At 63.5% G+C, this 56,349-nt stretch carries 52 protein-coding genes (1 of these 52 only partly in view); 22 read left to right on the top strand and 30 right to left on the bottom strand.

Annotated elements, in window-relative coordinates:
* Positions 1-308: 308 nt before the first annotated feature.
* A complete protein-coding gene (locus tag ACODSP_RS01255) occupies positions 309-1,526 on the bottom strand; it encodes an NADP-dependent isocitrate dehydrogenase (RefSeq protein ID WP_488963818.1) in 1,218 nt (405 codons plus the stop codon).
* 160 nt (positions 1,527-1,686) lie between these two features.
* Positions 1,687-2,286 (bottom strand): LOG family protein, encoded by a 600-nt coding sequence (locus ACODSP_RS01260; RefSeq protein WP_488963819.1) that lies wholly within the window; start codon positions 2,284-2,286, stop codon positions 1,687-1,689.
* Positions 2,287-2,536: 250 nt separating this feature from the next.
* Here ACODSP_RS01260 and ACODSP_RS01265 point away from each other — a divergent pair, with 250 nt between their 5' ends.
* From ACODSP_RS01265 to ACODSP_RS01280, 4 genes are all read left to right on the top strand, one after another.
* Positions 2,537-3,004, top strand: coding sequence for a c-type cytochrome (locus tag ACODSP_RS01265; protein WP_488963820.1), 468 nt, complete (start codon positions 2,537-2,539; stop codon positions 3,002-3,004).
* 72 nt (positions 3,005-3,076) lie between these two features.
* Positions 3,077-3,730: a cytochrome b/b6 domain-containing protein gene (locus ACODSP_RS01270; RefSeq protein WP_488963821.1), complete on the top strand. Its 654-nt coding sequence runs from the start codon at positions 3,077-3,079 to the stop codon at positions 3,728-3,730.
* 54 nt (positions 3,731-3,784) lie between these two features.
* Entirely contained in the window at positions 3,785-4,753 is a 969-nt protein-coding gene (locus tag ACODSP_RS01275) for a LysM peptidoglycan-binding domain-containing protein (RefSeq protein ID WP_488963822.1), read from the top strand.
* 15 nt (positions 4,754-4,768) lie between these two features.
* A complete protein-coding gene (locus ACODSP_RS01280; protein WP_488963823.1) occupies positions 4,769-5,152 on the top strand; it encodes a DUF6157 family protein in 384 nt (127 codons plus the stop codon).
* Between the two features lie 18 nt (positions 5,153-5,170).
* Here the strand turns inward: ACODSP_RS01280 and ACODSP_RS01285 are convergent, their stop codons facing one another.
* The 3 genes from ACODSP_RS01285 to ACODSP_RS01295 all read right to left on the bottom strand — a co-directional run bounded on the left by ACODSP_RS01285 (position 5,171) and on the right by ACODSP_RS01295 (position 7,361).
* Positions 5,171-5,932, bottom strand: coding sequence for a glycosyltransferase family 2 protein (locus ACODSP_RS01285; protein ID WP_488963824.1), 762 nt, complete (start codon positions 5,930-5,932; stop codon positions 5,171-5,173).
* Positions 5,933-5,976: 44 nt separating this feature from the next.
* On the bottom strand, positions 5,977-6,735 hold the full coding sequence (locus tag ACODSP_RS01290) for a glycosyltransferase family 10 domain-containing protein (protein WP_488963825.1): 759 nt from the start codon (positions 6,733-6,735) through the stop codon (positions 5,977-5,979).
* An 80-nt stretch (positions 6,736-6,815) separates the two neighbouring features.
* Positions 6,816-7,361: a hypothetical protein gene (locus tag ACODSP_RS01295; protein WP_488963826.1), complete on the bottom strand. Its 546-nt coding sequence runs from the start codon at positions 7,359-7,361 to the stop codon at positions 6,816-6,818.
* Positions 7,362-7,552: 191 nt separating this feature from the next.
* Between ACODSP_RS01295 and ACODSP_RS01300 the strand changes: the two genes are divergently transcribed.
* Positions 7,553-8,290 carry a hypothetical protein gene (locus ACODSP_RS01300; protein WP_488963827.1) on the top strand — a complete coding sequence of 246 codons (738 nt, stop codon included), beginning with the start codon at positions 7,553-7,555 and terminating at the stop codon, positions 8,288-8,290.
* A gap of 7 nt (positions 8,291-8,297) precedes the next feature.
* Here the strand turns inward: ACODSP_RS01300 and ACODSP_RS01305 are convergent, their stop codons facing one another.
* From ACODSP_RS01305 to ACODSP_RS01345, 9 genes are all read right to left on the bottom strand, one after another.
* Complete coding sequence (locus tag ACODSP_RS01305) at positions 8,298-9,158, bottom strand: alpha/beta hydrolase (protein ID WP_488963828.1); 861 nt, start codon at positions 9,156-9,158, stop codon at positions 8,298-8,300.
* 218 nt (positions 9,159-9,376) lie between these two features.
* Positions 9,377-10,318, bottom strand: coding sequence for a DUF481 domain-containing protein (locus ACODSP_RS01310; protein ID WP_488963829.1), 942 nt, complete (start codon positions 10,316-10,318; stop codon positions 9,377-9,379).
* Between the two features lie 18 nt (positions 10,319-10,336).
* Positions 10,337-10,816 carry a Dps family protein gene (locus tag ACODSP_RS01315; RefSeq protein WP_102111482.1) on the bottom strand — a complete coding sequence of 160 codons (480 nt, stop codon included), beginning with the start codon at positions 10,814-10,816 and terminating at the stop codon, positions 10,337-10,339.
* 241 nt (positions 10,817-11,057) lie between these two features.
* Complete coding sequence (locus ACODSP_RS01320; protein ID WP_488963830.1) at positions 11,058-11,678, bottom strand: EF-hand domain-containing protein; 621 nt, start codon at positions 11,676-11,678, stop codon at positions 11,058-11,060.
* Between the two features lie 84 nt (positions 11,679-11,762).
* Complete coding sequence (locus tag ACODSP_RS01325; RefSeq protein ID WP_488963831.1) at positions 11,763-12,521, bottom strand: 5'-methylthioadenosine/adenosylhomocysteine nucleosidase; 759 nt, start codon at positions 12,519-12,521, stop codon at positions 11,763-11,765.
* Positions 12,518-12,931, bottom strand: a complete 414-nt coding sequence (locus ACODSP_RS01330; protein ID WP_488963832.1) for a response regulator — start codon at positions 12,929-12,931, stop codon at positions 12,518-12,520. Before ACODSP_RS01330 ends, ACODSP_RS01325 begins: the two co-directional genes overlap by 4 nt.
* Complete coding sequence (locus ACODSP_RS01335) at positions 12,931-15,594, bottom strand: PAS domain S-box protein (protein ID WP_488963833.1); 2,664 nt, start codon at positions 15,592-15,594, stop codon at positions 12,931-12,933. The genes ACODSP_RS01330 and ACODSP_RS01335 overlap by 1 nt, the downstream gene beginning before the upstream one ends.
* Positions 15,595-15,654: 60 nt before the next feature.
* Entirely contained in the window at positions 15,655-16,992 is a 1,338-nt protein-coding gene (locus ACODSP_RS01340) for a tetratricopeptide repeat protein (protein WP_488963834.1), read from the bottom strand.
* Positions 16,986-17,336 (bottom strand): hypothetical protein, encoded by a 351-nt coding sequence (locus ACODSP_RS01345; protein ID WP_488963835.1) that lies wholly within the window; start codon positions 17,334-17,336, stop codon positions 16,986-16,988. The genes ACODSP_RS01340 and ACODSP_RS01345 overlap by 7 nt, the downstream gene beginning before the upstream one ends.
* Positions 17,337-17,564: 228 nt before the next feature.
* Between ACODSP_RS01345 and recA the strand changes: the two genes are divergently transcribed.
* Together recA and alaS are read left to right on the top strand one after the other, a co-directional pair.
* A complete protein-coding gene (recA, locus tag ACODSP_RS01350) occupies positions 17,565-18,641 on the top strand; it encodes a recombinase RecA (RefSeq protein ID WP_488963836.1) in 1,077 nt (358 codons plus the stop codon).
* A gap of 366 nt (positions 18,642-19,007) precedes the next feature.
* The gene (gene alaS / locus ACODSP_RS01355) at positions 19,008-21,683 is read left to right on the top strand and encodes an alanine--tRNA ligase (protein WP_488963837.1); all 2,676 of its coding nucleotides are present in this window, start codon (positions 19,008-19,010) and stop codon (positions 21,681-21,683) included.
* A 107-nt stretch (positions 21,684-21,790) separates the two neighbouring features.
* Here alaS and ACODSP_RS01360 read toward each other — a convergent pair whose 3' ends face one another.
* Entirely contained in the window at positions 21,791-22,723 is a 933-nt protein-coding gene (locus ACODSP_RS01360) for a ribose-phosphate pyrophosphokinase (RefSeq protein WP_102111473.1), read from the bottom strand.
* Between the two features lie 209 nt (positions 22,724-22,932).
* Positions 22,933-23,112, bottom strand: a complete 180-nt coding sequence (locus ACODSP_RS01365) for a CsbD family protein (protein WP_488963838.1) — start codon at positions 23,110-23,112, stop codon at positions 22,933-22,935.
* Between the two features lie 236 nt (positions 23,113-23,348).
* Between ACODSP_RS01365 and ACODSP_RS01370 the strand changes: the two genes are divergently transcribed.
* Positions 23,349-24,167 carry a class II glutamine amidotransferase gene (locus ACODSP_RS01370; RefSeq protein WP_054167278.1) on the top strand — a complete coding sequence of 273 codons (819 nt, stop codon included), beginning with the start codon at positions 23,349-23,351 and terminating at the stop codon, positions 24,165-24,167.
* 10 nt (positions 24,168-24,177) lie between these two features.
* Positions 24,178-24,840 (top strand): DUF2987 domain-containing protein, encoded by a 663-nt coding sequence (locus ACODSP_RS01375; RefSeq protein WP_488963839.1) that lies wholly within the window; start codon positions 24,178-24,180, stop codon positions 24,838-24,840.
* 6 nt (positions 24,841-24,846) lie between these two features.
* Here ACODSP_RS01375 and ACODSP_RS01380 read toward each other — a convergent pair whose 3' ends face one another.
* Genes ACODSP_RS01380 through ACODSP_RS01390 form a run of 3 tightly spaced genes read right to left on the bottom strand, consistent with a single transcriptional unit; the run spans position 24,847 to position 25,863 of the window.
* A complete protein-coding gene (locus ACODSP_RS01380; RefSeq protein WP_488963840.1) occupies positions 24,847-25,242 on the bottom strand; it encodes a hypothetical protein in 396 nt (131 codons plus the stop codon).
* Complete coding sequence (locus ACODSP_RS01385; RefSeq protein WP_488963841.1) at positions 25,243-25,503, bottom strand: hypothetical protein; 261 nt, start codon at positions 25,501-25,503, stop codon at positions 25,243-25,245.
* Between the two features lie 9 nt (positions 25,504-25,512).
* Positions 25,513-25,863, bottom strand: coding sequence for an ArsR/SmtB family transcription factor (locus ACODSP_RS01390; protein WP_488963842.1), 351 nt, complete (start codon positions 25,861-25,863; stop codon positions 25,513-25,515).
* Positions 25,864-26,041: 178 nt separating this feature from the next.
* On the opposite strand from ACODSP_RS01390, the gene guaA reads away from it, so the two are divergent.
* Positions 26,042-27,622, top strand: a complete 1,581-nt coding sequence (gene guaA / locus ACODSP_RS01395; RefSeq protein WP_488963843.1) for a glutamine-hydrolyzing GMP synthase — start codon at positions 26,042-26,044, stop codon at positions 27,620-27,622.
* 67 nt (positions 27,623-27,689) lie between these two features.
* Here the strand turns inward: guaA and ACODSP_RS01400 are convergent, their stop codons facing one another.
* On the bottom strand, positions 27,690-28,574 hold the full coding sequence (locus tag ACODSP_RS01400; protein WP_488963844.1) for a LysR family transcriptional regulator: 885 nt from the start codon (positions 28,572-28,574) through the stop codon (positions 27,690-27,692).
* Between the two features lie 130 nt (positions 28,575-28,704).
* Between ACODSP_RS01400 and ACODSP_RS01405 the strand changes: the two genes are divergently transcribed.
* The 4 genes from ACODSP_RS01405 to ACODSP_RS01420 all read left to right on the top strand — a co-directional run bounded on the left by ACODSP_RS01405 (position 28,705) and on the right by ACODSP_RS01420 (position 32,139).
* A complete protein-coding gene (locus tag ACODSP_RS01405; protein ID WP_488963845.1) occupies positions 28,705-29,166 on the top strand; it encodes a VOC family protein in 462 nt (153 codons plus the stop codon).
* 66 nt (positions 29,167-29,232) lie between these two features.
* Positions 29,233-30,195, top strand: coding sequence for an SDR family NAD(P)-dependent oxidoreductase (locus ACODSP_RS01410; RefSeq protein ID WP_488963846.1), 963 nt, complete (start codon positions 29,233-29,235; stop codon positions 30,193-30,195).
* Between the two features lie 28 nt (positions 30,196-30,223).
* The gene (locus ACODSP_RS01415; protein ID WP_488963847.1) at positions 30,224-31,066 is read left to right on the top strand and encodes an SDR family NAD(P)-dependent oxidoreductase; all 843 of its coding nucleotides are present in this window, start codon (positions 30,224-30,226) and stop codon (positions 31,064-31,066) included.
* Positions 31,067-31,128: 62 nt separating this feature from the next.
* Positions 31,129-32,139, top strand: a complete 1,011-nt coding sequence (locus ACODSP_RS01420) for a LacI family DNA-binding transcriptional regulator (RefSeq protein WP_488963848.1) — start codon at positions 31,129-31,131, stop codon at positions 32,137-32,139.
* 164 nt (positions 32,140-32,303) lie between these two features.
* On the opposite strand, the gene ACODSP_RS01425 is transcribed toward ACODSP_RS01420, so the two are convergent.
* Both ACODSP_RS01425 and ACODSP_RS01430 read right to left on the bottom strand, forming a co-directional pair.
* Positions 32,304-33,896 (bottom strand): sodium:solute symporter, encoded by a 1,593-nt coding sequence (locus ACODSP_RS01425; protein WP_488963849.1) that lies wholly within the window; start codon positions 33,894-33,896, stop codon positions 32,304-32,306.
* 289 nt (positions 33,897-34,185) lie between these two features.
* Positions 34,186-36,009, bottom strand: coding sequence for a DUF7380 domain-containing protein (locus tag ACODSP_RS01430; RefSeq protein WP_488963850.1), 1,824 nt, complete (start codon positions 36,007-36,009; stop codon positions 34,186-34,188).
* Between the two features lie 280 nt (positions 36,010-36,289).
* On the opposite strand from ACODSP_RS01430, the gene ACODSP_RS01435 reads away from it, so the two are divergent.
* The 5 genes from ACODSP_RS01435 (at position 36,290) to ACODSP_RS01455 (ending at position 45,196) form a co-directional block, all read left to right on the top strand.
* Positions 36,290-38,356 (top strand): di-heme-cytochrome C peroxidase, encoded by a 2,067-nt coding sequence (locus ACODSP_RS01435; RefSeq protein WP_488963851.1) that lies wholly within the window; start codon positions 36,290-36,292, stop codon positions 38,354-38,356.
* 15 nt (positions 38,357-38,371) lie between these two features.
* Positions 38,372-39,508 (top strand): catalase family protein, encoded by a 1,137-nt coding sequence (locus ACODSP_RS01440; protein ID WP_488963852.1) that lies wholly within the window; start codon positions 38,372-38,374, stop codon positions 39,506-39,508.
* Between the two features lie 430 nt (positions 39,509-39,938).
* Entirely contained in the window at positions 39,939-42,398 is a 2,460-nt protein-coding gene (locus ACODSP_RS01445) for a TonB-dependent receptor domain-containing protein (protein ID WP_488963853.1), read from the top strand.
* Between the two features lie 105 nt (positions 42,399-42,503).
* Positions 42,504-44,318 (top strand): alpha-amylase family glycosyl hydrolase, encoded by a 1,815-nt coding sequence (locus tag ACODSP_RS01450; RefSeq protein WP_488963854.1) that lies wholly within the window; start codon positions 42,504-42,506, stop codon positions 44,316-44,318.
* 14 nt (positions 44,319-44,332) lie between these two features.
* The gene (locus ACODSP_RS01455; protein ID WP_488963855.1) at positions 44,333-45,196 is read left to right on the top strand and encodes an ROK family protein; all 864 of its coding nucleotides are present in this window, start codon (positions 44,333-44,335) and stop codon (positions 45,194-45,196) included.
* 79 nt (positions 45,197-45,275) lie between these two features.
* On the opposite strand, the gene ACODSP_RS01460 is transcribed toward ACODSP_RS01455, so the two are convergent.
* The 4 genes from ACODSP_RS01460 to ACODSP_RS01475 are packed head-to-tail and all read right to left on the bottom strand — an operon-like array spanning position 45,276 to position 49,861.
* Positions 45,276-47,366, bottom strand: a complete 2,091-nt coding sequence (locus ACODSP_RS01460; RefSeq protein ID WP_488963856.1) for a TonB-dependent receptor — start codon at positions 47,364-47,366, stop codon at positions 45,276-45,278.
* Entirely contained in the window at positions 47,363-48,136 is a 774-nt protein-coding gene (locus ACODSP_RS01465) for an ATP-binding cassette domain-containing protein (protein ID WP_488963857.1), read from the bottom strand. The genes ACODSP_RS01460 and ACODSP_RS01465 overlap by 4 nt, the downstream gene beginning before the upstream one ends.
* Positions 48,129-48,884 (bottom strand): ABC transporter permease, encoded by a 756-nt coding sequence (locus ACODSP_RS01470; RefSeq protein WP_488963858.1) that lies wholly within the window; start codon positions 48,882-48,884, stop codon positions 48,129-48,131. Before ACODSP_RS01470 ends, ACODSP_RS01465 begins: the two co-directional genes overlap by 8 nt.
* Positions 48,875-49,861, bottom strand: a complete 987-nt coding sequence (locus ACODSP_RS01475; protein ID WP_488963859.1) for an ABC transporter substrate-binding protein — start codon at positions 49,859-49,861, stop codon at positions 48,875-48,877. The genes ACODSP_RS01470 and ACODSP_RS01475 overlap by 10 nt, the downstream gene beginning before the upstream one ends.
* 271 nt (positions 49,862-50,132) lie before the next feature.
* Here ACODSP_RS01475 and ACODSP_RS01480 point away from each other — a divergent pair, with 271 nt between their 5' ends.
* Positions 50,133-51,497 carry a hypothetical protein gene (locus tag ACODSP_RS01480; RefSeq protein ID WP_488963860.1) on the top strand — a complete coding sequence of 455 codons (1,365 nt, stop codon included), beginning with the start codon at positions 50,133-50,135 and terminating at the stop codon, positions 51,495-51,497.
* Positions 51,498-51,675: 178 nt separating this feature from the next.
* Here ACODSP_RS01480 and ACODSP_RS01485 read toward each other — a convergent pair whose 3' ends face one another.
* The 3 genes from ACODSP_RS01485 to ACODSP_RS01495 are packed head-to-tail and all read right to left on the bottom strand — an operon-like array spanning position 51,676 to position 54,178.
* Positions 51,676-52,482, bottom strand: a complete 807-nt coding sequence (locus ACODSP_RS01485; RefSeq protein WP_488963861.1) for an ABC transporter permease — start codon at positions 52,480-52,482, stop codon at positions 51,676-51,678.
* A complete protein-coding gene (locus ACODSP_RS01490) occupies positions 52,479-53,219 on the bottom strand; it encodes an ABC transporter ATP-binding protein (RefSeq protein WP_488963862.1) in 741 nt (246 codons plus the stop codon). The genes ACODSP_RS01485 and ACODSP_RS01490 overlap by 4 nt, the downstream gene beginning before the upstream one ends.
* Positions 53,216-54,178 carry a YVTN family beta-propeller repeat protein gene (locus ACODSP_RS01495; RefSeq protein ID WP_488963863.1) on the bottom strand — a complete coding sequence of 321 codons (963 nt, stop codon included), beginning with the start codon at positions 54,176-54,178 and terminating at the stop codon, positions 53,216-53,218. The genes ACODSP_RS01490 and ACODSP_RS01495 overlap by 4 nt, the downstream gene beginning before the upstream one ends.
* Positions 54,179-54,395: 217 nt before the next feature.
* Between ACODSP_RS01495 and pedF the strand changes: the two genes are divergently transcribed.
* Positions 54,396-54,824: a cytochrome c-550 PedF gene (gene pedF, locus ACODSP_RS01500; protein WP_488963864.1), complete on the top strand. Its 429-nt coding sequence runs from the start codon at positions 54,396-54,398 to the stop codon at positions 54,822-54,824.
* 192 nt (positions 54,825-55,016) lie between these two features.
* Entirely contained in the window at positions 55,017-55,865 is an 849-nt protein-coding gene (locus ACODSP_RS01505; protein WP_488963865.1) for a substrate-binding periplasmic protein, read from the top strand.
* A 138-nt stretch (positions 55,866-56,003) separates the two neighbouring features.
* On the opposite strand, the gene ACODSP_RS01510 is transcribed toward ACODSP_RS01505, so the two are convergent.
* A protein-coding gene (locus ACODSP_RS01510; protein WP_488963866.1) for a hypothetical protein crosses the window boundary here: on the bottom strand, positions 56,004-56,349 show its final stretch. Its footprint extends 482 nt past the window's final position; only the last 346 of its 828 coding nucleotides appear in the window; its start codon lies beyond the right edge, outside the window — the gene reads right to left on this strand; its stop codon occupies positions 56,004-56,006.

The following is a 56,349-nucleotide window of genomic DNA, read 5'->3' on the forward strand; positions in this document are numbered from 1 at the left end:
CGGCCCAGTCGGAGTATATCTAATAGCTTTGATTTCGTCATAATTCCCAGTTATCCGTTGTAAAAGTCAGAAAGGTGGCGGAAATGAAGATGTAATCTTACTATCGAGAATGGGCGCCCCGCACAGCTCCCCAGTGCAAACTTCAGTCAGCTTAGCGCGAGCTGAGTTTTGATCGTAAAATTATATCGATGTCACGGCTTTCGCAATATCGATATAGAGGCACTGCTCATAAAAATAGAAAAACCCCGGTCGCGTTTCCGCAACCGGGGGTCGTCGCCATAAACTTGTATGTAGCCGTCAGGCCCGGCTTACTTGGCGCGGGCGGCCTTCAGGTTGTCGTCCAGCTTGGCCAGGAAGTCCTGGGTGGTCAGCCACTTCTGCTCCGGGCCGATCAGGGTGGCCAGGTCCTTGGTCATGTAGCCGCTTTCCACGGTCTCCACGCAGACGCGTTCCAGGGTCTTGGCGAAATCCACCACGTCTGGCGTCTCGTCGAACCGACCGCGATAGGTGAGGCCCTGGGTCCAGGCGAAGATGCTGGCGATCGGGTTGGTGGAGGTGGGCTTGCCCTTCTGATGGTCACGATAGTGACGGGTCACGGTGCCGTGGGCGGCTTCCGCTTCGACCGTCTTGCCATCGGGGGTCATCAGGACGGACGTCATCAGGCCCAGCGAGCCGAAGCCCTGCGCCACCAGATCGGACTGCACGTCGCCATCATAGTTCTTGGCGGCCCACAGGAAGTTGCCCGACCACTTGAGGGCCGAGGCCACCATGTCGTCGATCAGGCGGTGTTCATAGGTGATGCCGGCGGCCTTGAACTTGTCCACGAACTCGGCCTGGAACACTTCCTCGAACAGATCCTTGAAGCGACCGTCATAGGCCTTCAGGATCGTGTTCTTGGTAGACAGATAGACCGGGTAGTTGCGCAGCAGGCCGTAATTCATGCAGGCCCGGGCGAAGCCGCGGATCGATTCGTCCACGTTGTACATGCCCATGGCAACACCCGGCCCGTCGAAATCGAACACGGTGTGGCGGATGTTGCTGGTGCCGTCGGCGCTGGTGAAGGTGATGGACAGGCGGCCTGCACCGGGGATGATGAAGTCCGTGGCCTTGTACTGGTCACCGAAGGCGTGACGACCGATGACGATCGGCTGGGTCCAGCCCGGCACCAGGCGCGGCACGTTCTTGCAGATGATGGGCTCGCGGAACACCGTGCCGCCCAGGATGTTGCGGATCGTGCCGTTGGGCGACTTCCACATCTGCTTCAGATTGAATTCCTTCACCCGGTCTTCGTCCGGGGTGATGGTGGCGCACTTCACGCCCACGCCGTAATGCTTGATGGCCTCGGCGGACTCGATGGTGACCTTGTCGTCCGTGGCGTCGCGATGCTCGACACCCAGATCGTAATATTTCAGGTCCACGTCCAGGTACGGAAGGATCAGGCGGTCCTTGATGAACTGCCAGATCACGCGGGTCATTTCGTCGCCATCAATTTCCACGATCGGATTGACGACTTTGATCTTCGACATGGGGGCGCTCTCCCAGGGGTAAAGGGTACCGGCGGCGATCCAGCGTCCGGCCCGGCGGTGTCAATAAAGCCCATTCACGACAGGGTCGCAACCGGGCCTGCTCGGGTAATTTTCGTTCGGAATGCGGGGCTGGCCTGCGACAAAGGCAAAGCCCGCACCCTCACATGCGATCTGTTTGAACCTTATGCGCCGCCTCCTTCAGGCGGGCAAGCAGATCGACGGCTTCTTCCACACTGTCCACCACGTGGTACAGCCGGTCTTCGGCACCGGGCAGGTTCGGCTTGCGCATGAAGCCCGTCTCGGTCATGTGCTCCATCAGGGCGACCAGCGGGTTCCAGAAGCCGTCGGTATTGATGATGACCACCGGCTTGCCATGCAGGCGCAATTGCCGCCAGGTGATAATCTCGAACATTTCGTCCAGGGTGCCGATGCCGCCGGGCAGAATGATGAAGGCGTCGGATCGCTCCACCATCATCTGCTTGCGGATATGCATGCTCTCCACAACGATCAGTTCGGTCAGGCCGGTATGGTCCACCTCGTACCGCTTGATATGGTCGGGGATGATGCCCACGACCTTGGCGCCACCCTTCAGGCCGGCATCGGCGACGATGCCCATCAGGCCGACGCGCCCGCCGCCATAGACGATGTCGTAACCGTTGGCGGCCAGCAGCGACCCGGTGCGGCGCGCCGCATCCTTATAGCTGTCGGCGACGAAGTCGGAAGAACCGCAATAAACACAGACCGATTTGATGGACGACATGGGTGAACACTTTCCTGACCTGACCGGGCGGCACCCCTGTGGTGCTGCTTGCAAACGGACCTCGACAACGGGCACTCTCCGCCTCGTGCGAAAGGCGTGCGCTGTCGATCCCTTCGGCCCTACACCATCTGTTGACGGGACACAAGCGCACCCCATCTCCAAAGGTGACGTCCTTCATCGGACGGCGCCCCATGTCACCCCCGGCCCGGGCCGTCTCTGGCGCCCCTGGCGATCTGATGGAGGATTTCGAGTGATCAAGTATCGTTTCGGCGCGCTTGCCGCCGGTATTATCGCTGCGGCCAGCCTGACCGGCTTCGTGGTCACCGCCCAGGCCCAGGACCCGACGGCTGTGATCGACGCCCGTAAGGCCGAGTTGAAGAAGGCTGGCGGGGCCGTGAAGGCCATCGGCGGGTTCCTGAAGGACGGCACCGGCACCGTGGCCGACGTGCAGGCCGCCGCCGCCACCATCGAGGCCGCTTCCAAGGCCTTCCCGAACTGGTGGCCGGCGGGCACCGCCGTGGGCGTGGGCAAGAGCGAGGCGAAGCCCGAAATCTGGACCAAGATGGACGATTTCAAGGCCAAGGCCGCCGCTTTCCAGACAGAGGCCGCTGCCCTGGTGAAGGTCTCTGCCGGTGGCGACAAGGCCGCCATCGGTGCGCAGTTCGGCAAGACGGTGGGCACCTGCAAGACCTGCCACGAGTCTTATCGCGCCGACTGATAATGTCCGGCCCGGCCCCTGTTCAGGATCGAACAGGGGCCGGTTCCCGCCCCTGCCGTGGGAGATCGGCTTATGCGTAAAATATTGGTCTGGGACCTGCCGACGCGGCTGTTCCACTGGCTGTTGGTTCTGTGTATTGCCGGCGCCTGGATCACGGGCGAGCGTGAAGCCTATGATTGGCACATGCGCTTCGGCTATGCCGTGCTGGCCCTGGTGCTGTTCCGCCTCATCTGGGGGCTGGTGGGCAGCGAGACGGCGCGGTTTGCCAGTTTCGTGCGCGGGCCTGCCGCCATCCGCCATCATATTGATGAACTGCGCCGGCCGGGTCGGCTGGCCCCGCATGCCGGCCATAATGCGCTGGGTGCGCTGGCCGTTCTGGGCCTGCTGCTGCTGGTCGCGCTGCAGGCGGGATCGGGCCTGTTCACCAGTGACGGGGTGCTGACCGACGGGCCGCTGGTGGAGCATGTCAGCGGCTCCTTCGCGGCCCTGGCCCGCACCATCCATTTGAAGAATTTCGATCTGCTGCTGATCCTGATCGGGCTGCATGTCGCGGCCATCCTGGCCTATGCCCTGTTCAAGCGGCTGGATCTGGTGCGGCCCATGCTGACGGGGCGGGCAGCACTGCCGGGGAACATTCCGGCCCCCCGGATCGTTTCCCTTGTCCGCGCCATCCTTGTCGCGGCAATATCGGCATCTGCCATCTGGGCGCTGGTCCGCTACGCCTGACCCGCCGCTGCCGCGCCCTTTCCCGTTCCGGGGCACAAGAAAGGTTTTCCGCCTGTGAACCGCAAGCTTCTGATCCCCATCGCCGTTCTGGCCGTCGCCATTGTTGGCATCGCCGCGTGGCAGCTTCAGGCACCGGGCACAGGCGGATCATCAAAGCCATCGGCGCAGGCCCCGGCAGCGAAGAAGGCCAGCCTGCCGGCCTTTGACGTGGTGCGGGTGGAGCCGACGGGAACCGCCGTGATCGCGGGTCGTGCCGTGCCGGGGACCAAGGTGAATATCCTGGACGGGGACAAGCTGCTAGGCACCGTCACCGCCGATGCGCGCGGCGAATGGGTGTTCCTGCCGCCCGATGCGCTGCTGCCTGGTGCCCGCGAACTACGCCTGGAACAGATGGCCGGCGACGGCACCGTGACCAAGGGGGAGGCGACGGTGGTGCTGGCCGTGCCGGAACGCGACCGCGATCTGGCGGGCCGCAGGGGCGACGGCGATGCCCTGGCGGTGCTGTCCGGCAAGGATGGCAGCCGGGTTCTGCAGGCCCCGCGCAGCCTGTCGCAGGGCGGCGCCCCCCGTCCGGCGGGGGAGGTCACCATCGACACCGTCGATTATGACCGCGGCGGCAAGGTCAGCGTCGGCGGGCAGGCAAAGCCCGGTACCGAAGTGATGCTGTACCTCCAGAACTCCCTGGTTGGTCGCGCCAAGGTGGGCGATGACGGACGCTGGTCCATCACGCCGGACCGCGTGTTCGACGATGGTCAATATAGCCTGCGCATCGATCAGGTCGGTCCCGACAGCAAGGTGATCAGCCGGGCCGAGGTGAATTTCAGCAAGTTGCCCATCCCCGAACAGGCCCTGGCCGGACGTGCCGTGGTGGTGGTGCCGGGCAACAATCTCTGGGCCATCGCGCGCCGGTCGTATGGCGAGGGCATCCGCTACACGGTGATTTTCGAGGCCAACCAGGGCCAGATCCGCGACCCCGACCTGATCTATCCGGGCCAGATTTTTCTGGTGCCGGATGGGAAGTGACCGGGAGTTGGGCGTATGCACAGCACCAACTACACCAACACCCTGATCACGGTTTCCGCCGACTGCCCGGTCGCGGTCGGCACCCCGCCGGCCAAGCCGGGCACCGTGGCCGACCGCCAATACGCCCTGCTGCGCGCCGCCCCCTACGCAATGACCTCCGACGAACTGCTGCTGGCCGTGGAGTGCGACCGCAAGGGGCCGGTGACGGCGGAAAGCTTCTTCGCCAAGCCCCAGGCCTGCCTGCGCGCCTCACCGCTGGTCAAGAAGCAAGGCTATGGCCTGCATCATAACGCGGCGGGCCGCGTGGCCCTGGTGCCGGTGGAAAGCCCCGACTATGCGCGGTTGCTGGCTGATGCGACGGTCGTCAAGCGTCCGGGTATGCGGAGTGCGCGGGGATAGAGGTGGCCGGGGCGGCTGTCAGCCGTCCCGCAGATAAAGGCCCGTGCGCCGCCGCATGATCAGCAGCTCATCCGCTGACAGGGATTTCAACCAATCCTGGGTTTTGTACCAGTCTACCGGCCCCTTCGCACCGGGCGGAGGCTCCTCATTCAGGTCACGGTAGCAGGACGCAAACATGCAGGTGTAATTGACCGTGCGTGCCTCGGTAAGGGCGAAGTTCATCTTCTCCGACTTGCAGTAATAATAGAAAAGCTGATCACCATGCTGCGACATTTCCTGGGGCATGATGCACCAGCGGCCAATCGTGTAATATGACGGGGGCAGGAAGAAGTAACAGTTTGTGTCCGTCGTCTCGCCGATCGGCTTGTCGGGCGGGGTCAGGTTCATCCAGCTGCCATCCGGGCGGACATAACGGCGTTGGGCAAGGACGATATCCGGCTTGTTTTCGCCGCCGGCTGCGGCGGCGGCGGCAGCCAGACAGACCTCGATATGATCCAGATCGTACCAGTTGTCGGCATCCAGGAAGGTAATGGCATCATATTTTTCCGCCACGGCCATCAGGGCGCCGATGCCACGGGCCGTATTGCCGTAATCGGCATGGGAGCGGTCCAGCTTGATGTGTCGCACCGGTTCACCGTCCAGCCAGTCCTGCGAATGGCCATCAGCCACAACGATATGGTCGGCCGGCACCGTCTGATTCCGCACGCTCACCAGGCAGCGCTCGATGATTTCCCGGTCTTCCTTGTAATAGGGCGTGACCACGCAATAGCGCTTAGACATCCTTGCAAGACCTTTCCTGGCAGTCACCGGGTCAGCGGGCGCGACTAATATCCCGATGCATCCATGATGGCTTTACGAAGCGCAACCTGAAAATCGGCATATTTGCGGGATCGCTTCGCATTCTCGCCGATAATGGCGGCCCGGTTCCAATAGTCGTTAATGGTTAGGCGGTTGACAATATCGATGATGGACCCGCCCGGTGGTACCAGGATCATCCCATCGGTATCAAAATAATCGGCAATATTGGGGCAGCCCATATAGATCGGAACCGTATAGGTCATCAGACAATCGACGAGCTTTTCCGTGAAATAGTTGGTATCGAATGAGTTCTCGATGGCGATATGGAACATCGAATTGAACAGGCTGTTCTTGCTGTCATCGGGTAGCAGCGGCAGTTCCATCTGCGTCTGTGTGGCGAACATGCGCCCCTTGAAGACGCGCAGGGGAACGGTGGCCCGCTGCATCTCCTGCACGACCTTGATCCGTTCCTGATAACCGGGCCGCGTCTCGCGCAAGGCGCCAAGGCTGAACAGGAAGCTGACGGAGAAGTCCTTGGCGGGCGGCATCTTCGTGGCCCACAGAGAGCCGAACGGTCGGATGATGCAGTTCGGGAAGATGCCATAGCGCGGGTCGGCGGCGATGATCAGATCGAAGAAATGATAGATGGATTTCAGGTCATCTACGGAGATCAGGCTTTCCACCGGCTCCGTATAGATCATCAGCACCTTGTAATTGCCGTTCTCCTCCATTCGCCGCGGCTGGCACCAATGGATTTCGCAGGCGAATGGCAGGCTGATATGCATCCATTCACAACCAAACGTCTCGGCGAGCATCATTCACCCCGACCCTGGCTAAATCGATCTTCTGGTGGCGGGATGGCTGCTCATTGTGCCTGGACCCAGGTTGGGGGCAGGGCGACCAGGACGTTCCGGCTGATATGATCATCCAGAACCCGGAACTGGTAATCCGCATCAATATCCAGCACTGCATTCAGGATATCGGTCATCAGCGCCGCACTCTGCCGCAATCCGCCCACCATGATGATCGGCCGGATCAAATTGTCCTGAAACCAGCGCCGGATAACGCCGATTTCGGTGATAATGGGACGGACGGCATCCGACACATGTTCACCGTCGGGGTAGCTGTCGAGGAGGAAGGTCACGCGCTTGTGCTGCATCGTTGCGCATAACTGCTCAAGACCAGCAACAGAATGACCGCAATAGAGGGTGATGTTGGGATTGCGCGGGTGACGCTGTATCTCCGCCGCGATTTTCCCATGGCCTTGATGATACAACGTTTCCGAAATCTCGATGCCGTGGATTTCGGGATAGCCGGCACGAATAGCCTTCAAGATATTGCTGCCGGAACCAACGCCTGTTTCAACAAAGACGTCGTTTAGATATTCGCCAAGATCGAATTTTATAGACACGCGCAGGCCCCGATTGGATGGCGATACAATTTCTGGAAACTTTCCAACGTGAAACTTATACTATCCACGCTACGCCAATCGGCCAGGGCAAGAAAGCACAGAATGCGTATCACGGCATGGCCCGATTACCGGGTGGGAATGGCCCTGGTTGCCCGGTGCGGGTGTGTGGGTATGATCAATGGGGCGCTGGCATGACCAACATATTGGCGACGTCCTGTTCGTCTGCTTTCTTTGATTCCTGCCTGACCCTGATTGCCAGCATCCAGCAGACGAGCGATGCGACGGTGGATCGCATCCTTGTGTACGATCTGGGTCTGGAAGAGGACGAGGCGCGGTATCTGAACGCCTGCCACAAGGTGGATGTGGTGCAGTTCCCGGACTGGGTCGCGCGCATTTATCCAGGCTACCTTTTCCCCAAGCAATATGCCTGGAAGCCCTTCGCCATCAAGGAAGCGGGGTCTTATGGCGACCGGGTTTTCTATCTGGATTCCGGGGCGATGGCGCTGAAGGACCTGAAAATCGTCTATGACAGGATTGAAGAGAACGACATTTTCCTGGTTGGCGACCGGCATGTGAACAAGGATTGGACGCACGATATGTGCTTTCACATCATGGACGCCACGGAGGAGGAAAGGAACGGCCTGCAAATCTGCGCGGGCCTGCAGGGGTACAAGCGCGGGGGGCGGTACCAGCGCTATATCAACGACGCCTTCACCTATTCCTGTATCAAGAGTGCGGTATTCGGCGACCGTGCCAATCACCGCCATGACCAGAGCATCTATTCGGTTCTGGCACAGCGCTATGCGGCCCCGCGTGAGGATATCCATATCTTCGGTGAATGGCGGGGGATCATGTCACCCGATCAGGTGATCTTTGTGCACCGGCGCGGCTACCGTCCTGCTGACCGGGTGATCCGCATGAAGGGCTGACGCCGCTTTACGGTCGGACGATCAGGGCCCGGCCGCCCGACGGTGCCTCATGATCCAGGGTGGGCTTGGGTCTGCTGGCACCTTCCAGGAAGGATAGCAGCACCTCATCCCCCCCTTCTTTCAGCAGGTCTTCCGGCTTGGTACCGGACGGGCGGAATGTCCGGGGGGCGGCATTGATCAGCCGGTCCAGCCGCTGACCCAATTCCATGGGCACGCCGATATCGGCGCCGGCATGCAGCAGCAGGACCGGTGCCTGCACCTGCGGCAGGGCTGGAGCAATCTCAAACCGGTGGCGGAGTAGCGCGCGCAGCGGCAGCAGGGGAAAGCGGCGGGACAACAGGTCGGCAAGGCTGGGGAAGGGGGCCTCCAACACCAGCCGGGCAACCGCCCGTTCTGCGGCCAGGGTGGCGGCCAGGAAGGCGCCCGTCTCCTCCCCATAGAGGATCAGGCGGCCACCGGAAATGCCCTGACCTACCAGATGGTCGGCCCAGGTGCGGGCATCGCTCATCCATCCGGCCTCTCCTCCCTGCCCCGGATTGCCGGCCTGTCCGCGCAGGCCCGCCAGCAGCACGCCGAAGCCGGCATCGGCCAGCAGCCGTGCCAGGGGGGCGTGCGCGCCCGGATGGCGGCGGCGGCCATTCAGGATCAGGACCGTCGGCTTCGTGAACCCGTCCGCCGGGCGGTGCCAGCCCTCCAGCGACAGGCCATCCGCATTCTGTACCCAGACCGTTCGGAAATCCGCGAGGCCGGCATCGGCCAGGACCAGGGGGCGCGGGTCGGGCCGCAGCAGCAATTTTTCCTGCCCCTGCCGGAACCAGACGGCATAGGCGATCCAGATCAGCAGGAGGAGCAGGAGGGATGTCAGCATGGGCGCTGCCTGGCTGTGGTTCGGTTGGAGTTTGTCTGGTTCGGGTTATGCCCCCCACCCGTCATCCCCTTGATGAGCGGGGACCCAGCGAGAGCGGCGATAGCCGCGACATGACTCATATCGGCGCCAACCGCGCCTTAACGCTGGGTCCCCGCTTTCGCGGGGATGACGGTGGAAGGGGCGAGACATCCCGTTTCCATCCAACTCAAACTACCCCCTCAGAAACTATAGACCAGCGTCGCCCGGCTCAACGTGTCCGTTGCCTTGCGGTCGTCGGGCGCATCGGTTTCATGGCGAAGCGTGAAGGCAACGCGGGCGGAGAACAGGGCGTTGATGCGCGCCGTCAGGCTGCTTGTCGCCTCAACCGTGGTGTTCTTCGCACCGATCAGCGTCTTCACGCCTTGTGCGAACTTGGCGTTGCTGGACAGTTCCTGGGTGAAGTCGGCGGCGGCGCGGAAGACAAACTCATGCTGTTCGCCCGCCTCGCCCGGCGTGTCCACGATGAAGGTGTGGCGGGCACCAGGGCCCCCTTCCACCGACAGGCGCGTTCCATCACCGTCCAGCACCACATAACCGGCACCGACCGTTTCAGTCAGGCGGTGGCGGTAGCCGGCGAAGGTGTCGCGTTCCCAGCCGAATTCACCGGCGGCATAGAAACGGGGGCTGATGAAGTAATTGGCTTCATAGGCCGCTTCGAACCGCTCCTTGGAATTCTGTCCGTCGGCGCGTTGCAGGTCGGCACCCGCCGTGACCTCGTGCCGCCACTTCACCGTCTCCTTCAACAGGTCGACGCGCAGGGACAGGGTGCGGTCATCGCTGTTGCCCGTGGATAGGGCGGCACCCGCCTCCGCCTCGCCCGACCAGCCGGCCAGGATGTTGGAGGCCGCTTGCCGCTTCACGGCACGGTCCGCCTCCTTCTTGTCCCGGCGCAGGGAGCCGGCCAGGGCGGCGATGGGTTCCGCCTGATCGGGAAAGGCATCCCGCGCCAGGGATTCGGCAAGGTCCAGTGCGGCCGCGTCCCGGCCTGCCGCCTGCCGCAGCATCGCCTCCACACCGGCAGGCAGGGCATCCTGGGAATAGGCAGCCGGGGAGAGGGCCACCGTTAAAAGGCCTGAAAAGGCCAGCGCCGCGAGATGCGGCGCCGTCTTGAACATACCCATTTGTCGTTCGGTCTCCGACTATTCCAGCAGGGAGCGCAGCATCCAGGCGGTCTTCTCATGGATCTGCATACGCTGGGTCAGAAGGTCGGCCGACGGTTCATCCCCGGCATCGTCCACGATGGGGAAGATGGACCGGGCGGTGCGGGCGACGGTCTCATGCCCCTCCACCAACTGGCGGATCATGTCCTGGGCCTTGGGCACGCCGGTTTCTTCGGCCACACTGGTCAGCTTGGCAAACTGGCTGTAGCTGCCGGGGGCATGGAAGCCCAGGGCGCGGATACGTTCGGCGATGTCGTCAACAGCCGTGTGCAGTTCGGTATACTGCGCCATGAACATGGTATGCAGCGTGTTGAACATCGGGCCGGTGACGTTCCAATGGAAATTGTGGGTCTTCAGATACAGCGTGTAGCTGTCGGCCAGAAGCCGGGAAAGACCGTCCGCGATCTTGGCGCGGTTATCATCGGAAATGCCGATATTGATGGCGGGTGCGCTGGCCATATCCTTTGCCTCTTCCTCGTGTCGTCGCCAGATCAGATAGTCAGTCTGACGGCAAAGCCAAGGGGATGCAAGGAGAGGATCGTCCTATAACCACTTGAAAAATATGGGGGAGGCCGGAAGGCCGCAGAAGGCGTACAGCACTCCCCCAAAGGTTCAAGGGGATATCATCCCCCTGTATGGGCCGGCTGAAGGCATGCGAATTCCCAGCCGGACCAAACCGTCACCGATCTCAGCGGGCCGTTCAGGCGGCCTGCTTCGTCGTTGAACTGCTGGAACTGTTCTTCTGCGAATAGCTGCTGATGGCGCTCTGCAGCTGGCTGATCAGGGTGCTGATCGCGTCATCATCGCTGCTGGTGGAACTGTCAGACGACGACAGAAGGCTGGCGATATCGCTGCCGGTGCCCGTGCTGCCCGTCGCGGACGCTTCCTCACCATTCCCGCCCGGCGGCGGACCCGGCGGCGGGCCACCCGCACCGCCGGGGCCACCCGGACCACCCGGACCACCCGGCGGCGGGCCGGGCGGACGGCTGCCGGTCGTGCCACCGGCTTCCTCTTGCGCTGCCAGCAGGGCACCCTTGGTGTCCGCCCGCATGCTCTGGAACGCGGTTTCCATCTCCGTCTGGGTCAGGGAACCGTCGCCGTCGCTATCCATGCGGGAGAACATCTCCTCCGCGCTGGGGCGGTTGCCGCCGCTGCGGCCCGCCTTGTCGGCATCCTTCGGCCCGGCTGACTGGAATTCTTCCAGCGACAATCCGCCGGATTTGTCGGTGTCGGCGGCCTCGAACCGCTCCTGCGCCCGCTGCTGGCGGCTGACGCTCGCGGCGGCGTAGGTGCTGCTGCTACTGATGCTGCTGATACTCATGGGATTGCTCCTTGACGGGTTTTGCCGGACCCATCCCTTGAACGGGCGGATACGGCGAACCCTGTCGGCAATCCCTGCTGATTTTTACAGGACACCTGCCAGACGCCGCACAATGCCGGCGGCGTTGTGGGCGGCATTGCGGGCGAAGGTCGGGAAATCCAGGTGGCTGTCACTGCCGGCCAAGTCCGACAGGGCGCGCACCACCACCAGCGGAACCGCGAACCGCGCCGCCACCTGCGCCAGGGCGGCGCCCTCCATCTCCACGGCCTGGGCCTGGAACCGTGCATGCAGGTCCTGGCGGGTTGCCGCGCAATTCAGGAAATGATCCCCCGTCAGGACGGTGCCGAAACGCCATGTCGGCGCGCGCACCGCCCCCGGCATGGGCGTTAGGGTGATGCCGTCCAGGGCCTGCGCGATCCGCACTGCCATGCCATCGGCCAGCGGATAGCCATGGGCATCGTCAAAGCCGGGCAGGGGCGGCACGCCGGGCTGGTACGGCCTCAACCATCCGTCCGACAAGGCGCCGTAATCATGCTGGATCAACCGGTCGGCGATCACCACATCGCCCACCGCCAGCGCGGGATCCAGCCCGCCGGCCACGCCGGAGAACAGCAGGCCATTCACCCTGAACCGGTGCAGCAGCAGGGTTCCCACGATGGCCGCGTTCACCTTACCGATCCCGGCCTCCACCAGCACCACCGCCCGCCCGTCCAGCCGGCCCCTGGTGAAGGTGAAGCCCGCGATCTCCTCCTGCTCCACCCCGCTGAAATGCCCGGCCAGGGCCGCCGTTTCCTCCGGGATGGCGCAGATCAGGCCCAGTTGCGTCTCGTCCTTGCGCGTCATTTGGGCCGACCATTCTTCATCAGGGTACGGATGCGCACCTCCAGCTGGGCGGCGCTGTAGGGTTTGACGATGAAGGCATCCACGCCCTGGGCGCGGGCGGCCAGCACATGGTCCTTGGTGCCGTGGCCCGTCTCCATGATGAAGGGCAGGTTGGGGCGCAAGTTGCGCACGGCGGCCAGCAGATCCATGCCGTTCATGCGCGGCATGGCCCAGTCGCAGATGATGATGTCGACGCCGTTCAGGTCGCGGTGCAGCACATCCAGCGCCTCTGCCCCGTCATTGGCCATCAGCACCTCGCGCACGCCCATCTGTTTCAGAACATCGGCGATCCAGACGCGGGTCTGCTGCTGATCCTCCACGACAAGGATGCGCAGCGACTTGATCGGGTCCTCCGGCATGTACATGCGCATCAGGATTGTCTCCGGTTGGCCAGGGCATCCGCCACGGCCCGGCACAGGGTCTCAGGCTCGATGGGTTTGTAAAGCACGGGAATGCCGGCTGGTAAATCCTCCACCTCGACATGGCCCCGGCCCGGATAGCCCGTCATGAACAGAACCACGACCGACGGGTCCAGTTCCGTGACCAGATGCGCCAGCCGCACACCGCCCAGCGCGGGCATGACCAGATCGGTCAGCAGCAGGTCCACACCCCCCTCCTCAAACCGTTCCAGCGCCTCCACCCCGTCGGCGGCGCGGCGTACCGCATGCCCGTCCTGTTCCAGGAAGCCCGACACCAGGGTCAGCAGTTCCGGCTCATCCTCCGCCACCAGGATGGTGGCGGGCTTGGCACCCGTGCTGCCGGTGCGCGCGGGAACCGCCGGAGTGGCGGCCATGGCCGGGGCGGGGGACAGGGGCAGCCACAGGGAAAAGCAGGTGCCGCGCCCCGGCTGGCTGTCCACCAGGATGGCGCCACCGGCCTGCTTTACGGTGCCATAGACCATGGCAAGGCCCAGCCCCGTCCCCTGGCCCGGCGGCTTGGTCGTGAAGAACGGGTCGAAGATGCGGTCCAGCAGGTCCGGCGGCATGCCGGTCCCCCGGTCGGTGACCGACAGGATGGCATAATGGCCGGGGGCCAGGCCGGCGGGCGGGGTCGCCCCCTCGCCGGCACTGCCCAGCTTGACCGACAGCGGGCCGCCGCCGGGCATGGCGTCGCGGGCATTGATAGCGAGGTTCAGCAGGGCCTGGGCTGCCATGTCGGGGTCGATGGCGACCCAGACCGGATCATCCGGCACCGCCAGCGACAGATCGATGGTGGCGCCCAGCAGCGGTTTCAGCAGGAATTCCTGCCCGCGCAGCACGGAACCCAGGTCGATCACCTCCGTCCGCGCCACCTTCTGGCGGGAAAAGGTCAGCAATTCACGGGTCAGGGCGGCGGCCCGGTCCACCCCCTGGCCGATCTTGGCAAGATATCCCGCCTGCGCCGCTTCCTTGGGCACGCCCTGCTTGGCCATGCTGGCATAGCCGCCGATGACCGACAGGATATTGTTGAAATCATGCGCGATACCGCCCGCCAGCTGCCCCAGCGCCTCCATCTTCTGGGCCTGGAGAAGCTGGCTTTCCAGCTTCTTCTGCTCCGTCACATCGGCGAACAGAACGACAAAGCCGCCGCCCGGCATGGGGAAGTGGCGTACCTGCAGCCAGGTGCCGTTGGGCCGCTGGCGTTCACCGAAATGGATGCCGTCGCGGCGGATACGGTCATAATCGGCAAGGCTTTCCTCCACCGTCTCGCCCGGATATTCCCCTTGCTGGGCCAGCAGCAGGACAAGATCGCGGTCCTTCAGCCCGGGCGCCATGAAGCCGGGCGGAATGTCCAGCAGCTCCGACACCATGCGGTTGGCCACCAGCAGATGGCCGTCAGCGTCATAGACCTCGATGCCGATCCCGACATTGTCCATCATGCTGTCCAGGATGCGCGTCTTCTCCCAAATCTCGCGCTCGGCCTGCCGCCGGTCGGTAATGTCGCGCAGATAGGCGGTGTAGCGCTTGCCCGGCCCCAAAGGCACCGCTGTAATGGCCAGTTCGATGGGGATGATGGTGCCGTCCCGGCGCAGGGCCTCGGTCTCCACACGCCGGCCCAGCATGGTGCCGCCGCCGCCGGTTTTCAGCCGCGTCAGGCCATGATCATGCCCCTCGCGATGGATGGGCGGCACGATCATCTCGCTCATCCGCCGGCCCAATGCCTCGGCCCGCTGCCAGCCGAAGGTACGCTCGGCGGCGGGGTTGAATTCCAGGATATGGCCGTCCTCGTCAATGGAGACGATGCAATCCAGGGCCGTATCCAGGATCGACCGGGCCCGCGCCTCGCTTTCCCGCAGGCGCAGGCTGGACGCGGCCTCATGCGTGACATCACGGAACAGGCACATGACCAGCCGTTCGCCCCCGCCCTGGAACGGCACCGCCGACAGTTCGGCGGTGATGTCCCGCCCGTCGATGCAGCGCAGGTCCATGCGCATCTGGTGCAGCGGCTCACCCCCCACCACCCGGCGCAGCAGCATTTCGGCCAGTGGCCGCGTCTCCTCCGTTACGACATCCAATATGTGAAAACCGGCGGCATCCGCGTCGGCCCCGATACCCAGAATCAGGCGGCCCGCGCGGTTGATGAAGCGCCCGCGCCCCGCCGCGTCATGCACCGCGATCCCGTCGGGCGACAGATCCACCAACTGGCGATAGCGCTGTTCGCTGTCGCGTAGCTGCTGCTCCCCGCGCTTTAACTCCGTGATGTCGGTGCGCACGCACAGGGTGCCGCCCTGGGGCAGACGCCGGTCATGGACCCGAATCCAACGCCCGTCCGACAGCAGGAATTCACCCGGCTGGCCGGCGGGATTGCGGAAAGCCCACATGCGCTCGGCGACATATTCTTCCAGGTCGCGGTCCTGGGCGTGCAGATTGTCGCCCGCCGCGATGCCATGGCGCAGCAGATCCTCGAACGCTGTTCCCGCCACCATGCGTGCCGCCGTCACGGGGAACAGCGCCTTGAAGGCGGGATTGGCGACCACCAGCCTTTCCTGCGCATCGAACAGGGCCACGCCGTCGGTCAGCATGTCGAAGGCGGTGGTCAGGCTGTCCAGGTCCAAGCGCGTCTCCGGCGGCGGGGGCGTCAATACCCATGATGGTGCCGCGCCATGCCGCCAGGATCAAGCCGGCAGCGCCAGCTCAATGCGCGACAGCAATCCAGCCCAGTCGCCGCAGCGCTGCTGCCGGAACAGCCGCATGGAGGGGTACCATCCTGTCTTCGTCCCCTGGTCCAGCCAGCGCCAGTCCGTATCGGTGGCGATCAGGGTCCAGGTGGGCCGGCCCATGGCGCCGGCCAGATGGGCCAGGGCGCTGTCGGGCGTGATCAGCAGGTCCAGATGCGGCAGGATCGCCGCCGTGTCGGCCCAGCCCGTGATCCCCGCGCCCAGATCGGTGACGTGGCCGGGCAGGGGGGTGTCCGCCATTTCCTCCCGCCCGCTGGCCACCTGCAGCGCGTGCCAATCGGCGTTGGCGCGCGACAGCAGCGGTAGCAGGTTGGACAGGCCGGGCGAGCGCCAGAAATCACCGGGATGGGCAGGATTGCCGGCCCAGCTGAAGCCGATGCGCATGCGGCCCTGCCGGCGGGGCATTGCGTCCGCCCAGCGGGCCGACAGGGCCGCATCGACACTGATATAGGGTCCGTCCCAGGGGATTGTGGCCGGGGTCAGGCCCAGGATGCCGGGCAGGTCCAGCAAGGGCACCTGCATGTCGACCGGCGGCAGGTCCTGACCGCGCGCCACGACAGTGCCGTGGCGCCCATCGGCGAACAGGGGCGTCAGCGCCGCCGGCACCTCCAGCACCAGTTCCGCCCCGGCATCGATCAGCGGGCGCACCAGCCGCGCGCACATGATGGTATCGCCGGCCCCCTGTTCATCCCAGACCAGCAGCCGCCGGCCCTTTATATCCTGACCCTGCCAGGGCGCGATCTGCCGGTGCCGGGGTGGGCGGGCGGATACGGACCAGCGGTGATGATATTCGCGGAACCCCTCGTCCCAGCGGCCCAGCCGCAGCAAGGCCAGGGCGCGGCCCAGTTTCGCCGATGGGTCGTCCGGTGTGATCGACAGGCAGCGCTCGAACGCCGCCAGGGCGCCTGCCGCATCGCCCGTCACCCGCCGCCACAGGCCGGTATCGCGCCAGACATAGGCGTGATGGGCACCCTGTTCCTGCGCCACGGCCAGATGCGTTCCGGCATCGGCCTCCCGCCCCGTATGCAGCAGCAGATTGGCCAGCGCGCAACGCGCGGGCACCAGCCGGGGCGCCACCGCCACCGCGCGCAGCAGCAGGGCCTCGGCCCGCTCCACCCGCCCGGCGCGGCGCGCGGCATCCCCCAGGGTCAGCAGGGCGACCACATGGTCGGGATCGGTATCCAGAACCTGTTGCCACAGCGTCAGGGCCGCCGCCCCGTCTCCCCGGTCCGCCGCCTTTTCCGCCGCCTGGACCAGGTCTGTCACGCTCACCATTGTTTCTCCGTCAGGGTCGGCTTGCCCTGTACCGTGCTGCTGGTCGCCTCCGGCATGCGGACCAGACGGTCGCTGCGGATGACGGGAAGGGGATCGGGATCATAGATGGCTTTCAGGCGGCGGTATTCCTCATAATGGAATTCCTGCTGTTCCTGAAAATCCGGTTCCCCGTTGCGCCGGCCCGTGACGATCACTTCCTGTTCCATCGGCGGGCTGCCAGGGGGCGGGCTGTCGGGTTTCTTGGCCTGCGCCGGCGGATTGGCATTCTGGGCCCCTGCCGGGGGGCAGAACAGTGCCAGCAGGACCAGACAGAATAGCCCGCGATTCCCGTTCTTGATGATCATGATGCGCACCGGTGGACGGCCATGAAGGAGACCATCATACGGGATTCCCTGCCGTTTCGCATCTGAACTTTGTTCATATTTGTCGACTGCCCCGTCCTCTCTCCGGAAACGGGATGGTAAAAAGCGAACATAGTGAGAACATTCGTGCTTGGCGAATGAGAACAAAGAATGTACAACAGGTGCAGTTGAACGGGCATGCACATCCGTGCGAGAAGGAAGGGGACAATAATGTCGGCAGCTCCACTCCGTCTGGTTGAAACACCCATGGACAAACAAAAAGCTCTGGATGCGGCTCTTGGCCAGATCGAACGCGCGTTCGGCAAGGGCTCCATCATGAAGCTCGGCGCCAAAGAGGCATTGACGGAGACGGAGGTGGTTTCCACCGGCTCCCTCGGCCTCGACATCGCGCTGGGCATCGGCGGCCTTCCCCGGGGCCGTATCATCGAAATCTACGGGCCGGAAAGCTCGGGCAAGACGACGCTCGCCCTGCACGCCATCGCCCAGGCGCAGAAGAATGGCGGTGTCTGCGCCTTCGTCGATGCCGAACACGCGCTCGACCCCTCCTATGCCCGCAAGCTGGGCGTGGATGTGGATGAGTTGCTGATCTCGCAGCCCGACGCCGGTGAACAGGCGCTGGAAATCGTCGACACGCTGGTGCGCTCCGGCGCCATCGACGTGCTGGTGGTGGACTCGGTGGCAGCCTTGGTGCCGCGCGCCGAACTGGAAGGCGAAATGGGCGACAGCCATGTCGGCCTGCACGCCCGCCTCATGAGCCAGGCGCTGCGCAAGCTGACCAGCTCCATCTCCAAGTCGCGCTGTCTGGTGATCTTCATCAACCAGATTCGTCTGAAGATCGGCGTGATGTTCGGTAACCCGGAAACCACGACGGGCGGCAACGCGCTGAAATTCTACGCTTCCGTCCGTCTGGATATCCGCCGCATCGGCGCCATCAAGGACCGGGAGACGGTGACCGGCAACCAGACCCGCGTGAAGGTGGTGAAGAACAAGATGGCGCCGCCCTTCCGCGTCGTCGAATTCGACATCATGTATGGCGAGGGCGTGTCCAAGGTCGGCGAACTGCTCGACCTGGGCATTCAGGCCGGCGTGGTGGACAAGTCGGGTTCCTGGTTCTCCTATGACGGGCAGCGCATTGGTCAGGGCCGTGAAAACGCCAAGACCTTCCTGCGCAACAACCAGCCCGTGGCCGACAGCATCGAACAGAAGATCCGCGCCAATGCCGGCATCGTGGCGGGCGCCATGATGGGCACCCCGGAAACCGACGGGGACGCGGCCACCCCGGAGTGATCCTGCATCGCATGGCAATGCACGTTCAGTAGGGGAGGCGGGAAACCGCCTCCCTTTTGCTTTTCGGGGCTGTTGAGATTCACTGGGGCTTGAGAAAATCGGCCTCCCCGGCCTTCGCCGGGGGCAATCTAAGAATTACAATGGGTTAAGAAAACCACGCCCTGAATCTCGACACACCCTAATCCCTTTTAGAACCTGCGCTGCGTGAAACGCCCCCCTATTTTCCGTTCCACAATGTTTCACATGGACGATTTATACCCCCAAACATGACCCCCATGGGCAGGCGGGCATGGACAGGGCGGCACTGGCCACGGTAAAACCCACACCCCATATTGTCGCGACCCACACCGCTGTCAGGCCGTTCCCATGTCAAAGAAGACCGTCAACGAAATCCGTTCCACCTTCCTTGATTATTTCGGGAAGAACGGCCACGCCATTGTCGACAGCTCGCCGCTGGTCCCGCGCAATGACCCGACGCTGATGTTCACGAATGCCGGCATGGTGCAGTTCAAGAACGTCTTCACGGGCCAGGAACCGCGCCCCTATAACCGCGCTACGACCTCGCAGAAATGCGTGCGCGCGGGTGGCAAGCATAACGACCTGGACAATGTCGGCTTCACGGCGCGCCATCACACCTTCTTTGAAATGCTGGGGAACTTCTCCTTCGGTGACTATTTCAAGGCCGACGCGATCGAGATGGCCTGGAACCTGATCACCAAGGAATTTGGTATCTCCCCGCATAAGCTGACGACCACTGTCTTCCACAATGATGACGAGGCGTTTGACCTGTGGAAGAAGATCGCCGGCCTGCCGGATGACCGCATCATCCGCATCCCGACGTCCGACAATTTCTGGATGATGGGCGATACCGGCCCCTGCGGCCCCTGCTCGGAAATCTTTTACGATCATGGCGACAAGATCGCCGGCGGCCCGCCGGGCAGCCCGGATCAGGATGGCGACCGCTTCATCGAGATCTGGAATCTCGTGTTCATGCAGTATGAGCAGCTGCCATCCAAGGATGGCGGGTATGAGCGCGTGCCCCTGCCCAAGCCCTCCATCGATACCGGCATGGGCATGGAGCGTCTGGCCGCCGTCATGCAGGGCGTTCACGACAATTACGATATCGACCTGTTCCAGGGCCTGCTGGAGGCCTCGGCGGAGGCGACGGGCGCGTCGTTGAAGGGGCCGCAGGCCACCTCCCACCGCGTCATCGCCGACCATCTGCGCTCCTGCTCCTTCCTCATCGCCGATGGCGTCATGCCTTCGAACGAGGGGCGTGGGTATGTTCTGCGCCGCATCATGCGCCGTGCCATGCGTCATGCCCACATGCTGGGTGCTAAGGACCCGGTGATGCACCGTCTGGTGCCGGCCCTGGTGCGGGAGATGGGTGGCCATTATGCCGAACTGGTCCGCGCCCAGGCCCTGATCACCGAAACGCTGCGCCTGGAAGAAACCCGCTTCAAGCAGACGCTGGACCGTGGTCTGAAGCTGTTGGACGAGGCGGAGGCACCGCTGGCCGAAGGTCAGGCGCTGCCCGGCAATGTCGCCTTCACGCTCTATGACACCTACGGCTTCCCGCTGGACCTGACCCAGGACGTGCTGCGTACCCGCAACCGTCCTGTGGATGTAGATGGCTTCAACGCCGCCATGGACGAACAGCGCAAGAAGGCGCGTGCCGCCTGGGCCGGCTCGGGCGAGGCCGCGACGGAGCGCGTCTGGTTTGAACTGAAGGATGAGGTCGGGGCGACCGAGTTCCTGGGCTATGACACCGAGGCCGCCGAGGGCGCGGTGACCGCCATCCTGGATAAGGAAGGCAACCGCGTCACCAGCGCCCCCGAGGGGGCCGAAATCCTGGTCATCGTCAACCAGACCCCGTTCTATGGCGAAAGCGGCGGTCAGGTCGGCGATGCCGGCTTCATGATCTCCGCCAAGGGTGCGGAAGTCACCGTCCGCGATGTGCAGAAGAAGCTGGGCGCGGTCTTCGCCCATGTCGGCACCGTCACCAAGGGCACCCTGGCCGTTGGCGATGCGGTCGAACTGAAGGTCGATGGTACCCGCCGTGGCGCCATCCGCGCCAACCACAGTGCCACCCACCTGCTGCATGAGGCGCTGCGCCGCCGTCTGGGTGACCATGTCACGCAGAAGGGCTCGCTGGTTTCCGCCGACCGTCTGCGTTTCGACATTTCCCAGCCGACGCCCTTGGTCGCCAATGACGTGGCCGATGTCGAGGCGGCGGTGAATGCCCGCATCCGTGGCAATAGCGAGGTTACCACCCGCCTGATGACCCCCGACGCCGCCATCGCCGTCGGCGCCATGGCCCTGTTCGGGGAAAAGTATGGCGAGGAGGTGCGCGTTGTCTCCATGGGCGGCGTGGACGAGGCCGGGAACAAGGAATTCTCCGTCGAACTGTGCGGTGGCACCCATGTCCGCCGCACCGGCGATATCGGCCTGTTCAAGATCGTGTCCGAAGGGGCCGTCGCCGCCGGCATCCGCCGTATCGAGGCGCTGACCGGTGCCGGCGCGCTGGCCTATCTGGAGCAGCAGGAAGGCCGTCTGCTGGATACCGCCCAGGCGCTGAAGGTGCCGGCGGGTGAGGTGGTGGCCAAGGTCACCAGCCTGCTGGACGAACGCCGCAAGATGGAAAAGGAACTGGCTGATCTGCGCCGTCAGGTGGCGCTGGGCGGCGGTGGCTCCGGCGGGGCGGCAGAGGTCAAGCAGATCAATGGACTGGGCTTCATCGGTCGCGTCGTTGCCGACCTGCCGGCCAAGGATTTGAAGCCCTTTGCCGATGAGTTGAAGAAGCAGGTGGGCACCGGTGTCGTCGTCGCCATCGCGGTGGCCGACGGCAAGGCGTCGGTCGTGGTTGGCGTCACCGAGGATGCGGTGGCCAAGGCCAGCGCCGTCGATCTGGTCCGCGTCGCGGCGGCGGCGATGGGCGGCAAGGGTGGCGGTGGCCGTCCCGACATGGCCCAGGCCGGCGGCCCCGACGGCGACAAGGCGGCGGAGGCCATTGCGGCGGTGGAAGCGGCACTGGCGGGTTAAGAAAGGGCGATGGCGGCGGAAATCCCAAAGTTTTCCGCCGCCTTATCCCAGAAACAAAAACGGCGCCGGGGATACCGGCGCCGTTTTTGTTTTGATCGGGTCAGGGATCAAACGAACAGGCTGGACACCGAACGCTCGTTGCTGATGCGGTCGATGGCGTCGGCCATCAGGCGGGCGATGGAGCGCTGACGGATGTTGGTGGCCTGCTTCACGGCGTCGGTCGCCACGATGCTGTCGGTGATCACCAGCTCATCCAGCGGCGAAGCGCTGACGCGGGCAACGGCACCACCGGACAGGACGCCGTGGGTGACATAGGCGCGCACAGAGGTGGCGCCACGGGCCTTCAATGCCTCGGCGGCGTTGCAGAGCGTGCCGGCGCTGTCCACGATATCGTCGATCAGGATGCAGTCGCGGCCCGACACGTCACCGATGACATTCATCACCTCCGACACGCCGGCGCGTTCACGCCGCTTGTCGATGATGGCCAAGTCGGCCTCCAGACGGCTGGCGATGGCGCGGGCGCGGACCACGCCGCCCACGTCGGGCGACACGACCATCAGCTTGCCATTGCCGACATGTTCCTGGATGTCTTTGGTGAATTCACCACCGGCCACCAGATTATCGACGGGGATGTCGAAGAAGCCCTGAATCTGACCGGCATGCAGGTCCATGGTCAGCACGCGGTTGGCGCCGGCCGTGGTGATCAGGTTGGCCACCAGCTTGGCCGAAATTGGCGTGCGGGGGCCGGTCTTGCGATCCTGACGGGCATAGCCGTAATAGGGGATCACGGCGGTGATGCGGCGGGCCGAACCCCGGCGCAGCGCGTCGATGATGACCAGCAATTCCATCAGATGGTCATTTGCCGGCTTCGACGTCGACTGGATCACGAACACATCCTCGCCGCGGACATTCTCGTTGATCTCAACGAAAATCTCATTATCGGCGAAGCGGCGGATCGATGCCTTGGTCAGCGGGACCTCAAGGCAGGTCGAAATGGCTTCAGCCAGCGGCTGATTGCTGTTACCGGCGATCAGCTTCATGGTCGTGCTGCCCGTCTTTGGTGGAAAACCAGGGGTGAGCGGTGCCACCCCAAGGGGCGACACCGAACCTTCACAAAGGCGGGCGCACCATAACGCCGGCCCCCCTGCCTGTAAACGCCGCGACCGTTGCAGCCTACAACGGTGTGACAGGCGGCCACGACATGGGCGAGGGGGACCGGGACAGGAAAAACGGGTATTGGGGCAGGGGATCAGCGGGTGGCGTCGCGCACCGCATCCTTCAGATGGCCCTTCACCTGCTGGGCCTTGCCCTTGGCCTGATCGGCGCGGCCTTCCAGCTCCAGGACCGGATCGTCGGTGGCTTTGCCGATCCCCTTCTTTACCGCACCCTTGGCTTCGTTCAGCTTGCCCTTAATGGTATCGGTGTTCATGGAATTCTCCTTGGATCTTTCCGAGCCACCCGATCAGGCGGCTCCGATGCAAAGAACAGCGGGGAGCGGGTTTGGTTGCGGATGGCCCTTGAAAGGTCACAGGCGGGGGGTATTTCGAACGATGTTCAAAATGCCATGGCTTTGCCCTTGTTCCGCCATGGGGGACTGATTTAACAGTAGACAGGCCGTGGTTCGGGGCCCGATCTGTTCGCCGGACCTATATTAAGGTGGTTTCGATGTGCCGTTGGCTGGCCTATGCCGGTATTCCCATCGCAATGGACACGCTGCTGTTCCAGCCCTGCAATTCGCTGATCCGGCAGTCGCTGTCGGCCCAACGCAGCGTGGCGCCCACCAATGGCGACGGATTCGGCCTTGGCTGGTACGGGGATCTGACCAAGCCTGGGCTTTACCGTGATACGATGCCGGCCTGGTCGGATGCCAATCTGCGCTCGCTGGCCGAACAGATCCGCTCGCCCCTGTTCTTTGCGCATGTGCGGGCGTCGACGGGTACGGCCACGTCGCGGCTGAACTGTCACCCGTTCCGTTATGGCGACTGGCTGTTCATGCATAATGGGCAGATCGGCGGCTGGCCGCTGGTGCGTCAGGATGTGGAGGGCATGATCCGCAAGGACCTGTACCGCCACCGCGAGGGATCGACCGACAGCGAGGCCTTCTTCTACCTGGCGCTGGGCAATGGCCTGATGGAAGACCCGGCCAGCGCCTTTGCCCTGACGGTTGCACAGATCGTGGGCAAGATGCGCCGCGAAGGGGTGACGGAACCGTTCCGCATGACCGCGGCCTGTACCGATGGCAAGCGGCTTTATGCGGTACGCTGGTCCTGCGATGGCCGCTCACCCAGCCTGTTCTGGACCCAGGGCCATGTCGATGGCTGCCGCGACGGGCGCGTCTGTCTGGAGGATGGCACCGACTCCGTCATGGTCCTGTCCGAACCGCTGGACGAGGATGCCAGCCACTGGAACGAGGTGGCCGAGGGGTCCTTCCTGGTGGCCGAAGGCAGCCGTGTCACCGTCAGTCCCTTCCAACCGCTGGGGTGAGGTCAAAACTATGCGTCTGTTCCTGACCACCGTCCTGGTTCTGTCGCTGGCTGTGCCGATGGCTTTGGCCGCGCCCGGCACGCATACGGTGCCGTACAAGCAATTCCATGACGAGATGGTCAAGTTCTATGGCCAGGGGCACGACCGTCTGGCCCTGCGCCTGTCGGTGCAGCCGGCCAGTGACAAGCAGCCGCTGGATGCCCCCGTCACCATGGTGGTGACGGCACCGGAGGGGCGGGTGGACCTGCCCGTCGATGCCGACAATGCCGTGGATATCCCGTTCCGCTCCGATTGGGTGCAGGCCGGCGCCACGGTCACCATCAATCAAGCCGCCGCCACCTATAATATGAAGGCCCAGATCGGCATGAAGGTGACGCCGGGCACGACCCGCATCGCCTATGCCGACGTGAAGGCGGCCTTTGATCAGTTCGACAAGCTGATCGAGAAGGAGGCGGGGATGGTGTCGTTCCTGGCCCCGTCGGCCAAGACGCTGCGCCTGTTCTGCGGCAAGGATTGCACGGTGACGCTGGAGGGTACCAAGGGGCCGCGCATGTTGAAGGCCGATGACCGGGGCCGGGTGAATGTGCCCAATGACAAGGGGCTGGTGAAGGAGAACCCTGTGCTGGTGGTCAGCCGGCCCGTGGCTTATACGGTGCTGACCACGAAGGGGTAGGGTGGGTTACGAAGGCGTTCCCCTCACATAAACCCGCCAGACATAATCCCACGGCACAACGGCGATGACGATCATCACTAGGCCGATGGCGAAGATGTTGGCGGCCAGGGCGTCGTCAATGGTGTCGTTCTGCCACGCCGGATAGGCGACGCGGGCCAGCCAGATCAGTTTCCAGGCGATCTCCCAGAACATCAGCGGCAGCATACGCAGCGGGTGGCGCAGGCCCAGCAGGGCCAGGGCCGACATGGCGGCCAGCATGGTGACCATCACGCCTTCGGTGAAGGTCCAGCTTTGGGTCGGATCGATGATCTGTGACCAGTTCAGGTAACCGGCCCCCAGCGCCATGATCAGATAAACGGCGCGCAGAAGGTGCAGCCGCCAAGTCGCGATACCGTCGATCATTTATTCCACCTGTTTCAGGATTTTTTCGACATTGGCCAGCGTGGTGCGGGCGGCGGTCAGGTCGGCGCGCAGCGCGTTGATGATGCCGGTCTGTTCCTCCAGCGCCATCACCGCCCGTTCGGCCAGCGCGCGATAGGCGCCGTCTTCGGCCATCTTGGCCTTGGCCTGCACGGTCTTGCTGACCATCGTCATGGCAACGATCGACACGACCCCCACCACCATCCAGAAAATCGCATAGAGAAAGGTATCATCCGCCATCATTATCCCCTGTCAGTCCCCTGTGGCGCTGTGCGCCGAAAGCCCCGCCGCCACTTGACGCAGGCTGTCCGCCGTCAGGTCCAGGTGGAAGGGGGCCAGTTGCAAATAGTTCAAGGCCTTGCCGTCGTCCGACAGCTCCAGCCGCGATGTCACCAGCCCCGCCTCCATCAGCTTCTGCACATGCAGATGCAGCAAAGGCCGGCTGATGCCCAGATCGCGCGCCAGCTGGCTGATATAATGCCGGTCGCCGCCCGCCAACCGTGCGACGATGCGCAGACGGTGGGGATTGGCCAGCGCCGACAGGGCCGCCAGGACCTGTTCCCCATCGCACGCCGTTCCGGCTATCTGAAGTTCGTATTTCATGTGTAAGAAAATACTGACAGGTGAAAGGAAGAGTCAATAGGTATTTGCGGTCCGTCGCTTGTCGCGTTTGGTCCGGTTCTGACAGGGGGCAGCCTTGCGGAGGTGCCTGTTGCCGGGACGGGCTTGGTTGGTTAGGTTGCAGCGCATTCTCCGCCCCTGACCCGCAGGAAAATGCGCCATGGCCGCCGCCGCTTCCACCGCACCCGCCGCCCATCCCGACCGTGTCCTGATCCTGGATTTCGGATCGCAGGTGACGCAGCTGATCGCCCGCCGTGTGCGCGAGGCCGGCATTTACTGTGAGATCATTCCCTACAGCGCTGATGAGAGCCGCATCCGTGCCTTCGCGCCCAAGGCCATCATCCTGTCGGGCGGCCCCGCCAGCGTGACGGAGGCCGGCAGCCCACGCGCCAACGAATTGGTCTGGACCCTGGGCGTGCCGGTGTTCGGCATCTGTTATGGCCAGCAGACCATGTGCGAACAGCTGGGCGGCAAGGTGGAGCCGGGCGAGACCCGCGAGTTCGGCCGCGCCTTTGTGGACGTCAAGGATGATTGCGCCCTGTTTGAGGGCGTGTGGTCCATCGGCGCGCATGAGCAGGTGTGGATGAGCCATGGCGACCGCGTCACCAAGCTGCCCGAGGGGTTCCGTATCGTCGCCACGTCCGAAGGTGCCCCGTACGCCATCATCGCCGACGATGCCCGCCGCTTCTATGCCGTGCAGTTCCACCCCGAAGTGGTGCATACCCCGCATGGCGACGCCCTGATCCGCAATTTCCTGTTCAAGGTGGCGGGCCTGAAGGGCGATTGGACCATGGCTGCCTTCCGCGCCGAAGCCGTGGCCCGCATCCGTGATCAGGTGGGCAGCGCCAAGGTGATCTGCGGCCTGTCGGGCGGGGTCGACAGCTCCGTCGCCGCCGTCCTGATCCATGAGGCCATTGGTGCCCAACTGACCTGTATCTTCGTCGATACCGGCCTGATGCGGACCGGTGAGGCTGAACAGGTGGTGACCCTGTTCCGCGACCATTACAATATCCCGCTGGTGCATGTGGACGCCGCCGAGCTGTTTCTGGGGCAGTTGGAAGGCGTGTCCGACCCGGAACAGAAGCGCAAGATCATCGGTCGTCTGTTCATCGAAGTGTTCGATGGCGAGGCCGCGAAGATCGGCGGGGCGGAGTTCCTGGCGCAGGGCACGCTCTATCCCGACGTCATCGAATCTGTGTCCTTCACCGGCGGCCCCAGCGTCACCATCAAGTCGCACCATAATGTCGGCGGTCTGCCCGACCGTATGAAGCTGAAACTGGTCGAACCGCTGCGCGAGCTGTTCAAGGATGAGGTGCGCGCACTGGGCCGTGAGCTGGGCCTGCCGCACAGCTTTGTCGGTCGCCACCCCTTCCCGGGCCCCGGCCTGGCCATCCGCGTGCCGGGTGAGATCACGCGCGAAAAGCTGGACATTCTGCGCAAGGCCGACAGCGTCTATCTGGACGCGATCCGCAAAGCGGGCCTGTATGATGAGATCTGGCAGGCCTTCGCCGTCCTGCTGCCTGTGCGCACCGTCGGCGTGATGGGCGATGGCCGCACCTACGACTATGCCTGCGCCCTGCGCGCCGTGACCTCGGTCGATGGCATGACGGCGGATTATTACCCGTTCGAACACAGCTTCCTGGGCCATGTCGCCACCCGCATCATCAACGAGGTGCGGGGCATCAACCGGGTAACCTATGACATCACGTCCAAGCCGCCGGGCACGATTGAGTGGGAGTGATGTAAGGGGCGGGGCGTCATGGCTTGCATGGCGGCCCCCCGCCTCCCCGGAGGCCATGGGTATGGATCTATGCCCGCAGCGCTTGGATGACGGCCCGCAACCCGGCGGAAAGATATTTGCGGGTAGGGTAATAGAGATAAAGCCAGTCCTCCGGCGCGCACCAGGAGGCGAGGCATTCAATCAATTGTCCCTGTGCGATATAGGGCCGCGCGCGGTCTTCCCAGACATAGGCCAGCGCCACGCCTGATCGGGCCGCCTCCACCATCAGTTCATGATCATCCAGCGAAAGCGGACCCGTCGGTTCGAACGCGATGATTTTCCCTGCCCGGCTGAACTCCCAGGCATAGGGTTTGCCGCTTGGATAGATGTTGCGGATACAGACGTGGTCCTTCAGGTCTGCCGGTGTCTTCGGAATGGGGCGGTTCTCGAAATAGGCGGGGGAGCCGACCACGGTTAGCCGCAGGCGGGGTTTGATCTTCACCGCCGTCATGCCGTCGCGCAGGCTCTCTCCAAGCCGGATGCCGGCATCGAACCCTTCCTCCACAATGTCCACCAACCGGTCGGTGGCGACAATTTCCAGTTTCAGTTTAGGGTTTTGCGTGACCAGCGTTCCCATGACAGGCCCGAAAACGAAGGGTGCGATGGAATTCGGTGCATTGATGCGCACCTTGCCGAACGGCGTATCCCGGAACTGGTTGAGCGCGTCAAGCGCGAAGCCGATCTCCCCGAATGCGGGCGAAAGCTGAGAAAGCAGCATCACCCCAGCGTCGGTCAGCGACACGCTGCGGGTTGTGCGATTGAGCAGGCGGATGCCAACACGGGCTTCAAGATTGCTGACGGCGTGGCTGATGGCGGAAGCGGTGACACCCCGTTCCTCGCCTGCCCGCCGAAAACTGCGGTGGCGTGCGACGGCATCAAAGGCTGCCAGTTCTGACAGATCGGTGGTCCGCATCGGTCGTCCAAATTAGTGAATTATACTCAGTAGTAATGCGAAGATTATCCCACTAATCAATGGGATCGAAAAGCGGGAAATATCTCCTCACCAGCCCGGCACGGTACCGGGCCCACGCAGGAGAAAGATTATGGCAGACTTTGCGTCCCCCGCCCGTAACAACACCTCTCCCTTTGCCGACATGCGCGGTCATCACGTCGCCATCCGCACGCCAGACCTGGAAACGGCCAAGCGCTTCTATGTCGACAAGCTGGATTTCCGTGTCATTGCGGAGTGGGACTATGCCGACGAGCAACTGGCCTATCTGGCCCCGCCCAACGATGACCATTTCTACATCGAGGTCCTGGGCGGTGGTGAGCCGATCCCGGTGGAGGTTCGCCCTTATGCCGATCTCGGCGATAGCCTGAAATGGGCCGGCTACCATCATTTCTGTCTCAATGTGGAAAGTGTGGACCGCACGGTTGAGACGCTGCGTGAGCGCGGGGTGACCATTGTCACCGAGCCGTTTGAACTGCCCGCGATCAGCCGGCGGCTGGCCTTTTTCTGCGACCCGTTCGGCAATCTGGTCGAACTGGCCGAAATCCTCCCCTGAGCCGCTCCGCGCCTGACCGGCTGCCTCTGTATACCGGCGGTCGGTTGGCCATCACGAGGAACCGTCATGACCAAATCCATTATGATCATAGGTGCCGGGCCCGGCATCGGTCAAGCCGTCGCCAAACGGTTCGGCCGTGAAGGATGGACCATCATTCTGACCGGGCGGACGCCTGACCGGCTTGGGACGCTTGTTGCCGAACTCTCGCAGGACGGCATCAAGGCCCACGCCATTCCGGCGGATGCCACGGATGCGGTGGCCCTGCGTGCCGCCATCGCCGACGCTGATCGGTTGACAGGCGGCCTCAGCGTCGTTCATTTCAACGCGGCGGTCGTGCGTCAGCAGGACCTGTTCAGCATGACCGACGCGGATATCAACAGCGACCTGGCGATCAATATCGCCGGTGGGCTACACACCATCCGCAGCGCGGTTCGGCAGTTCGGCGATCGAGGCGGGACCATCCTTGTCACGGGCGGCGGGCTGGCCGTGACGCCACATGAAAGCTACGCCAGCCTGGGTGTTGGCAAGGCCGGTTTGCGCAACATCGTTCAGGCGCTGGCCGGGCCGCTTGCCGACAGGAATGTGCGCATCGCGCTTGCCACTGTCGCGACGCTGGTCAGTCCGGGGTCGAAGGAGGCCGGCGATGTCGCCGACATCTTCTGGCGGCTGGCCACTGAGCGGAATGTGCCGTGGGAAGCGGTGTATCCAGTGTCAGCGAGTGCCGGTTCCGGTGAACTGATGCTCATCGCCCGGCTTACGGCCAAGCCGGGGCAGGGCGACGCTTTAGGCGAAGGGCTGAAGGCCCTGATCGTCCCGACGCTGCGGGAGGAAGGGGCGATCCTTTATCGACTGCATCGTGACAATCACGATCCCGATGTCTGGATCCTTTACGAAACCTGGCGCTCGCGGGCCGACCTCGATGCCCATTTCGAACAGCCTTACACCAAGGCGATGCTGGCCCGTTTCCCCGACCTCCTGGCGCGGGACATGGAGCTGAGCTTTGCCACGGAAGTGAAACAGGACGCCTGAGCGCGCCGAACCCAAAGGAGATATCATCATGAAAGTATGGTTCATTACCGGCGCCTCGCGTGGTTTCGGTGCCCTTGTGGCTGAACGCGCCCTGGCACAGGGTGACGCGGTCGTCGCCACCGCCCGTAATCCGCGCACGGTCACGGATCGCTTCGGAAGCCATCCAAACCTGCTGTCCCTGGCGCTTGATGTCACGGATGAGAGGCAGGCTATTGCCGCCGCACAGGCCGCCATCGCGCGCTTTGGCCGCATCGACATCCTTCTGAACAATGCCGGCTTTGGCCTTATGGGCGCCGTGGAGGAGGCCAGCGCGGCTGAGGTTGAAGCTGTCTATCGCACCAATGTGTTCGGGCTGCTGAATGTCACCCGTGCCGTCCTGCCCCATATGCGGGAAAGGCGTACGGGACGCGTCCTCAATATTTCCTCCATCGGCGGCTATCGTGGCGCGGCGGGCTTCGGTGTCTATAGTTCCACTAAATTCGCGGTGGAGGGGCTGTCGGAGGCGCTGCATGTCGAACTGGCACCGCTCGGCATCCATGTGACGGTTGTGGAACCGGGTTACTTCCGGACCGACTTCCTGGATGCGGCCTCGCTCACCATCAGCCCGGTTGTCATCGCCGACTATGCGGAAACGGCTGGCAAGGTCCGGCAGGTCGCGGTTGGGCTGAACCATGCGCAGCCGGGCAATCCCGCCAAGCTGGCAGAGGTGCTCACAGCCTTTGCCGATGCGCCAAACCCGCCGGTGCGCCTGCCCCTAGGCAGCGATACGGTTGCGGCCATTGAGGCCAAGCATGAGGCGGATGGCGCCATCCTGGCCACATGGCGCAGCATCTCCATCTCCACCGATTTCGGGGATGCCGCGCAGGCATAGTGTTCCGCCGCCGCCTCTGCTAGCTTGGCCGCCGGTTGGCAAAAGCGCAGGGCAGTTTCGGCATGGCGGCACCGATCAAGATGGCAGACATTGCCCGGATGGCGGGTGTGTCGGTTTCCACGGTTTCCCGCGCATTGGCTGGCAGCGCCCTGGTGCCGCAGGCCAAGCGCGAGGAGATCCTGGCGCTGGCGCAGGAGCAGGGCTATGTCATCAATGAACAGGCCCGCAACCTGCGCCTGAAGAAGACCCGCACCATCGGCATCGTCATCCCGCTGGGCCATGAGGTGGGGCAGCTGATTTCCGACCCGTTCTTCATCGAGCTGCTGGGAAGGCTGGCCGATGAGATCACGGCGCGTGATTACAATGTGCTGCTGACCAAGGTGGCGCGACCCGAGCCGGGGTGGCAGGACCGGCTGATCCAGTCGCAGAAGGCCGACGGCCTGATCGTCATCGGGCAGAGCGATCAGCATGAGGCGTTGAACGCGGTGGCCCGCACCTATCTGCCGCTGGTCGTCTGGGGCGCGCATCTGCCCAGCCAGATTTACTGTTCGGTGGGCTCGGACAATATCGGCGGCGCGCGGCTGGCGGTGGAGCATCTGGTACAGAAGGGAAGGCGGCGTATCGCCTTTTTGGGCGTGCCGTCCCTGCCGGAGGTGGGGTTGCGCTATGACGGTTACCGCCGCGCGCTGGCCGCTGCCGGCATTGCGGAGGACCCGGCCCTGCTGGCGCCCGCGCATTTCACGGTGGATACCGCCTATGACACGGTGCGCGGCCTGATCGACAGCAAGGTGCCGTTCGATGCCATTTTCGCCGTGTCGGACGTGATCGCCATCGCGGCCATCAAGGCGCTGAACGCCGCCGGCCTGCGCGTACCCGAGGATGTGGCCGTCGTCGGGTTCGACGATATCACCATCGCCGCCTATGTCAGCCCGGCCCTGACCAGCGTGCGCCAGGATCTGGCGCGCGGGGCCAAGGTTATGATCGACCTGCTGTTCCGCCGGATGGAGGGGGAGAATACGCCCTCTGCCACCATGCCGGCGGAACTGGTTGTCAGGAAGTCGTGCGGGAGTTGAGGGCTGGGCCGTCCCTTTTCGTCATCCCGGCGAACGCCGGGACCCAGGGGCCGCACGCCCGACGGTACTGGAATAAGGGGGCGGGGTCGGTGCCTCTGGCCCCTGGGTCCCGACTTTTGTCGGGATGACGAGGGGAGGGCACCCCGCCCAGTTCCCGTTTGTGATTACCGGAACACCCAGACAATCACCGCCGTCAGGACCAGCAGCGCCACCGCCTGTACGCGGTAATTCTTCCACAGGGGCTGACCCGCCAAGGACTTTGTTTCGGCGTCGAAATCGGCGCGGGTCCACATCAGGGTTTCGGTCTTTTCCCGCTGCGGCGGCGGGGTGATCAGGCTGGCGATGATGATTGCGGCCAGCGAGCAGGCGAACAGCAGGGTGGCGGCCAGCAGGAAATGCAGCTGGATCGAACCCGACATCTGGATGCCATAGAACAGATAGCCGCCGACCAGCAGGCCCACCACCACGCCGGCCCGCGCGCCGGCCACATTGGCGCGGCGCCAGAAGATGCCGGCCAGGAACAGGGCCACGACGGGCGGCACGGCATAGGCCAGCACGGCCTGCAAATACTGCCACAGCGTATCGGTCATCGTCTCCACCACCGGCACCCAGGCCACCGACAGCACCATGAAGCACAGGGTGGTGACGCGGCCGATGCGGACCAGCGACGCCTGTGACACGTCGGGCCGGAACCGGCGCACGAAATCCATGGTGACCAGGGTGGAGGCGGAATTGAAGGTGCTGGCGATGGACGACATGATGGCGGCCAGGAAGCCGGCCACGACAATGCCGATGACGCCCACGGGCAGCAGGTCGAAGATCAAGGTGGGGTAGACCAGATCCGGGCGTTCCAGATTGGGATACATTAGGATGGCGGCACTGCCCGGCAACACCATCAAGAACAGCACCGGCAGCTTCAGCAGGCCCGCGAACAGGCTGCCCCAGCGGCCATGGTTCAGGTCCTTGGCGGACAGCACCCGCTGCACCATGAACTGGTTGGTGCACCAGAAATAAAGGCCGATCAGGGGCACGCCGGTGATCAACCCGGTCCAGGGCAGGGACGGGTCGGAAGCGGGGCGGATCAGGCTCATCTTCTGTGCCTCCACCCCGGCCATCACGGCATCCCAGCCGCCGGCCTTGTCGAAGGCGAAGACGGCCACGAAGACCGAGGCGCCGCACAGGATCACGGCCTGCACCACCTCTGTCACCAGCACCGCCTTCAACCCGCCCGCCGCCGTATAGGCACCGGCGGCCAGCGCCAGCAGGCCCGCGATCTGCCAGAGCGGCACGCCGGGGAAGATCAGCTTGAACATCAAGGCCCCGCCGAACAGCGTGCCTGCGGTATCCACCACGATGTTCAGGAAGATGGTCAGGCCCGAAAAATACAGCCGGATGGAGCCGTCGAACCGGCGTTCCAGGAATTCCGGCATCGTATAGACCTGACTGCGCAGAATGACGGGCAGCAGGAACAGGCAGAAGAAGACCAGCACGACACTGGCCATCCATTCATAATTATAGACGGCAATGCCGGTGGCATAGGCCGCCCCCGCCAACCCGATCAGGGTGGTGGAGGAAATGTTGGACGCCAGCAGCGCCAGCCCGATGGTGGGCCAGGTCGAACTGCGCGCCGCCAGGAAATAATCCGTGGCCGTGCGCGATTGCCGCGAGGCGTAAAGCCCCAGTGCGACAATGGCCACCAGATAAAGCCCGATAATCCCCGCATCCAGCGTTGAGAGCTGGCCAAACCCGTCACTCATGCACGCATCCTCCCCGGATCGACTTATAGGGGCGTTCGCCCGATGTTGAGGGGATCATACGCTGGGTTTTGGGGTTTTGCAAACGATTGCAAGGCGGATGTAAGAGTTTGTTTTCAGCGCTTTGGGCTCTGTGAAGTGCCCAAAGTAGTCACCCCCAAGATTTTCCAAGCGCGGACATTGCAGTAATAACCCTCAGTTCGGTGCGCATTCGATTTGGTGGGTTTCATAAAAATATAAAATAGTAATAAAAAATATAATAAACTTTAATAAATTTCAATTATATTTTTAGTTATTCTGCGGAATCCTTGGATACTAAATCTTCCCAATATTCTAATAGTGGCAAGCAGCATAGTCTTAGTGAAATCCAGCAAAAATATAATACGTGATGTGAATACATTGCACCCGTAGATGCTTTGCCGTGTGCAATCGTATTGCGCAAATTTGGACCAAGCCTGTCCACCAATATTGATTGAAGATCGAATATAAGATCCCTTCCAAGAATTTTCTCAAGTTCGGCGCCAACGTCGCCATACATCATCTCATTCAGATTCATATCCTCTTGCGTCATATCCTTCTTTAACTTTGATGTCACCACGCCTCGCTCACACAAGATGTGGCGAATAGAGTTTTCAAATTGTGGAAGAAGTAGATGTACCGCTTCCATAATACAACCTTCAAACATGCGCTCAAATGCGACAGCGAATACATGTTCACGTCCGACAGGAACAAATGGAGAATTTTCTATGATAGCGTTAAATCTTTCTGCTCGAACCAGATGTTGTGTAGAAATGACCCTAATGGCAGGAAGCAACTGTCCCTGGGCGCAAATTTGTTGTCGCAAATTTGCTTGTTGAATGACCTTATGGCGCATTCCAGGAGTATTTATGTCACTATTTGTATCCACGGGGGCAAATCTAGCTACTGTTTTTCCGTCATGGTCAAGAATAGTTCCGCCAAATAAAGCGCTCAGTGGGTGACGTTTAATCATATTTCTTTGGTGTTCAACCAGTGATTCAACGCTTGGTGGGTTAGACAAGCATATTAGCGCTAGGATGGCGTCTAAAAACTCCTTTCCCGAAACCGCATTTTCTGCACTGATTACAATGTCCCTTAAGTCCATAGAGTGAGTGTGAGATTGCATCTCTCTGCGTATGTCATTCTGATAAAGAAGCAATTTCCGTTGACATTGTTCGCGCCTTTCGGTTGCGCCCCCTACCCGGCGCAAAATTTCCATTGCGCGTTCTTGATAGTTCGCCGCGACTATGGCCGATCCGCGTTTCGCGACAATATCTGCGGCTCGTTCGAAAATATCTGCGGCCTTGAGTTTTAATGCGTTAGCTTGTTCTTGTTCCCTATGATCGTGAGTTGAAGCTGCGAGATGAAGCATTTCGGATGCAGCATGCCAATTCTCACCTTCCTCACAACGAATAGATGAGTTCACTGCAAACAAACGCACATCGACGTTGCTCATCAATTGCCAACTCGTAGCGATTTTGAGTAGCGGTGCTAGAAGACCTGGGGCATCCTGCTCGACCAATACAGGGGCGGCAGCGATGCACAAGTTAACAAGTTGCTCGTACACATCGGTCTTAAGTTGATTTGCCAATTGGGTTGCGCGCTCGAAAGCCTCCCAGAAATCATGGATGTCGCCGGCAATAAGTTTTTCGTTTGCAAGAACCAAGAATGAATCCAGGGCAATGTCCCCAGCCTGTTTTAATTGGGGACCCAATGCTTTACGTTTTTCTACCCATACGACATCTGTTAGCCGTGCCTTCAAGCTGACAGTCTCAAGTTTTTGAGCAATCTTTAGCAGCATCTCAAACTGCCAATCAGATAGGTCAGATGGAATTGGTGAGCGACGCCCTTCCATCACGAGCATTGGCCCATATGGCTCCTTAGTGTTCTGTGGCTTAAAATAAAAAGAAGTTACCGCTGAAAGTAGAATGCAAAGATTGCGTTCATTGTTGTTATCAGTTGTCTCGGAGTGCTTTCGAAAATTTGAAGAAAGCGCGTGAATTTCCGTGCTTTTCCACTCCGAAATGAGCTTTTCAATGTTGAATTCGGCGAGGAATTCCTCATCAACAGTCAATTCATTTAATTGGGCTAACACCATGCCCTCCGAGATTTGATTCTAGCTACTATGAGATAGTAACATAGTTAGAAAATTTCACATGATACTAATTGCTCAGTCAAGCCAAATACCGCAGATCACTACGCTATCCGTATCTCAGCCCATCTGTCCGCTTCCGGTTCCAAACAGGCGTGTAGCCAAATCAGTTCAATAATATGTAGCATATCCCCGACACCCATCCCCCATTGCCCAACGCCCCCGTTCATGCAATTCTGCGGCGAAATCAGGCCCTTCCGGGCCACGCATGCGACGGGGGAAGAGCATGGGGAAGCGTAAGGCGCTGCTGACGGCGTTGCCGATGCTGGCGGTGGGGTTGGTGCTGGCGGGGTGTGGGGCGGATAAGGGGTATGTGCAGGTGGGGAGCAATCCTGCCGGCAAGCTGCCCGTGCCGCAATGGACCTCGGTGCCGGACACGGGCAAGGTGGCGGAGCTGGCGCCCGGTTGGGAGGGGTGGCCGGCCTGGTGGGGGGTGGATCAGGGTTGGTCGGCGGCACAGCGCCGGGCCTTCTGGTTCACGCCGCAGGGATCGTGGATGGTGCCCTATGGCTGGCTGGTCGTGGTGGAGCAGGCCGGCGGCACGGAGCGGTTTATTGCGCCCGCCAATATGGAACGGCTGGGCTATATCCCCGCGCAGAAGGATGCGTGGAACCCGGAGGCGCTGCCCATCGGGTTCACGGTCACGCCGGGGATGAAGGGGGCCGATGGCACGCCGGGCATGGCCTGGGCCGGGCCCAACTGTGCTGCGTGCCATACCAACAAGCTGGATTACCAGGGCAAATCGCTGATCATCGACGGCGCGCCGTCGCTGGGCGATTTCTATCGCTTCAATGCGGAGCTGCTGGACGCGCTGCTGGTCACCTCTGAAACGCCGGAGAAGTTTGACCGGTTTGTGGCGGCCCTGGTGTCCAAGGGTTTCCTGCCCGCCGATACGCCGGATGCGCGCAATGTTCTGAAAGGCCAGATGGCCGAACATCAGATGTGGCTGTCGGAATATCTGCGCCGGAACCTGTGCGGCAGCCATAATAGCAAGGAATGCCCCGTCGATGAACGTCCCGGCACTGATACCTATGGCGCCTATCAGGCCAAGAACGAGAATTTGAAGGCGGGTCTGCGCGCCCTGGCGCCCGAGGCGCGGGCCCAGGCCGATGCGGTGATCCGCGAGAAATATGTGCCGCTGCCCGGCAATGGCCGCATTGATGCCATCGGCGCGATTTTCAATCAGGTTTCCGGCTTCAACATCGCGGTCGATCAAGCCAATTACTCGCCGTCGAACGCGCCCGTCAGCTATCCGTTCCTGTGGGGGGCGCCGCAGTCGGACGTGGTGCAGTGGAACGGCTTTGCGCCCAATAAATCCGTGCTGGGCCTGGGCGTCGGTCCGCTGGCCCGCAATGTGGGCGAGGTGCTGGGCGTTTATGGTCGCATCCGCGTGACGGCCAAGGACCCATCGCAATGGACCACGCCGGACGGCACGTTCGGGACCGTGCCGGGCAAGGACCCGCGCTTTGGCTATGCGTCCACGGTGCTGACCGACAATCTGGGCCATATCGAGAACTGGCTGTCCACCCTGCGCTCGCCCCCCTGGCCGGAAAGCATCCTGCCGGCGATTGACAAGGATCTGGCGGCCAAGGGCGGCAAGATCTATCGCGGGGAGACGCCCGATGGCGTGAACTGCGTTCTGTGCCATCAGGTCATCGCGCGCGACAAGCAGGGCAATGATTATCAGGCGACCCTGATCCAGACATCGGTGATCGGCACCGATCCGGGCATGGCCGACAATTTCCTGCTGCGCATGAACAAGGCCACGGGGCTGGCCTGGGAAAGCGGCAAGCTGGAAGGGCAGAAGCCGATCAGCCCGCTGCTGTTCTGGCAGAAGGCCTATGGCGATACGCTGGGCAACCGGGGCGACGCGCTGACCACGCAGGTGGTGGGGGTGCTGACGTCCGATTTCAGCGAGACCATCGCCGCCGGTCGCCTGTCCAAGACCTATACCGGGTCGTTTGACGACAAGGCGGATCAACGGTCGTACAAGGCGCGGCCCCTGACGGGCATCTGGGCCACCGCCCCCTATCTGCATAATGGCTCCGTCCCCAATCTGGCGGCCCTGCTGACCGACGAGACGAAGCGACCGACCAGGTTCCATGTCGGCAGCCGGGAGTTCGATCCGGTGCATGTCGGCTATCAGACGGGGCCGGACCCGAACCGCCCGACCTATGAATATGACACAGGCTTCCCCGGCAACCTGAATTCCGGCCATTCCGGCAAGCTTTATGGCACGGAGCTGTCGGACCCGGACAAGCAGGCCGTGATCGAATTCCTGAAGACGCTGTAAGGCCGGGGGACGCAGATGACCAAACGGTTGAAGGAAGGGCTGTGCCTGGCGGTGGCCGGCATGGCCCTGCTGTCGGGCTGTGCCGAACGTGGCGACGCCTATTACCGGCCCATCAACCCGGCTACATATCCCGTCGCCGACGGGCCGGGGGAGAAGCTGGCGCCGGGGGAGGTGGACGCAGCCGCCCGCGTCGCGGCCATCATCTATGCCCATCTGGAGCGGATGTACGCCAATGTACCGGTACGCCGCGACGCGCACCCCAAGCCGCATGGCTGCGTCGCCGCCACCTTCACGGTGGGCGATGGGGTGCCGGTGGCCCTGCGCCATGGGCTGTTCGCCAGCCCCGGTGCCTATCGCGCCGTCATCCGTTATTCCAATTCCAATGAGAATCCCAATCGCCCCGACTATGACAAGGATGGGCGCGGCATGGCGGTGAAGGTGCTGGGCAGCAGTGAACAGCCGCTGCCCGGCACCCCGCTGGCGGTGGCGCCGGGGGCGGAGCCGTCGCAGGATTTCATCATGATCAATTTCCCCACCTTCCTGGTGGCGGAGCCGAAGGATTATGAAAAGCTGGTCGGCTATACCGACAGTCCCAGCAAGATCACGCAGTGGCTGCAGCCCTTGCTGGTCCCGCTGTCCATCGGGTTGAAGGGCACGATCAATGCCGTGGATGCCACCAGCTCGCTGATCGATAACCCGCTGAACACCCGCTACTGGTCCATGGTGCCCTACCAATTGGGCAGCGGGGCGGACGCGGTGGCCGTGAAATATTCCGCCATGCCGTGCGAACCCAAACCCGTGGTCATCCCGAAGACCAAGGACCCCAACTATCTGCGCGCCGCCATGGTGGAGCAACTGGCCACGGGCGGGGCCTGCATGCGCTTCATGGTGCAGGTGCGGACCGGCGACATGAGCGTGGAGGACCCGCGCTATGAATGGTCGGAAACCGAAGCGCCGTTCCAGGAGGTGGCGCGAATCGAGATCCCCAAACAGGATTTCAACACCGAACCGCAGAACGCGGCGTGTGAGGCCAGTTCCTACAACCCCTGGCACGCGCTACCCGACCATAAGCCGCTGGGCGGGGTGAACCGCATGCGCAAGGCGATTTACGAACGCATCTTCGAACTGCGGCGGGAGACGGCGGGGCGGTAGGTGTGTGTCGGGTTTCAAAGGGTTCGCATAGGCTAAGGCGTTGAAAAAATGCCATCACCGACGGCGTGATCGTAGCGCGGATTAGCGGAGCGTAATCCGCGGCAATCCCGGCATTGTCGTTCCGCGGATTACGGCTTCGCCTAATCCGCGCTACATATCCGTCACCCTTTAGTTCTGCTGCAATGCAAACGATTGTAGCTTTGCTGCTACAGGTCTTGGGCATAAATTTGCTGTCAGGGCTTTGACATCACAGGTTTTCCACCAGAACGCACAATCAGCCGACCCAAGATCAGGCTGATTGTGCAAAATCTGACTTGCAAACGATTGCAGATTGCTTATTCTCACCCTCGAAGCAAATGGGAGCCGGATAACGGCGCCCGATATCTGGCCAAACTGGTCCCAGAGGGAGAGAACCCAAATGAAGTGCATTATGATGCGTGCGTCCGCCATGGGCGCGGCGCTGGCGGCGTTCAGCCTGTCGATGGCCCATGCCCAGGAAACCCAGGTCGCACAGGCGGCGGCCCAGGCCGAGGCACCGGCGCAGAGCGATGATCTGCAGTTGGAAGAGATCGTGGTGACCGCTGTGGTCAGCCAGACCTCCAAGATGCGCAGCTCCGTCTCCGTCTCCGCCCTGTCGGCGGATGACCTGATGCAGTCTGCACCGCGCAGCACGGCGGAGATTTTCCGCAACATCCCCGGCGTGCGCTCCGAGGCCACGGGCGGCGAGGGCAATGCCAATATCGCGGTGCGCGGCCTGCCGGTGGCTGCCGGTGGTGCCAAGTTCCTGCAACTGCATGAAGACGGACTGCCCGTCATGGAATTCGGCGACATTGCCTTCGGTAATGCCGACATCTTCCTGCGCGCCGACAGCAATGTAGCGCGGGTCGAGGCGATCCGCGGCGGTTCGGCCAGCACGCTGGCCAGCAATTCGCCGGGCGGCGTCATCAACTTCATCTCCAAGACCGGCGATAAGGAAGGCGGCAGCTTTGCCGTGACGCGCGGCCTGGATTACGATACGACGCGAGGCGATTTTGAGTTCGGCGGCGCCATCGGTGACAATTGGACGGCCCATATCGGCGGCTTCTACCGCGAGGGTGAGGGTGTCCGGAACGCCAATTACAATGCGGAGAGCGGCGGTCAGATCAAGGCCAACCTGACCCGTAAGTTCGAAAACGGCTATGCCCGCGTCTATTTCAAATATCTGAATGACCGCGCCATCGGCTATCTGCCGCAGCCGGTGCTGGTCAGCGGGACCAACAGCGATCCCAAGATCCGCTCTATCAACAATTTCAGCCTGCTGACCGACAGCCTGCATACGCCCAACTTCCTGACCAATGTCGGTCTGGATGGCGACAATAATGTCCGCACCAGCAGCCTGAAGGACGGGATGCACCCGGTGTCCACGGCGGTGGGGGGCGAGTTCAAGTTTGATCTGGCCGATGGCTGGGCCGTTTCCAACAAGCTGCGCGTGGCCGATACGTCGGGCCGCTTCGTCAGCCCGTTCCCGCAGGAAGTGATGGGTGCCCAGGCGCTGGCCATGGCCATCGGTGGCACCGGCGCCAGCCTGCGCAATACCGATGGCTCGTCGGTCGGCACGCTGTCTTCGCTGAACGGCAATGGGCTGGCCACCCGGGTGGCGCTGTTCGATGTGGAGATCAATGATTTCTCCAACTTGGCCAACGACTTCAAGCTGACCAAGTCCATCGTCAGCGGTGACAGCACCATCGACCTGACCGCCGGCTACTACAAGGCCCGGCAGAATATCGAGATGGACTGGCTGTGGAACACCTATGTCATGGACGTCAATGGCCGCGATGGGCGGTTGCTGGATGTCTATAACGCCGCGGGGCAGAAGCTGACCAGCAATGGTCTGCTGGCCTATGGCGTGCCGCTGTGGGGCAATTGCTGCACCCGCCGCTATGACGCGCAGTACACGATCGACGCGCCCTACGTGTCGGCGGCGTGGGAAATGGGGCAGTTGAACCTGGACGCCTCGCTGCGCCGGGATGAGGGGCAGGCGCGCGGCCATTATATCGCCAGCCGTCAGGCCCAGGTCGATGTGAACCGCGATGGCAGCATCAATGTTCCCGAACAGTCGGTGTCGGTGATCGACAGCGCCAACCCGCAGAAAATCAACTATGACTGGGGTTACTGGTCCTGGTCGGTCGGTGCCAACTATATGATCGATCCCGATCTGGCCGCCTTCGCGCGTGTCAGCCAGGGTGGCCGCGCCAATGCCGACCGCCTGCTGTTCGGACGCCTGCGCGCCGATGGCTCGGTTGCCAAGCAGGATGCGGTCGATATGGTCGACCAGTATGAAGCGGGCCTGAAGTGGCGCGGGGAGGATGTCAGCGTCTTCGCCACCGCCTTCTATGCCAAGACCCAGGAACAGAATTTCGAGGCGACCAGCCAGCGCTTCTTTGACCGCACCTACACGGCCAAGGGCATCGAGCTGGAAGCCACCTACCGCTATGAGGGTTTCCTGCTGAGCGGTGGCGCTACCTGGACCGATGCGGAGATTTCCAAGGATGCGCTGACCCCGGCGGTCAAGGGCAATACGCCCCGTCGTCAGGCCAAGCTGATCTATCAGCTGACGCCTTCCTACAGCTATGAGGGCTATACGCTGGGTGCCAACATCATCGGCACCACCAAATCCTATGCCCAGGACAATAACGAGTTGGTGATGCCCGGCTATGCCCAAGTGAACCTGTTCGCCGACGCCGCCATCACAGACGGCCTGTCGCTGTCCATCAATGTCAACAATCTGTTCAATGCCAAGGGCCTGACGGAAGCCGAAGAAGGCTCCATCACCAATGGCATCGACAACATCATCCGCGCCCGCTCCATCAACGGACGTACCAGCACTGCCACGCTGAAATACAGCTTCTGACGTGGCGCACCCGGCCGGGGGACCTCCCCCTCCTTCCTTCCGGAACCCCGGCCGGGCTTTCTTTTCGTGATTATCGTTGAGCAATTTAAGAAACAGGTTTGTCCCATGTCCGCCTTTCCCCTGGCCCTTCCCGATGATGCCGACCTGTCCGCCCGCTTGTCCGCGCGGATAGGGCAGCATTGGCATCGGCTGCTGGCGGCCCTGCGTCCGCTTTACGGCGAAGGGGCGTGGGAGGGGGAGCTGGCGGCACGCCTGCTGGGGGCCGCGATTGCCCGTCCGGCGGACCTGCGTGCGCTGGATCAGGTGCGCGAAGCGTCGCCTGACTGGTTCCAGCAGCCGGAAATGGTAGGGTATTGCACCTATATCGACCGGTTCGGCGGCACCCTGGCCGGCACGCGGGCTAAGCTGGATGAGCTGTCGCGGCTGGGCGTGCGCTACTTCCATCCGCTGCCGCTTCTGAAGCCACGTGAAGGGGACAGTGACGGCGGTTTCGCCGTGGCCGATTTCCGGCAGGTGGACCCTAAGCTGGGCAGCATCGATGATCTGCGCAGCTTGGCGTCCGACCTGCGGGAACGGGGGATCAGCCTGTGCCTGGATATCGTCTGCAACCATACCGCAGACACCCATGACTGGGCATTGGCCGCCAAGGCGGGTGATCCGAAGTTCCGTGATTTCTATCATGTGGTGGAAAGTTCAGGGCAGGTGGCGGCGTATGAGGCGCATCTGGGACAGGTGTTTCCGCAGACGGCACCCGGAAACTTCACCTTCGTGCCGGAAATGGGGGGCCATGTCTGGACCACCTTCTATCCGTTCCAGTGGGATTTGAACTACGCCAACCCGGCGGTCTTCATCGAGATGATGGACGTGCTGCTATATCTGGCGAACCAGGGGGCGGAAGTGTTCCGCCTGGACAGTGCGCCCTTCCTATGGAAACGCGAAGGCAGCGATTGCCGTGGGCTTCCGGAGACGCATCTGGTGGTGCGTGCCTGGCGCGCCGCCCTGGCCATCGTGGCCCCGGCGGTGGCGTTGAAGGCGGAGGCGATTGTCGGGCTGGCGGAGGTTCTGCCGTTTCTGGGAGAGCCGGAGCAGCCGGAATGCCATCTGGCCTATAACAACACCGCCATGACCTCGCTTTGGGCGGCACTGGCCACGGGGGACACGCGGCCCTTGGCGACCTGCCTGACCCAGGCGCTGGCCAAGCCGGCGGGGGCCGGGTGGCTGACCTATGTTCGCTGCCATGACGACATCATCTGGGGGGCGCTGAAGGGTGTAATCCCGGATGAGACGCTGGCCTGGATATCGGATTTCTATGCCGGTTCCGTGCCCGGTTCCTTTGCCGATGGACAGGCGTTCCAGGCGGAACCGGGGGCTGTGCGCTCCACCAATGGCATGGCGGCGTCGCTGGCCGGTGTGCGGGACGGGGCCGACAATGCGGCGGCACTGGCGCGGCTGCGGCTGCTGTATGGTGTGACCTTCGCGCTGGACGGTATTCCCGCCATCTATATGGGCGATGAACGTGCCCTGACCAATGATCCCGACTATGCGTCGGAACCCGACCATGATGATGGCCGCTGGCTGCATCGGCCCCGCATGGACTGGACCCGCGACGCAGGGACGACCCTTGCTGCCATTGCCGCCTTTGCAAAGGCGCGGCAGGGGCGGGCTTGTCTGCATGCGGCCAATCCGGCCCGCCCGTTGCCGTCCGCCGATCCGGCACTGCTGGCGTTTGAGCGGGCGGACAGGGGCGGGGATCGCCTGATCTGTCTGGGCTGGTTCAAGGGTGACGACATGGTCATGGATCTGTCGGGCCTGTTGGGTCCTGGTGACTGGCATGACCTGCTGGACGGGACGGATGTCAACGCGCAGTCTGTGGCGATGGCCCCCTGGGGCCTGCGCTGGCTGGTCGCCAAGAACGGTTAAGGGAAGGGTGGGACATGCGGGTCGCGGGTATCGAACTGGGCGGGACCAAGGTGGTGGTCGGGGTTGGCACGGGGCCGGATGACCTGTCGCCCATCCACCGCATTCCCACCACCGACCCGGCCACCACCATGGCCGCCATTATCGACGCGCTGGACAGCCTGAAGCCGTTTGATGCCATCGGTATCGCCAGTTTCGGCCCGCTCTGCCTGGACCCCGCCGACGCGCAGGGCTTGCGCATCACCAACACACCCAAGCCGGGCTGGTCACAGACGCAGCTTGTGGCGCCGCTGGTGGAACGGTTCGGGGTGCCGGTGCGCCTGGATACCGATGTGAACGGGGCGGCCCTGGGCGAGGGGCGTTGGGGTGCCGCGCGGGGCCTGCGCGACTTTGCCTATATCACCGTCGGCACCGGGGTTGGTGTCGGGCTGGTGGTCAATGGCGCACCGGTGCATGGCATTCTGCATCCGGAGGCGGGGCATCTGCTGGTCCGCCGCGACCCGGTGCGTGACCCCTATACGGGGCATTGCCCGTTCCATGGCGATTGCCTGGAAGGGTTGGCCTGCGGTCCCGCCATCGCGGCGCGGGTGGGGGCGAAGGCGGAAACGCTGGGCGATGATCACCCGGTTTGGCCGCTGGTGGGGGATTATATCGGGCAGCTTTGCGCCAGCCTGCTGCTGATCACGGCACCGCGCCGCATCATCCTGGGCGGCGGCGTGGGACAGCGGCCCGGCGTGCGCGCGGCGGCGGAGCTGGCGATGCGAGCGCATCTGGCCGGGTATCTGCAAAGCCCGGCCTTTGCGCAGGACATTATCGTGCCGCCGGGTTTGGACAGCCTGTCCGGCGTGCTGGGTGCGATTGTGGTGGGTAGCGCGGATTAGCGAAGCGTAATCCGCGGAAAGCTCGGCACCGTCGGCCCGCGGATTACGGCTGACGCCTAATCCGCGCTACAAACTCGCCCTACAAACGCACCCGCAGCCCCGCCAGCCATTGCTGCTCCGGCCCGACATTGGTTAGGCCGTCGCTGCGGCGGCCTGTTTCGACCCGCGCGCCGGTGACATTCTCTGCGGTGGCATAGAGTTCCAGCATCTCATCCACGCGCCAGCCGGCATAGAGATCACCCACGGCGTAGCTGTCGAGCGTGCCGAGGTTGCGGCTGTCTTCGAACTGTTTGCCAGTGGCGCGGACCTGGGCACGCAGGGTCAGGGTGGCGATGGGGTTCCAGGTGACATCCACCGTGCCGGAATGGCGCGGCGACTGGCCCAGCTGATTGCCCTTCAGCGCCCGCATGGACCCTGGATCGGTGATTTCGCTGTCGCTGAACAGATAGGCGGCGGACAGGCGCAGGCTGTCGGTTGCCTGCCAGGCAATATCCGCCTCTAGCCCCTTGACCGTCACCCGGTCCAGGCCCCGGCGCTGCGCCAGACTGCCGCCCGCCGGGACGAACACGCCCAGTTCGGCATTGTTGCCGGTGCTGGTCTGGATCACAACATTGTCGACGGCGTTTTTCAGGCGGACATGGAACAGGGTGGCGTTCAGCGTGACGCCATGACCGGGCGTCAGGCGCAGGCCCGCCTCACCCCCGCGCATGCGTTCGGGGGTCAAGGCTGGGTTCGCCTCCGTAATGTCATTGCCGACGCGGAAGGGGCGGTACAGTTCGTTCAAGGTGGGCAGGCGGAAGCCGGTATAGGCGGCGGCACGCAGCGCGATGCTGTCATCAGCCTGCCAGTCGATGCCTGCGCGGCCATTGGCGACCGTGCCGTCGCGCGTGGCATAGCGGTCATTGCGCAGAATGGCACCGGTGGCGATATCGCTTTCCAGACGGTGGCCGTCACTGTTCTTCCAGGCATCCAGGCGGCCACCGGCGGATACGGTCAGGCCCGGTACGCCGGTCCAGGCCTGTTCAATGAACAGCCCCGCCACCGATTGCGTACCGCCCGCATCGCGCAGGCGGGTGTAGCGACCGGCGGTATAGGTCATCCGCTCCTTGGTCTTGCCGTCGGTTTCGCGCAGGTCGGCGCCGATATCGGTTTCAAAACCGTCGGCGGGGGTGAAACCGATCTGCGCGATGGCACCCTTGGCCGTGGCCGGCACGTCATACTGGTCCAGCGACGGGGTTTCGGCGGTGCGGGTGGCGTTCACGCCGGAAAAGGTGCTGGCAAAGGACCAGTCGCGCCAATAGGCCACGGCCTCCCAATCGACCTTCTCCCCATCGCCGACCAGACGCAGGCTGCCCTCCACCGCGTCGGTGGCATTGTTGGTGTAAGGTGTGCCGTTGCCCCGGCTTTCCTTGAAACCCGACAGTTTGGCGGTGGCGGATATAGTGCCGACGCGGGCGGACAGGACACCATCGACAGCATAGGCGTCGCTGTCGGCCTTGATATCGATGGGACCGCGCCGGGCGGGTTCCACCAGCTTCACGCCATCGGTGCGAAAGGCGCTGCCTGACAGGCCCATATGCCAGCCATTGGCACTGCCGCCCACCGACGCCTGCGACAGCAATGTGCCGTCGCTGCCGCCGGCCAGTTCCATGTCCAGCCCGTCACGCTGCTTGGTGTCGATGCGGATGGTGCCGGCCAGGGCCGAGTTGCCCCAGGGACCGGCCCCGCCGCCGCGCGTCAGGGCGATGCTGTCCACCGACGATGTGGGCAGGCGCGACCAGTAGACCCAGCCGCCGAACGGGTCATTGACCGGCACGCCATCGACCAGCACCAGGGTGCGGCCCGCCCCGTTGGGGCCGATGCCGCGCAAGGAAACACCCTGCGCCGTGGGGTTGGCGGTGCGCGATCCCGACCGCCGGAACAGGCCGAAGCCGGGCACGGCGCGCAATGCCTCGTCCAACCGCCGCTGTGGTGCGGTGGCAAGGGCGGCGGCGTCGATGATGGTGGGGCCGTAGGCGCGTTCATAGGCGGGCACCCCGTCGCGCCGGCCCGTCACCACAATCTCCGCCACCTGATTGTCATCGGCGGCCAGTGCCGGCAGGCCCGCGAACAGGGCCAGGGCGGCGCATAGGGGGCGGGACAGGCGGGCGGGCAGGGAACGCTGCGTCATCTCGAAACCTTTTCCGGCGCGGACGGATGGGGGGCCGCCGCTGCTTCATCGGGGGATATAGTCGAAGATTGGGCGGCCTGGATATGCCGGATCGTCGCGCCCACCTGTTCGCCATGCCGCTGACCACGGGGGCCGGGCGGGTGGATGCGCGCCACCACGCTGGCCGGATGACCGGCCAGGACCAGGATACGGTCGGCCATCATCGCCGCCTCCGTCAGGTCATGGGTGACCAGCAGCAGGGCCAACCCCTGCCGTTCCACCATCCGGCGCAGCAGCAGAACCCGCAGCCGGTCGGCCAGGGCGGTATCCAGCGATACCAGCGGTTCATCCAGCAGCAGCAGGTCGCCATCGGCGGCCAGGGTGCGGGCAAGCGCCGCGCGGCGCTGCATGCCCAGGCTGACCTGTGACGGGAACTGTCCATGGCTGTCGCGCGGCAACTCCACGGCGTCCAGCCAGCGCCGGGCCTGCCCCCGCCCCCGCTGCGCCGGTGGCAGGGCCATGTCGACATTGTCGGACAGGCTGCGCCAGGGCAGCAGGTTGGGTTCCTGGAAATGCGGAACGATGCGCAGGCCGGGGGCGGGCACGGCTGTGCCCACGAAATCCCGATCCAGCCCGGCGGCCAGCATCAGGGCCGTGCTTTTGCCACAGCCGCTGGGCCCCACCAGTGCCAGGACTTCACCGGGGGTGACATCAAGGTCCAGCCCGGCCAGAACGGGCGTGCCGGCAAAGCGCTTCTCATCCACCGTCAGGCGCAGCAGCGGTTCAGCCATGGGACCCCCGCCAGCGGCCGGCGCGCCGTTCCAGGGGCGCCATCATCGCCATTTCGATCACCTGCGCCACCAGTACGAAGGCCAGGGCATAGGCCAGCAGGGTGGCGACATCGAACATCTGAAAGGCCAGATGGATCTTGAACCCCACGCCATTGCCGCGCCCCAGCAGTTCCACCACCAGCACGATCTTCCAGACCAGCGACAGGCCGTTGCGCGCCGCCGCGAACAGGTAGGGCGACAGGTGCGGCAGCAGCAGATGGCGCAGCCGATCCGTGCGGGTGAAGCGGTAGGCGGCGGCCATGCGCGACAAGGCGGGGTCCAGCGCGCGGGCGCCGGCCCGCACCTGCACCACCACGTTCGGTACCTTGTTCACAGCCACGGCGGCGATGGCCGCCGCCTCCGTCAATCCGAACCAGAGATAGGCCAGGACGATCACCACCAGGGCCGGGACGTTCAGGGCCAGGGTCAGCCAGGGACCCAGCAGACCATCCAGCAGCGGCGATCGGCCCATGGCGATGCCGATGGCGGTGCCGATGGACAGGGCCAGGGTGAAGGCGGCGGCGACGCGGGCCAGGGTGACGCCCAGATGCAGCCAGAGCTGCCCCGACGCCGCCTCCCGCAGCAGTGCCGCCGCGACCATGGCGGGGCCGGGCAGTGTGGGGCCGGCGACGGCCAATGCCGCCCCCTGCCAGAGCAGCAGGATCAGAAGGATGGAAAGGCCCGCCCGCGCCACGCCCTTTACCCCCACGAAACCGGCCAGAAGGTGCCGTCGGGAATGGCCGACGCATCGCCCACCAGATCCCGTCCGCCCAGGCCTGCCAACAGCGTGAACAGACGGGCGGCGTCGGCGCGTTCCGCCTCTGTCCAGCGCTGGGGGATGCCCTGTCGGAAGCGGTCGCGCAGGTGCCGGGCGGTCGTGTCGTCATCGGCACCCAGCAGGGGGCGGATGGCGGTCCAGGCATCATCATCGCGGGCCAGGACATCCTTGGCCTGCCGCGTCATCGTCGTGAAGGCGGTCAGGGTGGCGTGGTTGCGGGCGGCCCAATCGGCGCGGAAGACATAGCCCAGGGTCGGCACTTCGGTGGCCAGCCCCAGATCGCGCGCCAGATCGGCCACACCCGCCAGCTGGCGCATCCCCACCGCCTCCAGCCGGGCCGCGTAATGCCAGTAGGTGAGGATGGCATCCAGGCGACCGGATTGCAGCTGCTGCGACAGAAGCGGCGGGGCCGCGAAGATCGGGTTGGCCGCCTCTGCCAGATCGATGCCATGTCGCTGTGCGGTTTGCGCGCGCAGCAGCAGCCAGCCCTTGTCCACCGGGCCGCCGGCAACGCCGATGCGTTTGCCGGCCAGATCGGCGGTGGTCCGGATGGTGCTGTCAGCCGGCACGATGATGGCGCCGACGGCACAGGAATAGGGGATGAAGGACAGGTCGATGCCCGCCGCCCGCTGCCGCGCCACCCACAGCCAATCGGATGCGATGATATCGACGCCACCGCCCAGCAGGGCCACCTGTGTCGCCTGCGTGCCGGCCAATTCCTGCACCGACAGCGACAGGCCGGCAGCCCGGTCCAGCCCCCTGGCGCTGGCCGTCGCCATTTCCCACTGCACCGTGCCGAAGGGCAGCAGGCCCAGGCGCACCGACGATGCCGGGGCCGCGCCTGCGGGCAAGACCGTCAGCGACGCGGCACCCGCCAGGAAGGTCCGGCGGCAGACATTGATGGCCATCGCTTCCTCCCGGGGAAGTCATTCTCATTGGTCTCCATGCTACGGCCCCGGCAGGAGGGGCCATATTAGACCAAGGAAGGATGGGGCATTTTCTGGCCCCAAAGTTCAATGAACCAACGTCCAATACCGGGACGTATCACCCACCCCTAAAGTGACGGTGCGAAATCTTCGCCAAATCATCTGACTTTTCTGACGTGCCGGAAATATTCGCGGCGCGAAGGGCTGAGTTCTTGTCCGCGAAGGCGGTCCAATCATCATGTGGGAGGGAGAAATGCGTTTGCGCAATGTTCTGCGGCTGGGTGCGTGCGGCCTGGCGCTGGGCCTGGGTCTGGTGGGATCGGCGTCTGCCGATACAACGGATGAGCTGCTGAAACAGCTGAAGGCCAAGGGCATCCTGACGGAACAGGAATTCCAGGCCCTGTCCGCCCGCCGTGCGGAGGAGGTGAAGGCCGCCCCCGCAGCAGCCAGCGGCAAGGTGCTGGAAGCCGCCGACACGGGCGTGGGCTTCAAGGTCGGGGCCGTGAATGTGCAAATCTCCGGCTCGGTCAACGGCTTCTATGTCAGCGACAATGCCGACAAGCCGGGGGCGACCAAGAATGTGGTCGGTGGTCTGTCCAGCGTCGGTGGCAATGACACCAGTTCGGTGCGCAACGGCCTGCTGCCCGGCTTCCTGAAGTTCGATGTGACGACGCAGCAGGCGGGCTGGGACGTGGGTGCCCATTTCGGCATGTATCCCGGCATCAACAGCGTCAGTTGGGCCGGTGGCGCCAATTCCGGCGGGTCACCGACGGCTTTGTCCACCTCGGGCATCGATTTCCGCCAGACCTTCCTGACCTTCGGCAAGAAGGGGTTTGGCGAGATCAAGATCGGCCGCGATATCGGGTTGTTCGGGGCGGATGCCATCCTGTCGGATGTCACGCTTCTGGGCGTAGGCACGGCGGCGGGCAATGCCACCCCGTCCAACACCTCGCTGGGCCGTATCGGGCTGGGTTACATCTATACCGATTTCCAGCCGCAGATCACCTACACTACGCCGGACATGAACGGCTTCAAGCTGTCGGCGGGCATCTTCCAGCCGCTGGCCACCGCCGGCCAGAACGAGCTGAACGATACGCCCGGCTTCCAGGCCAAGGCCTCGTATGAAGGCAAGGCGGGGGCCGTGACCACCAAGCTATGGGCGGGCCTGCTGACCCAGGACCATGACCCGGCGGTTGCCGGCGGGCCGGACTACAAGGGCACCGGCTATGATGTCGGGGCCAAGGTCGGGTTCGGGAATGCCAGCCTGCTGGGCTACTACTATACTGGCGAAGGGATTGGGACCACGGGCCTGTTCATCCTGTCCGCCGATGCGCGCGGCAACAAGCGTGACAGCGACGGCTTCTATATCCAGGGCAGCTATGTCATCGACAAGCTGACGCTGGCCGCCTCCTATGGTGAAAGCCATCTGGATCTGGCCAAGGGGGAGGTGAACCCGACCCTGCTGGACACCAACAAGTCCTGGGTAGGCACGGTCCATTACGGCCTGACCGACTGGGTCACGCTGGTGGGTGAATATATCAACACCAAGGCAGAGGCACAGGGCCCCAACAAGGCCTCCTCCGACACGATCGCGCTGGGCGCCATCATGTTCTTCTGATCCTGCTGAGCTTTGTGGCCGCCCGGTGAAAGCCGGGCGGCTTGTTTTGTTTTATGGGCGGGCTTGCCCTCACCCTCCCGTTGGCTGGCGCCAACGGGCCCCTCCCTCTCCCACCTTTGTGGGCGAGGGAAGAAGTTTTCGCGCCTCGCCCGCCTTTCGGGGTAGTGAGGGTCGAACCTTATCCCTCACTACCCCCGGCCTTGCGCGGCATCAGGCCACGGGCGGGGTTGTAGGCCCAGAAGGAGAGGGTGAGGAAGGATACTGTCGCCCCCGCCACCCATCCCGCCGCCGCCCAATCCACCTGTCCGTAAAGGGCAAAGCGGATCAGTTCGACGGCGTGGGTGAAGGGGTTGAAACGGGCCAGCAGGTAGAGCCATTCGCTGCCCTCCCGCAGCTTCCACAGAGGGTAGAGGGCCGACGATAGGAAGAAGGAAGGGAAGATGACGAAATTCATCACGCCGGCGAAGTTTTCCAACTGCCTGATGGTGCTGGACAGCAGCATGCCAACGGCACCCAGCATGAGACCCGCCAGCAGCAGGGCCGGAATGACGGTGAGATAACCCATCGCCGGCACCGTCAGCCCCGTCAGGGCCGCGATGGCCAGGAAGGCCGCAACCTGCGCCAGCCCCACCACGGCGCCGGCCAGCAGCTTCGCCGTCAGCAGGAATTCACGTGGCAGGGGGGCCGTCAGCAGCAGGCGCATGCTGCCCATTTCCCGGTCATAGACCATGGACAGGCTGCTTTGCATGCCGTTGAACAACAGGACCATGGCGGCAAGGCCGGGCAGTACATAGGTCTCATAGGTGATGTAGGTGTCGTAGGGCGGCTGCACCGAAATGCCCAGGGCCGCGCGGAAACCGGCGGCGAAGATGAACAGCCAGACCAGGGGGCGGACAAGGGCGGAGATGAACCGTTCGCGTTGATGCAGGAAACGCAACATTTCCCGCCAGATGACAGCCTTCAAGGCGCGCAGGTAAGTCATCATGGCGTTCCCTCCGGTCGGGTCAGGGTCCCGAACGCTTCCCCCAGCGTGCCGGCACCAGTGCGGGACAGAAGGTCTGGGACGCCGCCCGTGGCGCGCACCTGGCCGCGATGCAGCAGCACGACATCGTCGCCGTCCCGCACCTCATCAAACAGATGCGTGGCCCAGAGGACGGCGACGCCATCGTCGGCACACAGGCGATGCACATGATCCACCAGATCGCGGCGCGACGGTGCGTCCAGACCCACGGTCGGTTCATCCAGGATCAGCAGGGGCGGGCGGTGCAGCAGAGCACGGGCCAGTTCCACCCGCCGGCGGTGGCCGCCATTCAGCAGCCGCACCTTGTCACTCGCCCGGTCGGACAGCGCGAACCGGTCCAGCAGTTCGGTGATGCGCGGCGCCGTCTGCCGGGCGGACAGGCCGCGCAGGCCGGCGGCATAGGTCAGGTTCTGGCGCACCGTCAGGTCCAGATCCAGGGTCGGCTGCTGAAACACCACACCCATGGCGGCGAGTGCTGCACCCGGCTGGCGGCGCAGATCATAGCCGCCAATATGGATGCTGCCCATTTCCGGCGTGAACAGCCGGGTCAGCAGGCCCATCAGGGTGGATTTACCGGCCCCGTTGGCGCCCAGCAGCGCCGTGAAGCGGCCCGGTTCAACGGCAAAGGCGACCCCGCGCAACGCGAAGCCGCCCTTGCCATAGCTGAAACCCAGCTGTTCAACCGTCAGTGCCGCCCTCATGGCACCACCACGGCACCCCAGGGGTAGCGCCCGACAGGAATGGATTTCACCACCTTCAACCCCTCCACATCGATGACCGAGACATCGTTGGAGACGCCGTTGGTGGTGAACAGCGTCTTGCTATCGGGCGACAGGGCCATGTGCCAGACACGGCGGCCCACCAGCAGATAGGCCTTCACCTGATAGGTGGCCGTGTCCACCACCGCCACATGGTTGGCGGGGCCGAGTGCGATGAAGGCCAGCCGGCCATCCCTGGACAGTTTGATGCCCACGGGCTGTACTTTGTCGGCCTGCACGCCCTTCACGGCGAAACCGATGGTCTGTTTCACCTGGCGGCTGGCCACGTCGATCACCTTTACCGTGCCACCGATTTCGGCGGAAACCCACAGTGACTTGCCATCGGCGGTGAATTCGGCGTGGCGGGGGCGGGCATCGACCTGCGTATTGTCCACAAGCTGCCGGGTGCCGGTGTCGATCCAATGCACCATATTGGTGGTTTCGGACGTGTTGACGGCCCATCTGCCATCCGGGCTGACGGCCATGCCCTCCGGCTCCACCCCGACATCGATCTGATAGGCGACGGAACGGGTGGGGATATCGACGACGGTGACGACATTGTCATCCTCGTTCGCGATGAAAAGATGGGTGCCGTCGGGGGCCAGCGCGAATTGTTCGGGATCATCGCCCGATGGCAGATTGTGCAGGATCTTGCCCGTAGCAATGTCCAGCACCTGCACCGTGTCATCGTCGCTGGCGCAGATATAAAGCTGTTTGCCATCGGCGGACAGGGTGATGCCGCGCGGGCGGGCACCGACCTTGATCGTGGATTTCACGGTCATTGTATCGGTATCGATCAGGGTCAGGCTGTTGTCGCGTTCGTTGGAGACATACAGCGTCCCGGCCCCCGCCGGTCCCGCGATGCCCAAGGCAAGCAGCGCCAGCAGCAAACATGCCCGCATTCTTCATCCTCCCGGTGGCGGTGGACCTTGGCGGCCCTTGACCGGCAACCCTATCCCGGCCCGCGCCGGTGCGGCCATTAGACCATGGGACAAGGGCCGCAGCGGGCCGGGGAAACGGGCGTGGCACCAAAGTCCAATTAGGGCAGGGCGGGGAAATCGTTACGCTGGCGACCATTCGAAACGCCCTGTTTCCAACGCTTTCCTGAGGATGATGCCCATGCCGTCGCCCGTCCGCCTCGCCGCCGGCCTGATTGCCGCCGCCCTGTTCACCGCCCCTGTTGCCCTGCCGGCGCTGGCGCATGGCGATGTTACCCCGCAGCCGGTGAATATCGAGGGTCTGGAGAAGCTGGGGCCGGACTGGCGGGCCAGCAATCCCTATCGCGGGAACAAGCGCGCCATCGAGATCGGGTCCTCGGCCTATAACCAGAACTGCGCGCGCTGCCACGGGCTGGGCGCCATTTCGGGCGGTATCGCGCCGGATCTGCGCTTCCTGGAAGCCGGCGATACCGGCGATGAATGGTTCTCCGAACGGTTCCGCAAGGGGGCCGCGCGCGACGGCAAGGTCTATATGCCGGCCTTTGGCGAGGTGCTGGGCCAGGAGGCCGGATGGGCCATCCGCAGCTGGCTGGAGACTGTGCCGCAGTGATTGTTTGTGGTTGCCTTGCTCCCTCACCCTCCCACCGGCTGGCGCCGCCAGGCCCCTCCCTCTCCCACGTTCGTGGGCGAGGGGCAAAACTTTACCCCTCGCGTGGCGGGAGAGGGAGGGGCTCAAGCCGGAAGGTTTGGGAGGGTGAGGGAGCGACATCCCCAAGATGGAACAAACACAAGGAACCCGCCCATGAACCGTCGCCAATTGCTGGCCATGGTCGCGACCCTGCCGCTTGCGGTGGGGTTTTCGCGTTTTGCCGCCGCAGCTCCGCTGGACAAGGTGATGCAGAAGGGCACGCTGCGCATCGCGGTCTATCGCGATAACCCGCCCTGGTCCTGGCGGCGAGAAGGGGCGCTGGTCGGGATTGATGTCGATCTGGGCCGGGCGCTGGCGGACAGGCTGGGCGTGAAGCCGGAATTCATGGAGCTGACCGCCGACGAGAATATGGATGACGATCTGCGCAATGCCGTCTGGAAAGGCTCCATCCTGGGTGAACCGGTGGCCGACCTGATGATGCACGTCCCCTATGACCGGGAATTCGGCCTGCGCAATGACATGGCGGTGCTGACGGGGCCGTATCACCGCGAAAGCTTCGCGCTGGCCTGCGACCCGGCGCGCACCGATTGCCAGGGATCAATGGCCGATATGGCGGGCAGCAGCATCGCCGTGGAGACGGACAGCGTGCCTGATTTCTATCTGACCGGGGCGTTCGGCGGGCGGCTGCGCGGCGATGTCGTGCATCATCTGTCGGCGGCGGCGGCCATGGCCGACCTGATCACGGGACAGGCAGGGGCCGCGATGGCGACACTGGCCCAGGTGGAACTGGGTCAGAAGGCGTCGGGCCGCAAACTGGTGGTGCGGCGGGGACCGTTTCCGGGCCTGGCCAAACAGGGCTGGGACATCGGCATCGCTGTGAAAACCGATAGCCGCGACCTTGGTTACAAGCTGGAAGATGTGATCGCCGGCCTGATGGCGGATGGCACCATCGCCGGCATGTTCGCCGCCTATGGTATTACGCACGCACCGCCGGGCGGGTGAGGCCCGCCGCGCCAACGATCAGCGAGAGCCGGAAGTTGGCTTCGGTGCCGACAGCGGAGGGGGTGGCGAGGCAGGCTTACTCATTTTTTGTCAATCCACTCCGTGACGGATCATCGGTTCCCGCTGTGCCAACCGCATTCATTGCTGGCTGCTCGTTTTTGTCTGCTGGTTGCGGAGATTCCGCAGTGCGTCCCGAGCGCTGATCCGCCCCACTTCCTTCACGCCCCAGGGTCCGCTCTCCACCACCCTCATGTCCGGGGGAGGGGGGGCTTTTGCAGACTTACCGTCTGACCTTGCGGGTTCTTTTGAATCGGCTTGGACATCATGCCTCCCTACCGGCTCGTGTGTCAGAATAAGAATATACAACACTTGCGCCAAGCCGACTATGATAGCGAAGCAAAGTACGCGAAACATTCGGGTGCGCATGGACAGGCGTGTCAGATTTACGGCTCGCAACGATTCTGCATAGACCGCCAACTGATTG

Source organism: Niveispirillum sp. FG156, from assembly GCF_057809555.1.

What these genes read in the sequence shown, in the direction of transcription:
- ACODSP_RS01255 (WP_488963818.1), bottom strand. Translation starts at nt 1,526, where the DNA reads ATGTCGAAGATCAAAGTCGTCAATCCGATCGTGGAAATTGATGGCGAC.
- ACODSP_RS01260 (WP_488963819.1), bottom strand. Translation starts at nt 2,286, where the DNA reads ATGTCGTCCATCAAATCGGTCTGTGTTTATTGCGGTTCTTCCGACTTC.
- ACODSP_RS01270 (WP_488963821.1), top strand. Translation starts at nt 3,077, where the DNA reads ATGCGTAAAATATTGGTCTGGGACCTGCCGACGCGGCTGTTCCACTGG.
- ACODSP_RS01280 (WP_488963823.1), top strand. Translation starts at nt 4,769, where the DNA reads ATGCACAGCACCAACTACACCAACACCCTGATCACGGTTTCCGCCGAC.
- ACODSP_RS01285 (WP_488963824.1), bottom strand. Translation starts at nt 5,932, where the DNA reads ATGTCTAAGCGCTATTGCGTGGTCACGCCCTATTACAAGGAAGACCGG.
- ACODSP_RS01290 (WP_488963825.1), bottom strand. Translation starts at nt 6,735, where the DNA reads ATGCATATCAGCCTGCCATTCGCCTGCGAAATCCATTGGTGCCAGCCG.
- ACODSP_RS01300 (WP_488963827.1), top strand. Translation starts at nt 7,553, where the DNA reads ATGACCAACATATTGGCGACGTCCTGTTCGTCTGCTTTCTTTGATTCC.
- ACODSP_RS01305 (WP_488963828.1), bottom strand. Translation starts at nt 9,158, where the DNA reads ATGCTGACATCCCTCCTGCTCCTCCTGCTGATCTGGATCGCCTATGCC.
- ACODSP_RS01310 (WP_488963829.1), bottom strand. Translation starts at nt 10,318, where the DNA reads ATGGGTATGTTCAAGACGGCGCCGCATCTCGCGGCGCTGGCCTTTTCA.
- ACODSP_RS01315 (WP_102111482.1), bottom strand. Translation starts at nt 10,816, where the DNA reads ATGGCCAGCGCACCCGCCATCAATATCGGCATTTCCGATGATAACCGC.
- ACODSP_RS01320 (WP_488963830.1), bottom strand. Translation starts at nt 11,678, where the DNA reads ATGAGTATCAGCAGCATCAGTAGCAGCAGCACCTACGCCGCCGCGAGC.
- ACODSP_RS01325 (WP_488963831.1), bottom strand. Translation starts at nt 12,521, where the DNA reads ATGACGCGCAAGGACGAGACGCAACTGGGCCTGATCTGCGCCATCCCG.
- ACODSP_RS01330 (WP_488963832.1), bottom strand. Translation starts at nt 12,931, where the DNA reads ATGCGCATGTACATGCCGGAGGACCCGATCAAGTCGCTGCGCATCCTT.
- ACODSP_RS01340 (WP_488963834.1), bottom strand. Translation starts at nt 16,992, where the DNA reads ATGGTGAGCGTGACAGACCTGGTCCAGGCGGCGGAAAAGGCGGCGGAC.
- ACODSP_RS01345 (WP_488963835.1), bottom strand. Translation starts at nt 17,336, where the DNA reads ATGATCATCAAGAACGGGAATCGCGGGCTATTCTGTCTGGTCCTGCTG.
- recA (WP_488963836.1), top strand. Translation starts at nt 17,565, where the DNA reads ATGTCGGCAGCTCCACTCCGTCTGGTTGAAACACCCATGGACAAACAA.
- alaS (WP_488963837.1), top strand. Translation starts at nt 19,008, where the DNA reads ATGTCAAAGAAGACCGTCAACGAAATCCGTTCCACCTTCCTTGATTAT.
- ACODSP_RS01360 (WP_102111473.1), bottom strand. Translation starts at nt 22,723, where the DNA reads ATGAAGCTGATCGCCGGTAACAGCAATCAGCCGCTGGCTGAAGCCATT.
- ACODSP_RS01365 (WP_488963838.1), bottom strand. Translation starts at nt 23,112, where the DNA reads ATGAACACCGATACCATTAAGGGCAAGCTGAACGAAGCCAAGGGTGCG.
- ACODSP_RS01370 (WP_054167278.1), top strand. Translation starts at nt 23,349, where the DNA reads ATGTGCCGTTGGCTGGCCTATGCCGGTATTCCCATCGCAATGGACACG.
- ACODSP_RS01375 (WP_488963839.1), top strand. Translation starts at nt 24,178, where the DNA reads ATGCGTCTGTTCCTGACCACCGTCCTGGTTCTGTCGCTGGCTGTGCCG.
- ACODSP_RS01380 (WP_488963840.1), bottom strand. Translation starts at nt 25,242, where the DNA reads ATGATCGACGGTATCGCGACTTGGCGGCTGCACCTTCTGCGCGCCGTT.
- ACODSP_RS01385 (WP_488963841.1), bottom strand. Translation starts at nt 25,503, where the DNA reads ATGATGGCGGATGATACCTTTCTCTATGCGATTTTCTGGATGGTGGTG.
- ACODSP_RS01390 (WP_488963842.1), bottom strand. Translation starts at nt 25,863, where the DNA reads ATGAAATACGAACTTCAGATAGCCGGAACGGCGTGCGATGGGGAACAG.
- guaA (WP_488963843.1), top strand. Translation starts at nt 26,042, where the DNA reads ATGGCCGCCGCCGCTTCCACCGCACCCGCCGCCCATCCCGACCGTGTC.
- ACODSP_RS01400 (WP_488963844.1), bottom strand. Translation starts at nt 28,574, where the DNA reads ATGCGGACCACCGATCTGTCAGAACTGGCAGCCTTTGATGCCGTCGCA.
- ACODSP_RS01405 (WP_488963845.1), top strand. Translation starts at nt 28,705, where the DNA reads ATGGCAGACTTTGCGTCCCCCGCCCGTAACAACACCTCTCCCTTTGCC.
- ACODSP_RS01410 (WP_488963846.1), top strand. Translation starts at nt 29,233, where the DNA reads ATGACCAAATCCATTATGATCATAGGTGCCGGGCCCGGCATCGGTCAA.
- ACODSP_RS01415 (WP_488963847.1), top strand. Translation starts at nt 30,224, where the DNA reads ATGAAAGTATGGTTCATTACCGGCGCCTCGCGTGGTTTCGGTGCCCTT.
- ACODSP_RS01420 (WP_488963848.1), top strand. Translation starts at nt 31,129, where the DNA reads ATGGCGGCACCGATCAAGATGGCAGACATTGCCCGGATGGCGGGTGTG.
- ACODSP_RS01425 (WP_488963849.1), bottom strand. Translation starts at nt 33,896, where the DNA reads ATGAGTGACGGGTTTGGCCAGCTCTCAACGCTGGATGCGGGGATTATC.
- ACODSP_RS01430 (WP_488963850.1), bottom strand. Translation starts at nt 36,009, where the DNA reads ATGGTGTTAGCCCAATTAAATGAATTGACTGTTGATGAGGAATTCCTC.
- ACODSP_RS01435 (WP_488963851.1), top strand. Translation starts at nt 36,290, where the DNA reads ATGGGGAAGCGTAAGGCGCTGCTGACGGCGTTGCCGATGCTGGCGGTG.
- ACODSP_RS01440 (WP_488963852.1), top strand. Translation starts at nt 38,372, where the DNA reads ATGACCAAACGGTTGAAGGAAGGGCTGTGCCTGGCGGTGGCCGGCATG.
- ACODSP_RS01445 (WP_488963853.1), top strand. Translation starts at nt 39,939, where the DNA reads ATGATGCGTGCGTCCGCCATGGGCGCGGCGCTGGCGGCGTTCAGCCTG.
- ACODSP_RS01450 (WP_488963854.1), top strand. Translation starts at nt 42,504, where the DNA reads ATGTCCGCCTTTCCCCTGGCCCTTCCCGATGATGCCGACCTGTCCGCC.
- ACODSP_RS01455 (WP_488963855.1), top strand. Translation starts at nt 44,333, where the DNA reads ATGCGGGTCGCGGGTATCGAACTGGGCGGGACCAAGGTGGTGGTCGGG.
- ACODSP_RS01460 (WP_488963856.1), bottom strand. Translation starts at nt 47,366, where the DNA reads ATGACGCAGCGTTCCCTGCCCGCCCGCCTGTCCCGCCCCCTATGCGCC.
- ACODSP_RS01465 (WP_488963857.1), bottom strand. Translation starts at nt 48,136, where the DNA reads ATGGCTGAACCGCTGCTGCGCCTGACGGTGGATGAGAAGCGCTTTGCC.
- ACODSP_RS01475 (WP_488963859.1), bottom strand. Translation starts at nt 49,861, where the DNA reads ATGGCCATCAATGTCTGCCGCCGGACCTTCCTGGCGGGTGCCGCGTCG.
- ACODSP_RS01480 (WP_488963860.1), top strand. Translation starts at nt 50,133, where the DNA reads ATGCGTTTGCGCAATGTTCTGCGGCTGGGTGCGTGCGGCCTGGCGCTG.
- ACODSP_RS01485 (WP_488963861.1), bottom strand. Translation starts at nt 52,482, where the DNA reads ATGATGACTTACCTGCGCGCCTTGAAGGCTGTCATCTGGCGGGAAATG.
- ACODSP_RS01490 (WP_488963862.1), bottom strand. Translation starts at nt 53,219, where the DNA reads ATGAGGGCGGCACTGACGGTTGAACAGCTGGGTTTCAGCTATGGCAAG.
- ACODSP_RS01495 (WP_488963863.1), bottom strand. Translation starts at nt 54,178, where the DNA reads ATGCGGGCATGTTTGCTGCTGGCGCTGCTTGCCTTGGGCATCGCGGGA.
- pedF (WP_488963864.1), top strand. Translation starts at nt 54,396, where the DNA reads ATGCCGTCGCCCGTCCGCCTCGCCGCCGGCCTGATTGCCGCCGCCCTG.
- ACODSP_RS01505 (WP_488963865.1), top strand. Translation starts at nt 55,017, where the DNA reads ATGAACCGTCGCCAATTGCTGGCCATGGTCGCGACCCTGCCGCTTGCG.